At 65.5% G+C, this 57671-nt stretch carries 46 protein-coding genes (1 of these 46 only partly in view); 11 read left to right on the forward strand and 35 right to left on the reverse strand.

Annotation, left to right across the window (positions count from 1 at the left end; genetic code table 11):
• Window positions 1–201 precede the first annotated feature (201 nt).
• From E1956_RS00725 to E1956_RS00735, 3 genes are all read right to left on the reverse strand, one after another.
• On the reverse strand, window positions 202–1500 hold the full coding sequence (locus E1956_RS00725; RefSeq protein WP_028216186.1) for a Glu/Leu/Phe/Val family dehydrogenase: 1299 nt from the start codon (window positions 1498–1500) through the stop codon (window positions 202–204).
• A 224-nt stretch (window positions 1501–1724) separates the two neighbouring features.
• Window positions 1725–2675 (reverse strand): LysR substrate-binding domain-containing protein, encoded by a 951-nt coding sequence (locus E1956_RS00730; protein ID WP_134746543.1) that lies wholly within the window; start codon window positions 2673–2675, stop codon window positions 1725–1727.
• A 33-nt stretch (window positions 2676–2708) separates the two neighbouring features.
• Entirely contained in the window at window positions 2709–4532 is a 1824-nt protein-coding gene (locus E1956_RS00735; RefSeq protein ID WP_167759952.1) for a tetratricopeptide repeat protein, read from the reverse strand.
• A gap of 262 nt (window positions 4533–4794) precedes the next feature.
• On the opposite strand from E1956_RS00735, the gene purB reads away from it, so the two are divergent.
• Window positions 4795–6183 (forward strand): adenylosuccinate lyase, encoded by a 1389-nt coding sequence (purB, locus tag E1956_RS00740; RefSeq protein WP_167759953.1) that lies wholly within the window; start codon window positions 4795–4797, stop codon window positions 6181–6183.
• 123 nt (window positions 6184–6306) lie between these two features.
• On the opposite strand, the gene E1956_RS00745 is transcribed toward purB, so the two are convergent.
• The 4 genes from E1956_RS00745 to edd all read right to left on the reverse strand — a co-directional run bounded on the left by E1956_RS00745 (window position 6307) and on the right by edd (window position 11278).
• Window positions 6307–6810 carry a gluconokinase gene (locus E1956_RS00745; RefSeq protein WP_134746549.1) on the reverse strand — a complete coding sequence of 168 codons (504 nt, stop codon included), beginning with the start codon at window positions 6808–6810 and terminating at the stop codon, window positions 6307–6309.
• A gap of 80 nt (window positions 6811–6890) precedes the next feature.
• Window positions 6891–8252 carry a GntT/GntP/DsdX family permease gene (locus E1956_RS00750; RefSeq protein ID WP_134746551.1) on the reverse strand — a complete coding sequence of 454 codons (1362 nt, stop codon included), beginning with the start codon at window positions 8250–8252 and terminating at the stop codon, window positions 6891–6893.
• Between the two features lie 411 nt (window positions 8253–8663).
• Window positions 8664–9305 carry a bifunctional 4-hydroxy-2-oxoglutarate aldolase/2-dehydro-3-deoxy-phosphogluconate aldolase gene (gene eda / locus E1956_RS00755; RefSeq protein WP_134746554.1) on the reverse strand — a complete coding sequence of 214 codons (642 nt, stop codon included), beginning with the start codon at window positions 9303–9305 and terminating at the stop codon, window positions 8664–8666.
• 71 nt (window positions 9306–9376) lie between these two features.
• Window positions 9377–11278, reverse strand: coding sequence for a phosphogluconate dehydratase (gene edd / locus E1956_RS00760; RefSeq protein ID WP_134746556.1), 1902 nt, complete (start codon window positions 11276–11278; stop codon window positions 9377–9379).
• A 275-nt stretch (window positions 11279–11553) separates the two neighbouring features.
• Here edd and E1956_RS00765 point away from each other — a divergent pair, with 275 nt between their 5' ends.
• Entirely contained in the window at window positions 11554–12411 is an 858-nt protein-coding gene (locus tag E1956_RS00765) for a MurR/RpiR family transcriptional regulator (RefSeq protein ID WP_134746558.1), read from the forward strand.
• 162 nt (window positions 12412–12573) lie between these two features.
• Here E1956_RS00765 and E1956_RS00770 read toward each other — a convergent pair whose 3' ends face one another.
• Entirely contained in the window at window positions 12574–18150 is a 5577-nt protein-coding gene (locus E1956_RS00770) for a YadA-like family protein (RefSeq protein WP_134746560.1), read from the reverse strand.
• 774 nt (window positions 18151–18924) lie between these two features.
• Between E1956_RS00770 and E1956_RS00775 the strand changes: the two genes are divergently transcribed.
• On the forward strand, window positions 18925–19482 hold the full coding sequence (locus E1956_RS00775) for a nuclear transport factor 2 family protein (RefSeq protein WP_134746562.1): 558 nt from the start codon (window positions 18925–18927) through the stop codon (window positions 19480–19482).
• Window positions 19483–19575: 93 nt separating this feature from the next.
• On the opposite strand, the gene E1956_RS00780 is transcribed toward E1956_RS00775, so the two are convergent.
• The 9 genes from E1956_RS00780 to E1956_RS00820 form a co-directional block, all read right to left on the reverse strand.
• A complete protein-coding gene (locus E1956_RS00780) occupies window positions 19576–19992 on the reverse strand; it encodes a CopD family protein (protein ID WP_134746564.1) in 417 nt (138 codons plus the stop codon).
• Window positions 19993–20085: 93 nt separating this feature from the next.
• Window positions 20086–21357: a glutamate-5-semialdehyde dehydrogenase gene (locus E1956_RS00785; protein WP_134746566.1), complete on the reverse strand. Its 1272-nt coding sequence runs from the start codon at window positions 21355–21357 to the stop codon at window positions 20086–20088.
• 211 nt (window positions 21358–21568) lie between these two features.
• On the reverse strand, window positions 21569–22795 hold the full coding sequence (gene holA, locus E1956_RS00790) for a DNA polymerase III subunit delta (RefSeq protein WP_134746568.1): 1227 nt from the start codon (window positions 22793–22795) through the stop codon (window positions 21569–21571).
• Between the two features lie 33 nt (window positions 22796–22828).
• The gene (locus tag E1956_RS00795; RefSeq protein WP_134746570.1) at window positions 22829–23380 is read right to left on the reverse strand and encodes an LPS-assembly lipoprotein LptE; all 552 of its coding nucleotides are present in this window, start codon (window positions 23378–23380) and stop codon (window positions 22829–22831) included.
• A gap of 85 nt (window positions 23381–23465) precedes the next feature.
• Window positions 23466–26060, reverse strand: coding sequence for a leucine--tRNA ligase (gene leuS, locus E1956_RS00800; RefSeq protein ID WP_134746572.1), 2595 nt, complete (start codon window positions 26058–26060; stop codon window positions 23466–23468).
• 312 nt (window positions 26061–26372) lie between these two features.
• Window positions 26373–26807, reverse strand: coding sequence for an ExbD/TolR family protein (locus E1956_RS00805; RefSeq protein WP_133196208.1), 435 nt, complete (start codon window positions 26805–26807; stop codon window positions 26373–26375).
• Between the two features lie 52 nt (window positions 26808–26859).
• Entirely contained in the window at window positions 26860–27591 is a 732-nt protein-coding gene (locus E1956_RS00810; RefSeq protein WP_134746574.1) for a MotA/TolQ/ExbB proton channel family protein, read from the reverse strand.
• 175 nt (window positions 27592–27766) lie between these two features.
• Window positions 27767–28564, reverse strand: coding sequence for a 4-hydroxy-tetrahydrodipicolinate reductase (dapB, locus tag E1956_RS00815; protein ID WP_134746576.1), 798 nt, complete (start codon window positions 28562–28564; stop codon window positions 27767–27769).
• 243 nt (window positions 28565–28807) lie between these two features.
• Entirely contained in the window at window positions 28808–29737 is a 930-nt protein-coding gene (locus tag E1956_RS00820; protein WP_134746578.1) for an outer membrane protein assembly factor BamE domain-containing protein, read from the reverse strand.
• A 135-nt stretch (window positions 29738–29872) separates the two neighbouring features.
• Between E1956_RS00820 and fur the strand changes: the two genes are divergently transcribed.
• The gene (gene fur / locus E1956_RS00825; protein ID WP_028216204.1) at window positions 29873–30301 is read left to right on the forward strand and encodes a ferric iron uptake transcriptional regulator; all 429 of its coding nucleotides are present in this window, start codon (window positions 29873–29875) and stop codon (window positions 30299–30301) included.
• Between the two features lie 187 nt (window positions 30302–30488).
• On the opposite strand, the gene E1956_RS00830 is transcribed toward fur, so the two are convergent.
• Both E1956_RS00830 and E1956_RS00835 read right to left on the reverse strand, forming a co-directional pair.
• Window positions 30489–31001, reverse strand: a complete 513-nt coding sequence (locus tag E1956_RS00830; protein ID WP_134746580.1) for an ureidoglycolate lyase — start codon at window positions 30999–31001, stop codon at window positions 30489–30491.
• 164 nt (window positions 31002–31165) lie between these two features.
• Entirely contained in the window at window positions 31166–32509 is a 1344-nt protein-coding gene (locus E1956_RS00835; RefSeq protein ID WP_134746582.1) for a C4-dicarboxylate transporter DctA, read from the reverse strand.
• A gap of 260 nt (window positions 32510–32769) precedes the next feature.
• Here E1956_RS00835 and E1956_RS00840 point away from each other — a divergent pair, with 260 nt between their 5' ends.
• Window positions 32770–33501: a FadR/GntR family transcriptional regulator gene (locus E1956_RS00840; RefSeq protein ID WP_134746584.1), complete on the forward strand. Its 732-nt coding sequence runs from the start codon at window positions 32770–32772 to the stop codon at window positions 33499–33501.
• A gap of 100 nt (window positions 33502–33601) precedes the next feature.
• Here E1956_RS00840 and gap read toward each other — a convergent pair whose 3' ends face one another.
• Both gap and tkt read right to left on the reverse strand, forming a co-directional pair.
• The gene (gene gap, locus E1956_RS00845; RefSeq protein ID WP_028216208.1) at window positions 33602–34612 is read right to left on the reverse strand and encodes a type I glyceraldehyde-3-phosphate dehydrogenase; all 1011 of its coding nucleotides are present in this window, start codon (window positions 34610–34612) and stop codon (window positions 33602–33604) included.
• A gap of 148 nt (window positions 34613–34760) precedes the next feature.
• Window positions 34761–36797 carry a transketolase gene (gene tkt / locus E1956_RS00850; protein ID WP_134746586.1) on the reverse strand — a complete coding sequence of 679 codons (2037 nt, stop codon included), beginning with the start codon at window positions 36795–36797 and terminating at the stop codon, window positions 34761–34763.
• Window positions 36798–37612: 815 nt separating this feature from the next.
• Between tkt and E1956_RS00855 the strand changes: the two genes are divergently transcribed.
• Together E1956_RS00855 and E1956_RS00860 are read left to right on the forward strand one after the other, a co-directional pair.
• Window positions 37613–38026, forward strand: coding sequence for a VOC family protein (locus tag E1956_RS00855; RefSeq protein ID WP_134746588.1), 414 nt, complete (start codon window positions 37613–37615; stop codon window positions 38024–38026).
• Window positions 38027–38045: 19 nt separating this feature from the next.
• On the forward strand, window positions 38046–38786 hold the full coding sequence (locus E1956_RS00860; RefSeq protein ID WP_134746590.1) for a 16S rRNA (uracil(1498)-N(3))-methyltransferase: 741 nt from the start codon (window positions 38046–38048) through the stop codon (window positions 38784–38786).
• A gap of 136 nt (window positions 38787–38922) precedes the next feature.
• Here E1956_RS00860 and E1956_RS00865 read toward each other — a convergent pair whose 3' ends face one another.
• From E1956_RS00865 to E1956_RS00875, 3 genes are all read right to left on the reverse strand, one after another.
• Complete coding sequence (locus tag E1956_RS00865) at window positions 38923–39480, reverse strand: barstar family protein (protein ID WP_134746592.1); 558 nt, start codon at window positions 39478–39480, stop codon at window positions 38923–38925.
• 16 nt (window positions 39481–39496) lie between these two features.
• Window positions 39497–39892, reverse strand: coding sequence for a guanyl-specific ribonuclease (locus E1956_RS00870; protein WP_134750233.1), 396 nt, complete (start codon window positions 39890–39892; stop codon window positions 39497–39499).
• 415 nt (window positions 39893–40307) lie between these two features.
• Window positions 40308–42602 carry an NADP-dependent malic enzyme gene (locus tag E1956_RS00875; protein WP_134746594.1) on the reverse strand — a complete coding sequence of 765 codons (2295 nt, stop codon included), beginning with the start codon at window positions 42600–42602 and terminating at the stop codon, window positions 40308–40310.
• Window positions 42603–42787: 185 nt separating this feature from the next.
• Here E1956_RS00875 and thiL point away from each other — a divergent pair, with 185 nt between their 5' ends.
• From thiL to E1956_RS00895, 4 genes are all read left to right on the forward strand, one after another.
• Entirely contained in the window at window positions 42788–43843 is a 1056-nt protein-coding gene (gene thiL / locus E1956_RS00880; protein WP_134746597.1) for a thiamine-phosphate kinase, read from the forward strand.
• The gene (locus E1956_RS00885) at window positions 43833–44423 is read left to right on the forward strand and encodes a phosphatidylglycerophosphatase A family protein (protein ID WP_134746599.1); all 591 of its coding nucleotides are present in this window, start codon (window positions 43833–43835) and stop codon (window positions 44421–44423) included. The genes thiL and E1956_RS00885 overlap by 11 nt, the downstream gene beginning before the upstream one ends.
• Before the next feature lie 95 nt (window positions 44424–44518).
• Entirely contained in the window at window positions 44519–45019 is a 501-nt protein-coding gene (locus E1956_RS00890; RefSeq protein WP_028216217.1) for a CinA family protein, read from the forward strand.
• Between the two features lie 100 nt (window positions 45020–45119).
• A complete protein-coding gene (locus tag E1956_RS00895; protein WP_134746601.1) occupies window positions 45120–45686 on the forward strand; it encodes a cupin domain-containing protein in 567 nt (188 codons plus the stop codon).
• Window positions 45687–46252: 566 nt separating this feature from the next.
• On the opposite strand, the gene pyrF is transcribed toward E1956_RS00895, so the two are convergent.
• From pyrF to E1956_RS00950, 11 genes are all read right to left on the reverse strand, one after another.
• On the reverse strand, window positions 46253–47068 hold the full coding sequence (gene pyrF / locus E1956_RS00900) for an orotidine-5'-phosphate decarboxylase (RefSeq protein WP_134746603.1): 816 nt from the start codon (window positions 47066–47068) through the stop codon (window positions 46253–46255).
• Window positions 47069–47113: 45 nt separating this feature from the next.
• On the reverse strand, window positions 47114–48307 hold the full coding sequence (locus E1956_RS00905; RefSeq protein ID WP_134746605.1) for an aldose 1-epimerase: 1194 nt from the start codon (window positions 48305–48307) through the stop codon (window positions 47114–47116).
• A gap of 341 nt (window positions 48308–48648) precedes the next feature.
• Window positions 48649–49584 (reverse strand): SMP-30/gluconolactonase/LRE family protein, encoded by a 936-nt coding sequence (locus E1956_RS00910; protein ID WP_134746607.1) that lies wholly within the window; start codon window positions 49582–49584, stop codon window positions 48649–48651.
• The gene (locus tag E1956_RS00915; RefSeq protein WP_134746609.1) at window positions 49581–50411 is read right to left on the reverse strand and encodes an SDR family NAD(P)-dependent oxidoreductase; all 831 of its coding nucleotides are present in this window, start codon (window positions 50409–50411) and stop codon (window positions 49581–49583) included. The genes E1956_RS00910 and E1956_RS00915 overlap by 4 nt, the downstream gene beginning before the upstream one ends.
• Before the next feature lie 19 nt (window positions 50412–50430).
• Window positions 50431–51468 (reverse strand): L-arabinose ABC transporter permease AraH, encoded by a 1038-nt coding sequence (gene araH / locus E1956_RS00920; RefSeq protein WP_134746611.1) that lies wholly within the window; start codon window positions 51466–51468, stop codon window positions 50431–50433.
• Between the two features lie 23 nt (window positions 51469–51491).
• Window positions 51492–53003, reverse strand: a complete 1512-nt coding sequence (araG, locus tag E1956_RS00925) for an L-arabinose ABC transporter ATP-binding protein AraG (protein WP_134746613.1) — start codon at window positions 53001–53003, stop codon at window positions 51492–51494.
• A 113-nt stretch (window positions 53004–53116) separates the two neighbouring features.
• The gene (locus tag E1956_RS00930) at window positions 53117–54118 is read right to left on the reverse strand and encodes an arabinose ABC transporter substrate-binding protein (protein WP_134746615.1); all 1002 of its coding nucleotides are present in this window, start codon (window positions 54116–54118) and stop codon (window positions 53117–53119) included.
• Window positions 54119–54282: 164 nt separating this feature from the next.
• The gene (locus tag E1956_RS00935) at window positions 54283–55062 is read right to left on the reverse strand and encodes an SDR family oxidoreductase (protein ID WP_134746618.1); all 780 of its coding nucleotides are present in this window, start codon (window positions 55060–55062) and stop codon (window positions 54283–54285) included.
• Entirely contained in the window at window positions 55059–55757 is a 699-nt protein-coding gene (locus E1956_RS00940; protein ID WP_134746620.1) for a 2-dehydro-3-deoxy-6-phosphogalactonate aldolase, read from the reverse strand. Before E1956_RS00940 ends, E1956_RS00935 begins: the two co-directional genes overlap by 4 nt.
• Before the next feature lie 60 nt (window positions 55758–55817).
• On the reverse strand, window positions 55818–56888 hold the full coding sequence (locus E1956_RS00945; RefSeq protein ID WP_134746622.1) for a 2-dehydro-3-deoxygalactonokinase: 1071 nt from the start codon (window positions 56886–56888) through the stop codon (window positions 55818–55820).
• Window positions 56885–57671: the 3' portion of an IclR family transcriptional regulator gene (locus E1956_RS00950; protein WP_134746624.1), read on the reverse strand. The gene runs 188 nt beyond the window's last position; 787 of the gene's 975 nt are visible here — the last part of the coding sequence; its start codon lies off the right edge, out of view — the gene reads right to left on this strand; it ends in the stop codon at window positions 56885–56887. Before E1956_RS00950 ends, E1956_RS00945 begins: the two co-directional genes overlap by 4 nt.

A 57671-nucleotide genomic window follows, 5' to 3' on the forward strand; every position in this document is an offset into this window, starting at 1 on the left:
TGATCTCCTTGGCAAGAATCGCCGCCAGTGTAGCAAAGTAATTCTATTGAAAGAATTAAGGTGGACCCTGGCGTTGCAGCCGTGAAATGCAAAAGCGGGCGGCCCCTTTTGGGGGCCGCCCGCTCTTTTTCAGCAACGGTCTAAAGCGTAACTTTTACCGCAGCAAGATGGCTCGCTCGGCGTGGGCGCCTTGCTCGTCGATCAGGGGTACAGGCCGCGCATTTCGCGCGCCATCAGGATGCGCTTACATGCCACGATGAACGCCGCGGTACGCATCGACACGCCCTGCTCGCTCGCGACTTGCCAGACTGCCGTGAACGCTTCGCGCATCACGCGCTCGAGACGCTCGTTAATTTCCGACTCGGTCCAGAAGAAGCTCGAGAAGTCCTGCACCCACTCGAAGTACGAAACGGTCACGCCACCCGCGTTCGCGACCACGTCAGGAATCACGAGGACGCCCTTGTCGTGCAGGATGTCATCGGCGGCCGTCGTGGTCGGGCCGTTTGCGCCTTCCACGATGATCTTCGTGCGGATCTTGCCCGCGTTGTGTTCGGTGATCTGGTTTTCCAGTGCGGCCGGAATCAGGATATCGGTTTCGATGGTCCAGAATTCTTCGTTGCTGAGCATGTCCGCGCCGGAGAAGCCCGCCACGCCGCCCGTCTTCGCGACGTGCTCGAGCAGCGCCGCTGCGTCGAGGCCGGTCGACTTGTAGAGCGAGCCCGTGTGGTCCTGGACGGCGACGATCTTCGAGCCCGCTTCCTGGAACAGACGCGCGGCGATGCCACCCACATTGCCGAAGCCCTGCACGGCGATGCGTGCGCCTTCGATCGACACACCCTTGCGGCGCGCTGCTTCGCAGCCCACGACGAACACGCCACGGCCGGTTGCTTCGCGACGGCCGAGCGAGCCGCCGAGCGAGATGGGCTTGCCCGTCACGACGCCCGTGGCCGTTTGGCCCTGGTTCATCGAGTACGTGTCCATCATCCACGCCATGATCTGCTCGTTCGTGTTCACGTCCGGCGCGGGAATGTCGGTGTTCGGTCCGATGATGATGCCGATTTCGCTGGTGTAGCGGCGCGTTACGCGCTCGAGCTCACCACGCGAAAGCGTGCGCGGGTCAACGCGGATACCGCCCTTCGCGCCGCCGTACGGCACGTTCACTGCCGCGTTCTTCACCGACATCCAGGCCGACAGCGCCATCACTTCGGAGAGCGTAACGTCCTGGTGGTAACGCACGCCGCCCTTGCCGGGACCGCGCGAAACGTTGTGCTGGACACGATAGCCTTCGAAGTGCGCAACAGTGCCGTTATCGAGTTCGATCGGGCAGTCGACGATCAGGATGCGCTTCGGACGCTTGAGCGTCTCGAGCCAGCGCGAGAGCGAGCCGAGATACGGCGCTACGCGGTCGACCTGACGAAGGTAGTTGCCCCACGGACCGAGATCGTCCGCGTGAAGGTAAGACGGAACCGAAGACACTGCAGACTGCGTTTGGGAGGACATTTATGCTCCAGCTGTCGATGAAGTGGTGCCATTGTCAGAAAACACCCACACGAAATCCAATGCCGTTTGGTCATCCCGTTATGCTTTTCGTGCATAACGTTCCCGAAATCGAAAGAATGTGTCGCGGACAACCGTATTGACGGCGCAGCAAGCTCCGGGCCCGCAAGCGGGCCGTTCTGAGCGCGTGCCAGGCGTCGTGCCAAGCGCGACGTGCAAAGCGCTTGCTAAGCGCGCGCGACCTCGTCGCTCACGACGTCCCACAGCGCGCGCACGAGCGCCTCGCGCGCGTCGTTGCCTTGAGAGGCGAGCTTGTCGCGGTAGAGGCGAATCTCCATGTCGAGCGTGAACTGCCCCTCGGGCACGCCGCGCGTGCCGCGATCGAGCCGGATCAGCTTGCCTTGCGCGACGGCGTCCTCCACGGCGCTGTGCGGCAGGAACGCGATGCCGTGTCCCGCGAGCGCCATCGCCTTGAGGCCCTCGGCCATGTCGGTCTCGTAGACGCGGTCGAGGTACAGCCGCGTCGGCGCATTGGCGACGATCACCTCGGTCATGCGGCCCAGATAGGCGTTCGGCGTATAGGAGAGATACGGCGTGGGCGCTTCGGCCGTGCCGGGCAGCGTGTAGCGCGCGCGGCCCGCGCGCTGCGGCGCGGAGTACGGGCTGATCGGTTCGATGCCGAGCGTGAGCGTGTCGTAGCGCGCGGGATCGAGCGTCACCGGGTGGCTCGGATGGTGATAGCCCATCACGAGATCGCAGCCGCCCTCCACGAGCGAGAGCACTGCGTCGTGCACGTTCAGCGCGCGCAGGCGCGTATGGATCCGGCCCAGCTTCGCTTCGATGCGCTGAAGCCAGCGCGGGAAATAGGTGAGCGAGAGTGTGTGCGGCACCGCGAATTCGATCGTCGCGGCAGGTGTGTCGGTGTGGCCGCGTAGCAGCGTGCGCGCCTCGTGAAACTGCGAAAGCATCGCGAGCGCCTGCTCGTAAAAAACCTGGCCCGCCGAGGTGAGCCGCGTGGGATAGACCGAACGATCGATCAGTTCGGTGCCGAGCCACGCTTCGAGCGCCTGAATGCGGCGCGAGAACGCCGGCTGCGTCACGTGCCGCAGTTCGGCCGAGCGGCTGAAACTATGCGTTTCCGCGAGCGAAACGAAGTCTTCGAGCCATTTGAGTTCCATGCGGAGCCACTGTGCGGATGAGAAGTCCGCATTCTAGGCCCGCGCGCGCCCCGCTGGGTCGCTTTCGGTCGCAAGCGCAGCCTCCAGCGCGCTTACCACCGCGCTCCAGTCGCCAAGCGCAGGTTGCCGGAACACGCGCGCCGACGGGTGCCAGACAGAATCGCTGCGTCCCATGCCCCAGCGCCAGTCGGGCTGCGCGGCGAGCAGCACCCACACGGGCCTGCCGAGCGCGCCCGCGAGATGCGCGACCGAGGTATCGACGGTAATCACGAGATCGAGGCTTTCGATGAGTGCGGCGGTGCTCGCGAAATCGTCAAGTTCGTCGCCGAGCGCATGCAGGGGCCAGCGGCCCGACACATCAGCGAGTTGCGCCGCGCCCGGCCCCTTCTGGATGGCGAACCACGCATTGCCCTCGAGCGCGGCAAGCGGCAACAGGGCCGTGAGCGGCAAGGAGCGGAACGCATCGAAATGGTGGCGCGGGTTGCCGGCCCAGACGAGCCCGATGCGCCGCCGCGCACCGCCCGCCAGTGCGTCTACCCGCTCACGCCAGGCAGAGGCCTGCGTGGCGTCGGCGCGCATGTAGGGCACCGGCGCATAGATCGGCCGGCCCGGAAACTTCAGCGGCAGGCTCATCACATCGCACCAGTAGTCGTAGTGCGCGGCGATGCTTTCGTCGCTGGGCGCGGCGTCGAGCACGCGCGCAACCCCCGGTACCGTCGCGGCGAGCGAGGCGAGTTCCGGCGCGACCCACGCGTGGACCTGCGCGCCCATCCCGGCAAGCAGACCCGCGTAGCGCACGAACTGGATCTGGTCACCCACGCCCTGCTCGCGCACAATCAGAAAGCGCTTGCCCGCAAGCGGCTCGCCCTGCCATTCGGCGCACGAGCGCTTGCGGTAGTTAGGCTTGCCGGTCGTCGTGGTCTTGCGGTTCTCGAAGAGCGGCCAGCCCTCGGCATATTCGCCACGCCGCAGCAGCAGCATGCCGAGCTGGAACAACGATTCCGGCAGGCCGGGCCGGAGCTCGAGTGCGCGGCGATAGTACGCCTCCGCTTCGTCGTAGCGTGCAAGCGCCGTAAGGGCGAACGCGAGATTGTTCACGGCGCCAGCGGCCTCAGGCCTGAGCGCCACGGCGCGCTGATAGTGAGGAATCGCTTCCTCGTAGCGGTGCATCGCATCGTAGACGTAACCCAGCTCGAAGTGCGCATTGGCGTTCTCCGGCTCGTGCAGCACGATCCGCTCGAAGCAGGCTGCCGCCTGCGCGGGCTCCGCGGCCGCGCGCAGGAGCTTGCCGAGATGCATGAGCGTTTGCGTGTCGTCCGGCGCGAGGGCGCGCGCGTCCTGATATTGCGCGATCGCCTCCGGCGCACGTCCGGCCTTCTCGAGTGCGCGGCCCAGATTGAACGCGAAATGCGCCGAGCGCGGGTTGATCGCGCGCGCGCGCCTGTAGTGCTGTTCCGCGCAGACGAGATCGCCGAGCTCCATCAGCGCGTTGCCGAGATTGTTGTGCGCGTTCGGGAAGTCGGGCGCGATCTCGAGGGCCTTGCGCTGCAGCGCGGCGGCAGCGGCATGATCGCCCATCCGCGCCGCCGCCACGCCGCGGTTGCCCAGCAATTCGGCGTCGCCGGGCGACTGCGCGAGCGCGCAATCCATCAACTGAGCGGCCCGCGCGTGGTCGCCTTGACCGAGCGCCAGCACGCCGGAGTAATGCAGCGCGGCGGGATGATCGGGCTGCAGTTCGAGAATGCGCCGATAGAACGCCTGCGCGTCGTCGAGCCGCCCCGCGCGGTGATGCGCGAGACCGGTTTCGAGGAGCGTGGCGATCTCATTGTGCTGCCCCGAAGGGGAATCGTGGTTCATGCGACGTGGAGAAACGGGAAGCTGCCGTAGCGGCAGGACGCAGCACTCTATCCCCGTCTCGTATATCGCCATCGCATTAAGTCACCGGGATGGCCCACGCCGAAGTGGCCCACGCGGCCACGAGCGGAATAGTGCTAGCCTGAGCCCGCACCTCGTCGCGCTCAGCATGGGCAATCGCTCCGGCCCCTGACAGCGTGGTGATAAAATGTGCGGTTCCCCCCGCTTCCTTTCTGATCGTAACGCCACACGTTACGTCCCCATCATGTCCGACACTCGTCCCGATACGCTCTTCGCGCTCAACGCGCTCTCTCCGCTCGACGGCCGCTATGCGTCGAAAACCGAAGCCCTGCGCGACTGGCTCTCGGAAGCCGCGTTCATGCGCAACCGCGTGACCGTCGAAATCCACTGGCTGATCGCGCTCTCGCAAGCCGGCTTCGCGGAAGTGCCGCGCTTCTCGCCCGCCTCGGAGCAGTTCCTGCTCAAGCTGGCCGAGAACTTCACGGCGCACGACGCCGCGCGCATCAAGGACATCGAGCGCGTGACGAACCACGACGTGAAGGCCGTCGAGTACTGGCTCAAGGAATCGGTGAAGGGCCAGCCGGAACTCGAGCGCGCGAGCGAATTCATCCACTTCGCCTGCACCTCGGAAGACATCAACAACACCTCGCACGGCCTGATGCTTGCGGGCGCCCGCGAGCACGTGATCCTGCCGGCGCTGCGCTCGGTCTACGAGCGCCTCGTGAAGCTCGCGCACGCGCACGCCGACCAGCCGATGCTCTCGCGCACGCACGGCCAGCCCGCGAGCCCGACCACGCTCGGCAAGGAAATCGCCAACGTCGCCGCGCGTCTCGCACGTGCGATCCAGCGCATCGAGAAGGTCGAGCTGCTCGGCAAGATGAACGGCGCCGTCGGCAACTTCAACGCGCACCTCTCGGCATATCCGGAATTCGACTGGGAAGCGTTCTCGAAGGAAGTCGTCGAGCAGCGCCTGAAGCTCACCTTCAACCCGTACACGATCCAGATCGAGCCGCACGACTACATGGCGGAGCTGTTCGACGCCATCGCGCGCGCGAACACGATCCTGCTCGACCTCGACCGCGACGTCTGGGGCTACATCTCGCTCGGCTACTTCAAGCAGAAGACCAAGGCCGGCGAAATCGGCTCGTCGACGATGCCGCACAAGGTCAACCCGATCGACTTCGAGAACTCGGAGGGCAACCTCGGCCTCGCCAACGCCACGCTGCGCCATCTCGCCGATAAACTGCCGGTCTCGCGCTGGCAGCGCGACCTCACCGACTCGACCGTTCTGCGCAACATCGGCGTCGCGTTCGGCTACTCGCTGCTCGCGTACGACGCGCTGATCCGCGGTCTGGACAAGCTCGAAGTGAACCCGCAGCGCCTCAACGATGACCTCGACGCCACGTGGGAAGTGCTGGCCGAGCCGGTGCAGACGGTCATGCGCCGCTACGGCATCGAGAACCCGTACGAGCAGTTGAAGGAGCTCACGCGCGGCAAGGGCATCACGCGCGAAGCGCTGCAGACCTTCGTCGGCGGCCTCGCGATTCCCGAAGACGCGAAGCAGCGTCTGCTCGAGATGACGCCCGCGTCATATATCGGCAAGGCGGCGGAACTGGCCAAGCGCATTTCGTAAGCACATTGCGTGGCGCCGGCGGCATTTGCTGCGTCGGCGCGAACCACACGCAGCAAAAAGGCGCTTCGTTCATCGCGAACGAAGCGCCTTTTTTGCATCCGCGCTGGACGGCGTGCCCGACGATCAAGTCGCGTAGCGCGTTGCCAGTTGCTTGATCACTTCATCGACGATCTGCTCGGGCGTGAGCGCGATGCTGACCTCGATCGCCTCATCCGCGCCCGGCTCTTCGAGCGTGTCGAGCTGGCTTTGCAGCAGCGACGGATCGAAGAAATGGCCCGTGCGCGACGCGAGGCGCTCGTGCAGCACCGCGAAGGTGCCCTTCAGGTACACGAAGCAGACGTCGCGGTCGCTGCCGCGCAGAATCGCGCGATACGAACGCTTGAGCGACGAGCACGTGAACACGGCCGTCTCGTGCGCGCGCTGCTTTTCCTCGATCGCCTCGCGGATCGTGCGCAGCCACGGCCAGCGGTCGTCGTCGGTGAGCGGGATGCCGTCGTGCATCTTCTTCTTGTTGGCTTCGCTATGGAAGGCGTCGCCGTCGGTGAAGCTACAGTGCAGGCGCTCGGCAAGCAACTCGCCGATGCGCGTCTTGCCCGCACCCGACACACCCATTGCGATCAGAATCATTGACTGCTCCTTGTCGACCGGAGTGGCCGCTTCAGCACGGCCCCCGGCCACATCCAACATGGTCGCAACATCGTTGCGCCTTACACCACGGTCGCCAGCGCAAACGTCAGCCCGAGGCCCATCAGCGAAATAATCGTCTCGCAGAGCGACCAGGTCTTGAACGTCTGGCCGACGGTCATGCCGAAGTATTCCTTGATCAGCCAGAAGCCGCCATCGTTGACGTGCGAAAAGATCAGCGAGCCCGAACCCGTCGCGAGCACGAGCAGCTCGGGACTCACCGCCGCGCCGCTCGCGGCGGCCACCGGGGCGACGATGCCGCAGGCCGTCGTCATGGCAACGGTGGCCGAGCCGGTCGCGAGACGAATGAGCGCCGCGACGAACCATCCGAACAGCAGCGGCGAAAGATGCGCCGACTGCGCCACGCCGACGATCTCCTTCGAGATGCCGCTATCCATCAGCACACGGCCAAAGCCGCCGCCCGCGCCCACGATGAGCGTAATGCCCGCGATCGGCGCGAGGCAGTCGCCGCAGAACTTCTGGATCTGCGCGCGGTTGAAACCGCGTCGCGCGCCGAAGGTCCAGAAGCTCACCAGCACGGCGATCAGCAGCGCGACATCGGAGGTGCCAACGAAGCGCAGCAGATTGTTCGGCAGGGTCTTGGGCGTGAACACGAGGTCGGCCCAGCTGCCGATCAGCATCAGGATCACGGGCAGCAGGATCGTGAACAGCGTGATGCCGAAGCTCGGCAATTCGCTATCGGACTTGATCTTCATGTCGCCGATGAACTGCGCGGCGAGCGGATTGTTCTCGTTCAACTTGATCGCGCGATGAATGAGCAGCGCGAAGAGCGGGCCGGCAACGATCGCGGTCGGGATCCCGACGATCAGGCCGTAGGCGATGGTCCTGCCGATGTCGGCGTGATAGGCCTGCACCGCGAGCAACGCGGCCGGGTGCGGCGGAATCAGGCCGTGCACGACGGACAGCCCCGCCACCATCGGCAAGCCGACCAGCAGCAGCGACTTGCCGGTGCGCTTCGCGACATTGAACGCGATCGGAATCAGCAGCACGAAGCCGACTTCGAAGAACACCGGCAAGCCGACGATGATGGCGACGAACATCATCGCCCAGTGGATGTTCTTCTCGCCAAACCAGCGGATCAGCGTCGTGGCGACGCGCTCGGCGCCGCCCGATTCCGCCATCATCTTGCCGAGCATGGTGCCAAGACCCACCACGATCGCGATGTGACCGAGCGTGTTGCCGTTGCCGGTTTCGAACGATTTGACGATCTGATCCATCGGCATGCCGGCAGCGAGGCCGAGCAGCAGCGAAACGATGATCAGGACGAGGAACGGATAGACCTTCCAGCGCGTGATCATGAAGATCAGCGCAGCAATCGCGATGAGCGCATAAATCAGCAGCATGCTGCCGTGGGCCACTCCCATGAGGCTCTTCTCCAGTTAGTTGTTCATTGTCCTTCCGCGGCAACACTAGAACGTCGGTGCCTGGCACGCGGAAGGGGCCGGCCTTCGAAGGGCCGAGATTGTAGAGGTTATAGCGGCTTTCGGCGCCATGTGCCTGAAAAGCGAGCGAAAGACGAGCGAGCCGCGCAGGCCATGCGCCAAAGGGCGCGGCCTGCGCGGCTCGTGGATCCGACAGGACAAAGCGCGGTCCAGACGGGCCAGCCCAATGGACCAACCCGGATGGGCCAAGCCATCCTGCGCGGCACGCCGATCTTCTTCAAACGTTCGTCAGTTAGTTGCCTTTAGCTCGAGTTGAGACCAGCGTTCAAGTCACTTGCGCAGCGCTGGCATTCAGGGCCTGAACGCCCGGAATGCCATCCACCGCATGCGACATCAGCGTACCGGGCGCGCCAGCTCGCTCGCGGCGTGCGCGAGGCGCGTCACCTCGGCCCAGTCCTGGGCGGCAACTGCGGCCTTCGGCGTGAGCCACGAACCGCCCACGCAGACCACGTTGGGCAGCGCGAGGAAGTTGATCGCGGATTCGGCGGTGATGCCGCCGGTGGGGCAGAACTTGAGCGTCGGGAACGGGCCGTGGAAAGCCTGCACCATGTTGATGCCGCCCGCGGGCACCGCCGGGAAGAACTTGACGATCTCGTAGCCAAACTCCATTGCCGCGATGATGTCGGACGGCGTCATGACACCGGGCAGCAGCGGCAGGCCCGCGTCGAGCGACGCCTGGTGGATGTCGCGCGTGAGGCCCGGCGAGACGCCGAACTGCGCGCCGGCCTTTTTCGCGAGCGCGCAGTGCTCGGGCTTCGTGATCGTGCCAACGCCGACGACGATATCCGGCGCGATCTTCGCCGCGCGCTCGATCGCCTCGAGGCCCGCCGCCGTGCGCAGCGTGATCTCCAGCACCTTCACGCCACCCGCGTGCAGCGCGCGCGAAACGTGCTCGCCCTGCTCGGGCGTATCGAATGCCAGCACCGGAATCACCGGGCCGAGGCGGACAATGTCGGCCACCGTGCTTGTTGCCATGATCAGGCTCCTTGATGATGAATTCAGTTTGTCGCTCAGTTTGTCGCTCAGTGCGTCGAGCAGTGTGCCGCTCAGTGCGTCGTTTGTGACGCGGCCACCGGCGTGGCCGCCGACGCGCTCGCGTGCGACGCGGCCGGCACTTCGCCGACGAGCGGGCCGAACACCGACGCGCCCAGCTCCGCGGGTGCGGCAGCGGCGCGGAATACGCCGAACAGCTCGCGGCCGAAGCCCACTTCGTTACTCTCCTGATGGGCGGGTAGCGCGACCGGACGCGCGTTCCATTCCGCCTCGTCCACTTCGATGTCGAGCACGCCCGCGACCGCATCGATCACGACGATGTCGCCGTCGCGCACCTTGCCGATCGGCCCGTGCAGCAGCGTTTCCGGCGAGACGTGGATCACGGCCGGCACCTTGCCCGACGCGCCCGACATGCGCCCGTCAGTCACGAGTGCTACGTGGAAGCCCTTGTCCTGCAGCACGCCGAGCAGCGGCGTGAGGCGGTGCAGCTCCGGCATGCCGTTGGCACGCGCGCCCTGGAAGCGCACGACGGCCACGAAATCGCGCTCGAGCTCGCCGCGGTCGAACGCTTCCTGCACGGCTTCCTGCGAATCGAACACCACGGCCGGCGCGCGCACCAGGCGATGATCGGGCGCCACCGCCGAAATCTTGATGACGCCGCGGCCGATGCGGCCTTGCATCAGACGCAGACCGCCGTCCGGCTGGAACGGCTCGGGAAGCGGGCGCAGCGCGGCCGTATCGGCGCTCTTCTCGACCGCCGGCACCCACGTGAGCTTGCCGTCGAGAAGCTTCGGCTCTTCGGTGTAGTGACGCAGGCCCTCGCCCGCCACCGTTTTCACGTCTTCGTGTAGCAGACCGCCGTCGAGCAGCTCACGCACGAGGAAGGCGATGCCGCCCGCCGCGTGGAAATGATTCACGTCGGCCTTGCCGTTCGGATAGACGCGCGCGAGCAGCGGCACCGCGGCCGACAGCTCGTCGAAATCGTTCCAGTCGATGAGGATGCCCGCCGCGCGCGCCATCGCCACGAGGTGCAGCGTGTGGTTGGTCGAGCCGCCCGTCGCCATCAGCGCGACGATGCCGTTGATCACGGCCTTCTCGTCCACCACGTGGCCGATCGGCGTGTAGTTGCCTCGTTCGACGGTCAGCTCGAGCACGCGGCGCGCGGCTGCGGCAGTGAGCTCGTCGCGCAGCGGCGTGTGCGGATGGATGAAGGCCGAGCCCGGCAGATGCAGGCCCATGATTTCCATCAGCATCTGGTTGCTGTTGGCCGTGCCGTAGAACGTGCAGGTGCCGTGGCCGTGGTACGCGGCGGCCTCGGATTCGAGCAGCGCCTCGCGATCGCACTGGCCGGTCGCGAATTTCTGGCGCACCTTGGCTTTGTCGTCGTTCGAAATACCGCTCGTCATCGGACCGGCGGGCACGAAAATCGTGGGCAGATGGCCGAATTGCAGCGCACCGATCAAGAGCCCCGGCACGATCTTGTCGCACACGCCGAGGCACAGCGCCGCGTCGAACATGTTGTGCGTGAGCGCAACGGCCGTGCTCATCGCGATCACTTCGCGCGAGAACAGCGACAGCTCCATGCCGGCGTTGCCCTGCGTGACGCCATCGCACATTGCGGGCACGCCGCCCGCGAACTGCGCGACGCCGCCGACTTCGCGGGCCGCCTTCTTGATGATCTCGGGGAAATCCTTGTAGGGCGCGTGGGCCGAAAGCATCTCGTTATACGCCGAGACGATGCCGACGTTCGGTTCGCGGATCGCCTTGATGGCGATCTTGTCGCGCCCCTCGAGACCGGCGAAGCCGTGGGCGAGGTTCGCGCACGAGAGTGCGCCGCGCGCCGGGAAACGGTCCTGCGCCGCCGCGACGCGCGCGAGATAGGCCTCGCGCGTCGGCTTGCTGCGCTCGATCACGCGCCGCGTGACCTTCATCAACTGCGAATGCGGGGAAACCATCGAATCTCCTTCCTTTTTATCTCGCGGGGCGCTCGGGGACGCATCACGCGATCCGGTCAGCGATGGAGCGATGTTAGTAGAAAAACTACAAGATCGCAATCCCGGTTTTGCCCTGAGATTGAATCATGTGAACGCTGAAAATTCCCGCATTTACCGGGATTTCCCTCGCATCAGTTAAACCCGCCTTGCATCTTTACGTCGATTCTTGTAGTTTTTGTACATATCCATCGATCCGCTATAGTCCACGGATCTTTCAGCATAGTGCGAGTTTCCCGATGCTGCTGTCCCAGGTGAAGGCCATGCGCGAGCAATTGCGCCCCTCCGAGCGCAAGCTCGCCGATTACATCGTCGAGGCGCCGCGCGAGCTGCTCGACCTTTCGATGACCGAGGTCGCCCAGCGCGCCGGCGTGAGCCAGCCGACCATCGCGCGCTTCTGCCACGCGCTAGGGTTTTCGGGCTTTCGCGAGTTCAAGATCCGGCTCGCCCAGGCCGTGGCCGGCGATTTGCCCACGGAGATGCCCGCCGTCTACCGCGACGTGCGCCCGGACGAACCGGTGCCCGGCGTCGCCGCAAAGGTGCTCGACCGGACGATCGGCGCACTCGTGCAGGTGCGCAACAACCTTTCCACGGACGCGCTCGGGGCCGCCATCGACCTGCTCGCCAAGGCTTCGCGCATCGAATTCTATGGCGCGGGCGGCTCAGGCATCGCGGCACAGGATATGCAGCACAAGTTCTTTCGGCTCGGCATGCCGAGCGTCGCCTACTCGGATCCGCACACCTTCCTGATGTCGGCGGCGCTGCTCGGGCCGGGCGATGTGGTCGTCGCCATCTCGAATACGGGGCGTACACGCGATGTGGTGGATGCGGCGCAAACGGCGCTCGACCGGGGCGCAAAGGTCATTGCCATCACGCACGGCACTTCGCCGCTCGCACGCCTCGCGAGCGTGGGATTGCACGCGAACGTCGACGAAGACACCGACGTGTTCTCGCCGATGACTTCGCGCACGTCACATCTCGCCATAGGCGACATTCTTGCGGTAGGCGTGGCGCTGCAGCGTGGACCTGAGCTTGCGGAAAAGCTCGCCGGCGCGAAGGACATCATTGCGCGGCGGAGGCTGGACGCGAACGGCTGAACGCGCCGCACGCCGGGCGCACCGAAAATCTCGCGCCAAAATAAAAAGCGGACTCCCGAAGGAGTCCGCTTTGCGTTTCGGCCTGAACTACGCGGCCGGGCAATGACAAGAATCCGGGCTCACCAGAAGCGGCTGCGCCGCTCCTGGATCGCCATCAGACGCTTACCACTGGTACGCCATACCGCCGCCGTACGTTGCACCGCCACCCGAGGCATAACCGCCGCCCAGCTTCACCTTGAGGTTCTGCGTGATGCGAGCCGATGCGCCGAGCGCCACGGCCTGGTAGCCCTGGAAGTTGGCCGTGCCCACACCAACCGCGATGGTCTTGCCCTGATCGACGTCCGGAATCATCGTCAGCGCAGTTGCCGCCGCGACGCCGCCGTAGGCGTTACGCGCCACGGAGTTGACGTTGCCCTGGAGCGCATTCAAGCCGCTCTGGAGCTGACCCACGTTCACCGCATCGGTCGCGTTGACGCCGTTCGCAACGTTCGTGATCCGGCGCTCGTTTCCTGCCGAGCCCACGGACACGGTGTTGTCCTGGTCCGCCACCGAGTTCGCACCCAGCGCGACCGAGTTGTTGCCCGTGGCCGAGGCCTTGTCGCCCATCGCCGTCGAGTTCGCACCCGAAGCCGTTGCACCGCCGCCCGCCGCGATCGAGTTGGTGCCCGTGGCCGAAGCCGGGCCGCTCGTCGAGTTGGTCGACATGTATTCAGAACCGGTGATGTTGATGTTCTGAATCGCCTGGTTCAGGTTCGAGACCTCAACGTTCGTCGCGTACAACTGCGCGCCCGTGACCGCGTCCGTGCTGCTGGCAGAGAGCTCACCGTCCTGCAGGTTGGTCAGCTTCACCGCCGTCGATGCGTCCGTGCCGCCCAGCGTGATCTTGTCGTGTGCCGACGTATCGTACTGAACCGCATTGGCCACCGTGCCCGCGATGTTGGTCACCGTGTTCTCGATGTTCGTCACGCGGCCATCGATGTTCGTGAGCGCACTACCGACGTTGGTGTAGCTGTTGCCGCCGATGTTGTACGTCGGCGCCGAGATCGAACCGTCGGAGTTGACCGTCGAACCACCGCCCAACGAGTCGGCCGTGCTCGACGCGACGTTGTACAGCTGCGCGCCGTTGACCGCATCCGTGCTGTTTGCCGTAACGGCACCCGCCGCGACGTTGTGCAGCTTGACCGGCGTGGTCGAGCCGAGGCCACCGAACGTGACGGAGCCCTTCGTGGAGTCGTCGTAAGCAACGAACGAGTTCGTCACGTTACCCGAGCTGTCCACGATCGCACCCATTGCCTGGAGTTGCGAGACGTTCACCGCGTCGTTGGCTGCCGCTCCGTTCGCGACGTTATGGATGGCAACCGGCGTGGTCGTACCGAGACCACCCAGCGTGATCGACGACTTCGACGTGTCGTCGTAGGCCACGAAGGCGTTCAGCACATTGCCCGAGGTATCGACGTTCAGGCCTGCTGCCTTCAACTGTGCAACGTTGACAGCATCCAGATCCTGCGCGCCGGCCGCAACATTGTGCAGCGCCACGCCCGCGGTCGCGCCCACGCCACCGAACGTCACCGAGTTCTTCGACGTGTCGTCGTAGGCGACGAAGGCGTTCGTCACGTTGCCCGAGGTGTCGACGGTCATGCCCATCGCCTGGAGCTGGGCGAGGTTCACGGCGTCGCTGGCCTGTGTGGCATTCGCGAGGTTCGTCAGCTTGACCGCGCTGCTGGCATTGTCGCCCCCGAGCGTGATCTTGTCGTGCGCCGATGTGTCGTACATCACCGCGTCGACCGAACCACTGCCCGCATAGGCTACGACTGCGTCCAGTGCCGAGCCGACGTCGTGGAACGAACTGCCTTGAACGACATAGGTCGGGGTACTGATCGTGCCGTCAGTGTTGACCGTCGTTTGGCCGCCCAACGCCTTGGCCGTTGAGTTGGCCAGGCCGTAGAGCTGCGAACCGTTCACCGCGTCGTTGCTCGTTACGCTCACCGCACCGTTTGCCACGTTGTGCAGCGCCACCGGCGACGCGCCCGTACCACCGAAGGTCACGGAGTTGTGCGACGACGAGTCGTACAGCACCGCGTCCGCCACCTTGCCGTACAGGTTCGTCACGTCGCCCGCGATGCTGGTCACATCACCCGCGAGGTTCGACACGTTCTGGTTCGTTTCGAACAGCTGCGCACCGTTCACCGCATCCGTGCTCTCCGCGCTCAGCGTGCCGTTGGCGACATTGGTCAGCGCCGTCGGCGTGCTCGCACCTTCGGCACCCAGCGTGATCTTGGTCTTCGACGTGTCGTCGTACGCTACGAACGCGTTCGTCACATTGCCCGAGCTGTCGATGTTCGCGCCCATTGCCTGGAGCTGCGCGACGTTCACCGCGTCGTTGGCCACCGATCCGTTTGCCACGTTATGCAGTGCCACCGGCGACGCGCCCGAACCACCGAAAGTCACCGAGTCGTGCGCCGACGTGTCGTACAGCACCGCGTCCGCCACCTTGCCATACAGGTTCGTCACGTCGCCCGCGATGCTGGTCACATCACCCGCAAGGTTCGACACGTTCTGGTTCGTCTCGAACAGCTGCGCACCGTTCACCGCATCCGTGCTCTCCGCGCTCAGCGTGCCGTTGGCGACATTGGTCAGCGCCGTCGGCGTGCTCGCACCTTCGGCGCCCAGCGTGATCTTGGTCTTCGACGTGTCGTCGTACGCAACGAACGCATTCGTGATATTGCCCGAGCTGTCCGTCATCGCACCCAGCGCGTACAACTGTGCCCCGTTCACCGCATCGGTGCTCGACGCATTCAGCACGCCGTTCTTCACGTTCGTCAATGCAACCGGCGCGGTCGCCTTTGTCCCACCAAGCGTCAGCGTGTCATGCGTCGACGTGTCATAGATCACTGCGTCCGGGCTGCCACCCTTCGCTACATCCATGACTGCGTCGAGCGCCGAACCAACATCGGTGTAAGTCGAACCCGAAAGGTTGTAGGTCGGCGCACTAATCGAGCCGTTCGCGTTGACGGAGGTCGAGCCACCCAGCGCCGCCGCCGTGCTCGATGCCAGACCGTAAAGCTGCGAGCCGTTCACCGCGTCCAGGCTCGCCAGGCTAACCACGCCATTTGCGACGTTGTGCAGTGCCACCGCCGGCGCGCCCGTACCACCGAAGGTCACCGAGGTGTGCAACGACGAGTCGTACAGCACCGCGTCCGCCACCTTGCCATACAGGTTCGTCACGTCGCCCGCGATGTTGGTCACCACGCCCGACAGATCCGACACGTTCTGGTTCGTCTCGAACAGCTGCCTGCCGTTCACCGCGTCCGTGCTCGACGCGTTCAGCGCACCGTTCGACACGTTCGTCAGCGCAACCGTGCCGCTCGTGGTGCCAGCACCACCAAGCGTCAGCTTGTCATGCGCCGGCGTGTCGTAAATCACGGCATCAGGAGAACCGCCACTCGCCTTTGCGTTGATGGCAGTCAGTGCCGATCCGACATCGGTGTAGGTCGAGCCGGAAAGGTTATAAGTCGGCGTACTGATCGAGCCGTTCGCATTGACGGAGGTCGAGCCACCCAGCGCCGTCGCCGTGCTCGATGCCAGACCGTAAAGCTGCGAGCCGTTCACCGCGTCCAGGCTCGCCAGGCTCACCACACCGTTTGCGACGTTGTGCAGTGCCACCGCCGGCGCGCCCGTACCACCGAAGGTCACCGAGGTGTGCAACGACGAGTCGTACAGCACCGCGTCCGCCACCTTGCCATACAGGTTCGTTACATCGCCCGAGAGGTTCGACACGTTCTGGTTCGTCTCGAACAGTTGCCTGCCGTTCACCGCATCCGTGCTCGACGCGTTCAGCGCGGCGTTCGACACGTTCGTCAGCGCAACCGTGCCACTCGTGGTGCCGGCACCACCAAGGGTCACCTTGTCATGCGCCGAGGTGTCGTACTTCACTGCGCTATTCGAAAGCCCCTGAGCCTGGCCATCCATGGCCGTCAACGCGGAACCCACGTCCGTATAACTACCGCCTGCCACGGCATAGCTCGGCGCGGCAATCGACCCGTCTGCGTTCACGGTCGCCCCTGCGCCCAACGCATCCGTCACACCCTTGAGCTGCGAAACGTTCACCGCATCGGTATCGCCCTGGCCGGCCGCCATGTTGACAATGCGGCGCGTATTCGCCGGGTTCTGGATCGTGATCAGATTGCCGTTTGCATCCATCGCCGAATAGGACGTCGTGCCGTCATTACCCACGGACACCGTGTTGGCCTGATTCGCCACGGAGCCAGAACCCAGCGCAACCGCATCGGGCTTGGTCACGTGCGCCTGCACACCGATGGCTGCACCAGCGCTTGCCGTTGTGTCCACCTGAGCCTGTGAGCCGATTGCGATCGAGCCGTCCCCAAGCGCCTCAGACGCGTCTGTAGCAGACGCACTACCGTTGTTGTTGGCGAGCCCCCTCACCTGCAAGTAAGTAGTGAGGGAACTGTAAACCCTGTTCAGCCCGGAAGTATTCACACCGGATCCCGACGACGCCTTCAACGCCGCACCGGCCCTCAGCAGCCTGGAGCTGCCACCGCCAGTGGCGGCCGACACGATGTCGTACACCTGGCCAACGTTGGCGGCATCGGTCTGCTGGATGCCACTTGCAACGTTGCTGATAACGGTGCCATTCGGCAAATAGCCCTGGCTGCGATCGCCATTCACGAAGTACGCGCTGTTGCCTTGGCCCGGATCCAGCACGATCTGCGAATTCGCCGTGCCAATGGTGTTCGGCACGTAGAGCACGGCGGGATTGCTCACATTCCCGCTCGCATCGGTAATGAAGCCCCCAAAGGTGTAGCCCTTCGGATCGTCCGAAGTCGCCTGAGCGCCGTAGCCAGCAGTGGTCAGGGTGTTGTGAACCTTCGTGATTTCGTTGTTGATGTTGGTGACGTCCTGGCTCACGCCGAACAGCTGGCCGCCGTTCACGGCATCCGTGCTGCCAGCCGCCACATTGCCGTTGGCCACGTTGTACAGCGCCACCGGCGAGGCCGCTGCCGAGCCGCCCAGCGTCACCGAATCGTGTGCCGGCGTGTCGTACTGGACCGCGTTGCCGCCCGACGTGCCGTTGATGGCATCGAGGGCCGACCCGACGTCCGTGTACGTCGTTCCCGCAACCGTATAGGTCGGCTTGCTGACCGAGCCGTCGGCATTCACGGTCGAGCCGCCGCCGAACACGCTTGCCGTCGAATTCGCAAGGCCGTACAACTGCGAACCGTTGACGCCATCCATGCTCGTGCCGCTCACCGTACCGGCCGCAAGATTCGTGATCTTGTTGCCGTTCATGGTGACGGTGTTCAGCATGCTGATGTCGCCCGTGCCCTTGAGTTCGAGCAGGCCGTTCGAATAGCCCGTCACGCGGGCGGTCGAAGCGCTGAAGCCGTTGCCGCCGGTGGTATCGCTTGCATTGTTCAGCGAAAATGCGAATGCGGGTGCGCTGGCGCTTCCGGTACAGTTCAGGTTCGTCGTGCTGGATTTAAAGCCGTAGGCGGCGCCAGCCGTCGACTGATTGGCTGCACATAGCTCGACTCCCCCGTTCCCGACAGTGGCTTGCGCGAAGGCCCCCGAAGCAGCCAGTGCGGAGCCCACCCCAACCACGGCGACCGTAACGCGCGATCCGCGCGTCGAAGACTTCTTGCTACGTGCCTGTGCGTTTTCCTGCACGGCGACCCACGTCCCCGTGGACTCGTTCCAGATTGATCGGTATGTCTTGTTCATTCTCTGCCTTACCTTGATTAAAGACGGGATCCCAACCGACGCCTACGCAGTCCACGCAGGCGCATTGCGGGCGGATTCAGAAACGCCCGAATGCAATTCCCTTGAGCCGGAAAGTTCGCCATCCGATATGACGATGAAGACTCGCTTTTCCGATGGGCAACACAATTAGCGCTGTCAGAATTAACTGAGAACCTTCAGCTTCACCCAAATGCCCAAGAGGCATTAACAAGGCGTAACTCTATTAACCAGGCAAAACAGCGAATATAAGAAAATTCCCAAAGAAATTAACCACGTCAAAAGGCGCTAGAGCCGCACAAAACAAGGTCACGGGCGCACTAACGGATCCTGACAAATCACTCAAATCAGGCATGGCCATCGAGCAAGAAATAGCCCAATGGACTACAGATTCAACTGAAAATTATCGCTCGATGAGGCAATCGATATTCATGACCAATACGACAAGCACAATTATTTGTCAGCGCAATCCTACAAATTCTCATGCTTATCCGTTGACACCAGGAATATTCTGCAAAACAAAAGGCCATTCGCCCCATAATTCAGATATCTAACCTGAAAATACCAGCGCACTCAATTTGACAAATGAGCCCCATTGTCAGCGCATCGCGACGAAATGTCGCATATTGATCGTGTTGCATATTTCCGACGTGGATTGTTTCCTCGCGCACTGGTTTTGAGATTCGTCCTATGTCTGACGACCCGTAAGATAAATACACTTTTTATGTCGGGAAACGCAGACACAACGCCCCAGGTGTCATGCGCGGCCTTCGCGCTCTGCGCGTCTTTAGCCAGCCATTGCTGGTGATCATTCGATCGTTTCCCGTCTTTGCGAACCATCTGGTCCGCCGCATCAACATAGGAAACGTCATGAAACATCTGTTCGCCCTCGTAGCCGCGTGCGTGGCAGCCAACGCCGCTTTTGCCTCCGTCTCCAAAGCGCCTGTCACGAGCGAAGCCATCCAACTGCAGATCCTCGAACACCAGTGGACCCAGGCAGCAGCAGCCGGCGACCGATCCATGCTCAACGATCTGCTGGACGATAAATTCTTCGAAGTCCTGCCTAATGGCACGCATCGCACGAAGCGCGACATGCTCGCCGCGGTCGCGCAGCCGCAAGGCAGCTCGCAAGTGCTGGAAGATGTGCGCGTTCAGGTGCTCGGCGACGTGGCCGTCGTCACCGGGATCAACCGCTATACGCCTGCGCAGGGCTATCGGCCGATCGAATACCGTTTTGCCGACGTGTTCATAAAGCGGGATGACGGTTGGCGCGTCGTGGGTGCGCGCATGCGCCGCAATGAATCGGGCAGCATCTGAGCATCCCTGATGCATGGGACCGGAGTGAGCACTACAGCGCTAACTCCGGTGCAACGGGCCGCCCATCGAGGAAGGAAGGGAAAAAAGTGGGTGTCAGAAAGGCTTGATGACGACCAGCGCCACCGCCGCCAGCATGCCGAGCACCGGGAGCTCGTTGAACATGCGGTACCACTTGTCGGAGCGGCGGTTCTCGCCGCGCTCGAAGGTCTTGAGCAAACGTCCGCAATACGCGTGATAGACGATGAGCAGGACCACGACGCCCACTTTCGCGTGAATCCACCCCTGGCCGCGCCCGATGCCCACCACGAGCCACAGCCACAGCCCGCAGAGCAGCGCGGGCACGGCGATCAGCGTCATGAAGCGATAGAGCTTGCGCGCCATGATCAGCAGGCGCCGGACGGCCGCGGGCTCGGTTTCCATCGCGAGATTCACGAAGATACGCGGCAGGTAGAACAGGCCCGCGAACCACGAGGCGATCAGAACGATGTGAAACGTCTTGACCCAGAGCATCGGCGATCCTTGTTGTTATCGGCGTAGTGAATACGGGAACTGCGCAGGGCGTGGTGAGATGCGCGTGCCTTATGTGGCACACGCAGCGCCCGCTTACTGGCGCCCTTCGCCGTGACCCAGCACGACGTATTTGAGCGAGGTCAGCCCTTCCAGACCAACCGGGCCGCGCGCGTGCAGCTTGTCGTTGGAGATGCCGATCTCCGCGCCAAGGCCGAACTCGAAGCCGTCGGCAAAACGCGTCGAGGCGTTCACCATCACGCTTGCCGAATCCACTTCGCGCAAGAAGCGCATCGCGCGGTCGTGGTCTTCTGTGACGATGGCATCGGTGTGATGCGAGCCGTAATGGTTGATGTGTTCGACGGCCTGATCGAGGTTGTCGACGATCTTGACCGCCAGCACCGGCGCGAGGTACTCGGTGCGCCAGTCCTCTTCGGTGGCGTCCACGAGCGGGCCGATGTTCGCATCGGCGAGAATCGCGCGCGCGGCCGCGTCCACGCGCAGCTCCACGTCCTTGTCGCGATAGAGGCGGCCAAGCGGCGGCAGCACTTCGTGCGCGATGCCGCGCGCGACGAGCAGCGTCTCCATCGTGTTGCAGGTGCCGTAGCGGTGCGTCTTGGCGTTGTCGCAGACGGTGAGCGTCTTCGCGAGATCGGCGCGGTCGTCCACGTAGACGTGGCAGATGCCGTCGAGGTGCTTGATCATCGGCACACGCGCTTCGGCCATCAGGCGCTCGATCAGGCTCTTGCCGCCGCGCGGCACGATCACGTCGACGAATTCCGTCATGGTGATGAGCTTGCCCACCGCCGCGCGGTCGGCGGTTTCCACCACCTGCACCGCGTCATGCGGCAGGCCCGCCGCCGCGAGGCCCTCGCCGATCAGCTTCGCGAGCGCGGTGTTGCACTCGAGCGCCTCGGAGCCGCCGCGCAGGATGGTGGCGTTGCCCGATTTCAGGCACAGCGCCGCAGCGTCGATGGTCACGTTCGGACGCGATTCGTAGATGATGCCGATCACGCCCAGCGGCACGCGCATCTGGCCGACCTGGATGCCGCTCGGGCGGAACTTGAGGTTGCTGATCTCGCCGATCGGGTCGGGCAGCGCCGCCACCTGGCGCAGGCCTTCCACCATGGTCTTGAGCGCCTTGTCCGAGAGCGTGAGGCGGTCGATGAACGCCGCGTCGTGGCCCTTCTCCTTCGCGCGTGCGAGGTCGCGGGCGTTGGCGTCCTTCAGTTGCTGTGTCTCGCGCTCGATCGCCTGCGCAACCGCTTCGAGCGCAGCGTTCTTTGCGGCCGTCGAGGCTCGGGCCATCGCGCGCGAAGCCTTGCGGGCGCGGCGGCCGAGGTCGGTCATGTACTGGTCGATATCCATGGTTTCTGTCGTGATGCGGCGCGCCCGGCCAATGCGGTGTGGGGCTGCGCGGTTCAGGTTAGGTCGATTTTAAGGCTAGCGGGCCGGCTTTGCTGGGAGCACCCTGACGCCGGACGCCGCGCGCGAGTCGCGCCACACGGACGCAAGCGACACGCCGCGCCCTCTGGCAATGCCGGTAGCAGGTGCCGGAGCATGGGCCCGGCCAGCACAACTAGCCTGGCCTGCGTCCCGGCCCTGCGGTGCGCGGTCGGGCGGCGGCAGCCGCTGCCGCGGCCGCGGCGGCTGGGCTGGTGGCCGCGCCGCCTGGTTGTGCGCGCCCCGAAGCGGCGGCGCCGCGCGCGGCTCCAGCCGAACGCGCCGGCGCGCCGGCGTCGCGCGGCGCGGCAACCGTCATCGCCAGTTCGAACAGGCCGTCCCAGGCATCGGGCGGTAGCGCATTGCGCCAGTCTGCGCGCGATTGCCCCGAAAGCCCCTTCACCTGGCGGTCGAGGCGCGCCGCGAGCGCGAGCCCGCGCTCGAGCGTCGCTTCGGTCAGGCGCGAGAGCGCCGGCCCGATGAGCCGCTCGCGCGGCCCCCAGACGCGGTTCTCGCGCAGCAGCATCGCGAGCGGCTTGCCCGCCGCCACACCACGCTTGATGCGCAGCAGCGTGCGGACCTCTTCGACGACCGCCCACAGCACCAGCACCGAAGCCTCGCCTTCGCCCTGCAGCCCGTCGAGCATGCGCGCGAGCCGCCCGGCGTCGCCGGTGAGCATCGCTTCGTTGAGCTTGAAGACGTCGTAGCGCGCGACGTTGAGCACGGCGTCGTGAATCTGCTCGAAGCTCAGCACGCCTTCGGGATAGAGCAGCCCGAGCTTCTGGATTTCCTGATGTGCCGCGAGCAGGTTGCCTTCCACCCGCTCCGCGACGAATTGCAGCGCGCGCCGCCCGTCCTCGCCGGGCGCGACGCGCTGGCCCTGCTGGGCCAGACGCTGCCCGATCCAGTTCGGCAACGCCGCGCGCTCGACCGGGTCGATCTTGATCGCCACGCCACTGTCCGCCAACGCCGTGAACCACGCGGACTTTTGCGTGGCCGCATCGAGGCGCGGTAGCGTAATGAGCGTGAGCACGTCGGGATTCGCAGCCGATTTTGCCGATGCGGCAAGCGTCTTGAGCGCGTCCGCGCCTTCCTTGCCGGGCTTGCCCGACGGGATGCGCAGCTCCACCAGCTGGCGATCGCCGAACAGCGACATCGACTGGCTCGCGCCAATCAGCGCGCTCCAGTCGAAGCCGCGCTCGACCGTGAACACCGAGCGGTCAGTGAAGCCCGCCGCGCGCGCGCTCGCGCGGATGCGGTCGCACGCTTCCTGGGCGAGCAGATGCTCGTCGCCGTAGACGACGTACAAACCCGCCATCGCTTTCGCGAGGTGCTGCTCGAGTGCGTCCAGTCGCAGTTGCATGAAGAGCGCTTTAGAAGAAGGACGATAGGCGCATCACAGCGGCGGCGGCGGCAGCGGCGCACGGGGCGCGACGCCCGGCACGACCTGGGCCGGCGTGGGATGCAGCGTCTTCAGGACTGCGAGACGGCGCGTGAGCTGGTCGACGGCGTCGTTCTGCATGTCGGCGAAAAGCAGATCGGATTCGGACACCTTCGCGGTCGAGTACTGGTCGCTATAGGTCATCGCGCGATTGAGCGCGATCGAACTCGACTGGATCAGCGGTGAGCCGTCCGGCGCCGTGAGCGTGTAGTTCAGCGAATAGTTGACCTGATATTCCTCGACCACGCCGAGCGAATTCAGCGTGAGCGTGCTGAAGCTGCGCGACTCATTCACGCGCAGCACCGCGTCGGCATTGGCCGCCGAGTCGACCACGACCGAATCGCTACCGCCTTCGATCATGCGAGTAAGACGCGCCGACACGGGCGCCGAGGCGCCAACGACAGCGAGGCGCTTGAACGCGTAGTTCTGCTCGCCACGCAGCTGGAACCCGCACGCCGAAAGCATCAGCGCGCTGCCCGCCAGTAACAGGAACGATCTGCGAATCACCTGGACTCCCTGGTTCAAAACAGCGGTGGCGCGCGATGCGTCGATCGCGCGCCACCGCCAGCACGTGATGTGCCAGCACGTCATGTCAGACCACGACGTTCACGAGACGGCCCGGCACGACGATGATCTTCTTCGGCGCGCGCCCTTCGGCGAACTTCGCGAACATCTCGTGGGCGAGCGCGGCCGCTTCGATCGCGTCCTTGCCCGCATCCCTGGCGACCGTCACGGCGCCGCGCACCTTGCCGTTCACCTGCAGCACGAGCTCGATTTCGGCCTGCTCGAGCGCCTTTTCGTCGACCTTGGGCCAGGGCGCGTCGAGCAGCGTGCCGTATTCGTCGGCATAGCCGAGCGCCTTCCAGAGCTCGAACGTAAGGTGCGGCACGACCGGATACAGCACGCGCAGCAGCACACCGAAGGTCTCGCGCTGCACGCCCGCGCCGGCGCCCTTGGCGGCTTCGATCGCGTTGAGCATCTTCATCGCCGCCGACACGACGGTGTTGTACTGCAGACGCTGGTAGTCGAAGTCGGCCTGCTTGAGCACGCCGTAGACCTCACGGCGCAGCGTCTTTTCGACCTCGGCAAGCGCGGCGGCGTCGAACGACGCGCGCGACTTGATCGCCTCGGCGTTCGCGTAGCCGAACGACCAGACGCGGCGCAGGAAGCGGCTCGCGCCCTCCACGCCCGCGCCCGACCATTCGAGCTGCTGCTCGGGGGGCGCGGCGAACATCGTGAACAGACGCGCGGTATCGGCGCCGTACTGGTCGATCAGCACCTGCGGGTCGACGCCGTTGTTCTTCGACTTCGACATCTTCTCGATGCCGCCCAGCACCACGCTCTGGCCGTCGCTATTGAGCGTCGCGCCGACCGGGCGGCCCTTGTCGTCGTGCGTGACGGTCACGTCGGCCGGGTTGTACCAGGTCTTCTTGCCCGCGGCGTCTTCGCGGTAGAACGTCTCGTTGAGCACCATGCCCTGCGTGAGCAGGTTTTTCGCCGGCTCGCCGAACTTCACGAGGCCGAGGTCGCGCGAGACCTTCGCCCAGAAGCGCGAATACAGCAGGTGCAGGATCGCATGCTCGATGCCGCCGATGTACTGGTCCATCGGCATCCAGTAGTCGGTGCGCTCGTCGACCATGGTCGCAGCGTTGGGTGCCGCGTAGCGGTAGAAGTACCACGACGAGTCGACGAAGGTGTCCATGGTGTCGGTTTCGCGCTTTGCGTCGGCGCCGCACGTCGGACACTTGCAGTTCAGGAACGCCTCGGACTTCGCGAGCGGGTTGCCCGTGCCGTCCGGCACGAGGTCTTCGGGCAGCACGACCGGCAGATCCTGCTCGGGCACCGGCACGTCGCCGCAGCTCGGGCAGTGGATGATGGGGATCGGCGTGCCCCAGTAGCGCTGGCGCGAGATGCCCCAGTCGCGCAGACGCCACGTGACCTGCTTGTCGCCGTAACCATGCGCCTTGAGGTCCGCCGCGACCGCATCGACGGCCGCCGTGTAGTTCAAGCCGTCGAACTTTCCGCTGTTGATGCAGACCGCGCGTTCCTTGTCGCCGTACCACTCCTGCCAGGCGTCGAGCGAGTAGGTCTCGCCTTCGGCCGCGATCACCTGCTTGATCGGCAGATCGTACTTTTTCGCGAACGCGAAATCGCGCTCGTCGTGGCCCGGCACGCCCATCACCGCGCCTTCGCCATAGCTCATCAGCACGTAATTGCCGATCCACACCGGCACTTGCTCGCCCGTGATCGGATGCGTGACCGTGAAGCCCGTGTCGACGCCCTTCTTCTCCATCGTTGCGACGTCGGCCTCGGCCACGCCGCCGCGCTTGCATTCGTCGATGAACGGCAGCAGCTCCGGCTTGTCCTGCGCGAGACGCGTGGCAAGCGGATGCTCGGCCGCGACCGCGCAGAAGGTCACGCCCATGATGGTGTCGGCGCGCGTGGTGAAGACGCGCAGCAGCTTCTTTTCGCCGTCGAGCTCGTACGGGAAGCCGAAGTTCACGCCGAAGCTCTTGCCGATCCAGTTCTGCTGCATGATCTTGACGCGCTCGGGCCAGCCGAGGCCGTCGAGGTCGCCCAGCAACTCATCGGCGTACTGCGTGATGCGCAGGTAGTACATCGGGATTTCGCGCTTTTCCACCAGCGCGCCCGAGCGCCAGCCGCGTCCGTCGATCACCTGCTCGTTGGCGAGCACGGTCTGATCGACCGGGTCCCAGTTCACCGTGCCGGTCTTCTTGTACGCAATGCCCTTCTCGAGCATCTTCAGGAAGAACCACTGGTTCCACTTGTAGTAGTCGGGCTTGCAGGTGGCGAGCTCGCGCGACCAGTCGATCGCGAGACCCATCGACTGCATCTGGCCCTTCATGTACTCGATGTTGTCGTAGGTCCACTTGGCCGGCGGCACGCCGTTGGCCATCGCGGCGTTCTCGGCGGGCATGCCGAACGCGTCCCAGCCCATCGGCATCAACGTGTTGTAGCCGTTCATGCGCAGATAGCGGTACATCACGTCGTTGATCGTGTAGTTCCGCACGTGGCCCATGTGCAGCTTGCCCGACGGGTACGGCAGCATCGAGACGCAGTAGAACTTGGGCTTGTCGGCCTTTTCGGCCGTCCGGTAAGCGTCGGACGCGCGCCATTCGCCTTGCGCGGCGGATTCGACGTCGGAGGGAACGTATTTTTCGAGCATGGTGTGGATGGGGAACGCGGATTCGGGCGGATTGGGCCTGATACAGCCTGGGTTCAGCCAGTCAGGGCGCTGCCGGGCCGGTCGTGCGCGGCTCGGGCACGAGCCCGGGCACGACGCTCACTGGCTGCGCCAGCTTCGGCAGCCCCGCTTTTTTACAGGGAAACGGTGATTATACCGTTGAGTTGGCCGCACTCTCCGCTGCCGTTTCGTGTGGCGGGATTGGGCGGCCGGCTGGAGCGACTGGCGAGAAGGGCCGGCCGGGATGAGCGGCGCAGGCCACCGCCGGCGCGACCCACGCCGGCAGTCGCCAGGTCAATGCTGGCCTGGCGGCGGCGGCTCGGTCACGAAGCCGATGCGCGCGAGTCCCGCCTGCTGCGCGGCACCCATGACCTGGGCGATGACTTCGTAGCGCGTCTCGCGCGCGGCGCGCAATTGCAGCTCGGGCTGCTGCGCCTCGGGCGCCTTGCCCGCGGCGGTGAAGCGCGCGCGCAACTCGTCGAGCGAGATGGGCTGCGCATTCCAGTAGAGCTTGCCCGCGGCATCGATCGAAAGCGTGACAGTCTGCGGCGTCTGCTGCACGGGCTCGGCTGCGACTTGCGGCAAGTCGAGCCGGATGGCGTGCGTGAAGAGCGGCGCGGTAATGATGAAGATGACGAGCAGCACGAGCATGACGTCGATGAGCGGCGTCATGTTGATATCGGCCATCGGCGCCGAATCGCGCTTCTTCTCGAGTCCGCCGAATGCCATGTGCGTCGTTCCTCGCGAGTTGCCGGTCAGTCAGTGCGTGCCGCTGCGCAGGTCAATACGACCCGGCGCGCACGTCTTCGCGCGGCGCGCCCTGTGCACCTTCGCGGCGCGGCGGCGCACCCTCGGGCGCGCAGGCGTAAGCATGCAGATCGTGCGCGAAGCCGTCGAGATCGTCGCCGAGCTGGCGCACGAGACGGCCAAGCACGTTGTAGGCGAGCACCGCGGGAATCGCCACCACGAGGCCGAACGCCGTCATGATGAGCGCCTCGCCCACCGGCCCGGCCACGTTCTCGATCATCGCCTGGCCGCTCGACGCGATGCTGCCGAGGGCGTGATAGATGCCCCAGACCGTGCCGAGCAGCCCGACGAACGGCGCCGTGCTGCCAACGGAAGCGAGCAGCACCTGCCCGAATTCGAGCCGCCGCTGCGACGCCTGCAGCGCACCGCGCAGCGCCCGCAACACGCGCTCGCCCCGGTCCACGCGCGCGAGCAGCGCGCCCGGCGCGTCGGCCTCGGCGCATGCGAGCGCCGCCTCGGCGAGTGGCAGGAACACGCGCTCGCGGTCGAGCACGCGCATCGCGCTCACACCATCGGCCAGCGAATGCGCTTGCCAGAACTGCGCGATCGCGCGAGGCCCCTGACGCTTGGCCCGCACGAGCACCCATGTCTTCACCAGCAGGAAGCACCAGCTCGCGATCGACATGGCCAGCAACACCCACGCCACGGCGTGCGTGACGGCGTCGCTCGTCTGCAAATAATGGATGACTCCGGTACTCGCTGCCATTGAACCTCGCCTGCCTCGTGTCGCTTACGTTCTGTCGCCTACGGTCTGTCCCCTGCCCTCTGTTCCGTGACCTCGCGCCCGGCATCTGCTGCGCGGTCCGGCTCGAAAGCCTCACGCGCGCCTGCGGCGCAGGCCCGGTGCGGCACACACGGGCTGCCGGGCAAGGAAGTGGCGCTCAGCGCAAGCCGAGCACGTCCTGCATATCGTACAGGCCCGTGGCCTTGTCTTGCAGAAAGCGCGCGGCGCGCATGCTGCCCTGCGCGTAGGACAGGCGGCTCGACGACTTGTGCGTGATCTCGATGCGCTCGCCGATCCCCGCGAACAGCACGGTATGGTCGCCCACGATATCGCCGCCGCGGATCGCCGAGAAACCGATCGTCGACGGATCGCGCTCGCCGGTCACGCCTTCACGACCATACACGGCGCATTCTTCGAGATTGCGGCCGAGCGCGTGCGCCACGGCCTCGCCCATCGCCAGCGCGGTGCCCGACGGCGCGTCGACCTTATGGCGATGGTGCGCCTCGATGATCTCGATGTCGTAGCCGGTCTCGAAAAAGCGCGCCGCGTATTCGAGCAGCTTGAGTGTGACGTTTACGCCCACGCTCATGTTGGCCGCGAACACGACGCCGATCTTCTGCGCAGCGGCGCCAAGCTGCGCCTTTTGCTGCGCGTCGAAGCCCGTCGTGCCGATCACCATCTTCACACCGTGGCGCTGCGCGGCTTCCAGATGCACGAGCGTGCCCTCGGGGCGCGTGAAGTCGATCAGGCAGTCGCTTTGCGCGAAAACCTGCTCGATATCGTCGGTGATGAGCACGCCGGTTTCCTTGCCGAGGAACGCACCCGCGTCCTGACCGATGACAGCTTCGCCCTTGCGTGCGAGTGCGCCCGAGAGCGTGATGTCGGGGGAGTTCAGGACGGTTTCGATAAGCATGCGGCCCATGCGGCCCGATGCCCCAGCGATTGCGATTTTCATGGCTCTTCCTGAAAGCGTGAGTCCGGCAGTCCCGCCAGCAAGATCCGGTCGACGACCGGACGGCCGCCGGGCCGACGCTGAAGGGCACTGCCAAAAAACGCGGCGGCCCGAAGCCGCCGATGAAATGCCTGGCGCACGGCGCCAGGCCCTGTATGTATTACGCGCGGCCTACCTGCCTGAAGTCAGGCAAATGCACTGGCCAAGGCGCGGACAAACCCGCGGACGTCTCTTGCGTCAGCGCGATCAGCCGCCCGACGCCGCATTCGGGCTCGCCGGCGCCTGGGACGGCGTTTGCGGCGGCGCGGTGAGCGGCGCATTCTGCGCCGGCGGCAGCGGATTCGTTTCGGTGTCGCCGGTGCCCTGCGCGCCCGGAGCCGGGCCGACCGGGTTGGACTGCGGGATGCCCTGGATCTGCGGCGGCGGCTGACGGTGCAGCTGGATCTGCGACGGCATCGTGCCCACGCCCGGCGGCAGCGCCGACGAGGTTGGCGTGCCCGCGCGCACCGACGGCGTCAGGCCCGAGGGTGTCTGCACGGCTTCCGTGGCGCGGTTCGCGGCGGCGGCGGCCTGCGCGTTCGCGTCGAGCGGCAACTGCGAAGTGGCGGTGCCGAGCTCCGAAGACGGCGAGCGGGCCGTGTCGCCGACAGTCGGCCCCGCGGCCGAGGCTTGCGTGCCTTCAGGCGCCGAGGCACCCGAAGCCGGCGCGGCCGCGACGGCCGGGCTCTTCTTGCCCGATTTATCGCCATCGATTTCGGCGAGCAATTCGAGATTCGACGGCAGGTCTTCACCGCCCGACCAGCTTGCCACGCGGTCGCCTTCGAACATCACGATGAAGTCACGCTGCTGGACCACGGCGGTCGAGCCGCGCTTGAAGTAGAAGACATAGTCCCAGCGGTTCGCGTGGAACATGTCGGTCAGGAGCGGCGTACCGAGCAATTTCCTGACTTCGTCGCGGGACATGCCCACGTGCATCTGCGCCGCGGCTTCCTTCGAGACGAAGTTGCCCTGCACGATGGTGATGCGGTACGGCGTGATGCTCTGCGCAATGCGCTGCGTCAGGCTGTCGTAAGTGCCGCAGCCGGCGAGCGTCGCGAACGCGGCCGCAGCCAGCAGGGTGCACGCTACGCGGCGGCCGCTCAGGCGGCGGCCGATCGTTGTGAATTCTGGAATCATTTCCCTCACCGTGCGGGCTTGTCGCGAAGCCGCGCGTATTCTGTAGACGTTCGATCGAGTTCCGCCGAAACTGCCCGGAACGGCAAAAACCCATTAACATAAGAACCCAGCATTGTACTCCAGGGACTTATAGTCATGACCAATCCAACCGATCTCAAGAACATCGGCCTCAAGGCGACCCTGCCTCGCCTGAAGATCCTGGAGATTTTTCAGCATAGCCCCGTGCGTCACCTCACCGCCGAAGACGTGTATCGCAACCTGCTGAACGAGGAGCTCGACATCGGCCTCGCCACGGTTTACCGGGTGCTCACGCAGTTCGAGCAGGCGGGCCTGCTCACCCGCAGCAACTTCGAATCCGGCAAGGCCGTCTTCGAGCTCAACGAAGGCAGCCACCACGACCATCTCGTCTGTCTCGATTGCGGCCTCGTCGAAGAATTCTTCGACCCCGAAATCGAAAAGCGCCAGCAGTCAATTGCTAACGAACGTGGCTTCAAGCTGCAGGAGCACGCACTCGCGCTGTACGGCGCGTGCACCAAGGAAAATTGCCCGCACCGCAAGCACTGAGCGGGCAGCGGGCGGGCGCGCGGCGGGCGATCCCCGGCGCGCGCAAACGAAAAAACGCCACGGCAACTCTGCCGTGGCGTTTTTTTTCGTTTGGCTCGCCAGCTTTGAGAAACGGGCGGGCTAGCGGCGCCCGGTTCGTGCGCCGTCAAGCCTCGCCGCGAGGGTTACGCCGTGGCCGCATCCGACCTCAAGCGAGCGCGACGGGCTCGCTCGCGTGCACGAGCCGCCAGGTCTCGTCCAGCGCGAGTTCGTCACAATTGGGCTGCTGGCCGCCCCGGTCGATCACGAGAAAGTCGCTCACGCGGTCGAACGCCAGCAGCGGATGGTGCCAGACACCCTTCGCATAATTGACGCCTTGCCCGCAATCGACCCAGAACGCGCGCAGTTGTGTCGGATCGAGTTCGCCCGCGGGCGCGACGACCACCGCATAGCGCACGTCGCCGAGCGGCACGAACGCCTGGCTGCCGAGCGGATGACGCTCCATCATCGCGATTTCAACGGGCCATGCGCGCGGCTGGGCGCGAAACACGCTGACGATGGCCCGGCCACCCGCCTGCGTCACGTCGATCGACGCCAGATCGTGAAAGCGCTCGGTCGTGCCGCCGTTGATCGGAAAATGGCGCGCGCCATCGAGCTCGATCACGTCGCCGAATGGCGCGAAGGCCTCGCGCGTCAAAGGTTCCATCGGCAGGGTTCGCATGCGTGCTCCTTGATCGGGATCCAGAATGGGTAGGGACATGATGATGTCGTTCATTTCATCGAAGGAAAGCGGCAGCGCCGCGTAGCTCGTCGAGCACCGCCCGCGCCGGTACGCCCACGCCGGTACGCCAGCACCGGCAATGCCATACGGGCTGCGCGCCGGATTCAGAGCGCGTGCAAGGGCTTGCCGCCGAGCGCCGGGTCGTTGGCTTGCGCGTCTGCGTCGCCTTCGCCGGCGGGCACGTACAGGTAGCCCGGCTCGAGGTTCAGCACGCGCTTTGCACGCGCCTTGTCGATGTCACGCTCCCACACAGCGACCACCACCGTGGCGACGCAGTTGCCGATCAGGTTCGTGAGCGCGCGGGCGATGCCGACGAACCAGTCCACCGGCAGGATCAGCACGAGGCCGAGCACGGGGATCGCGGGAATCGCGGAGAGCGTGGCGGCGAGAATCACGATGGCCGAGCCGGGAATGCCGTGCGCGCCCTTGGACGTGATGAGCGACACCAGCACCACCACGATCAGGTCGTGCAGCGAGAGCGGCGTATTGGTGGCCTGCGCGATGAAGATCACGGCGAGCGTGAGGTAGATCGAGAAGCCGTCGAGGTTGAACGAATAGCCGGTCGGGATCACGAGACCCACGGTGGAGTCCTTCACGCCCATCCATTCGAGCTTGCGCATGATCTGCGGCAGCACGGCGTCGGACGACGCGGTGCCGAGCACGATCGAGAGTTCTTCACGCAGATAGCGGATCAGCTTGAAGACGCTGAAGCCGCAAAGGCGCATCACGATGCCGAGCACGACCGCGACGAACACGAAACAGCTCGCGTAGAACACGATCACGAGGAAACCGAGTTGCTTGAGCGAGGCCACGCCGTAGGTTCCGGTCGTGAACGCGATCGCGCCGAGCACGCCAAGCGGCGCGAGCTTGATGATGAAGCCCATCACGCGGAAGAACACTTGCGAGAGCTCGTCGATGATGACGTTCACGCGCTGCGCCTTCGGGCCGAGCAGCGAGAGCGCACTGCCGAACAGCACCGAGAACACGAGGATCTGCAGGATGTCACCCTTCGCGAACGCGTCGAACGCGGTGTCGGGAATGATCTTGAGCAGGAAGCCGGCGGTGTCCTTCAGGCTCTTCGCGTGCTCCGTGTAGGTCGCGAGCGAGGCCGCGTCGAGCGAACGCAAGTCCACGTTCATGCCGGCGCCCGGACGCGTGAGATACGCGAGCACGGCGCCGATCACGAGCGCGACGGTCGTCATCGCCTCGAAGTAGACCACCGACTTCAAGCCGACGCGCCCGACCTTCTTCAGGTCGCCCGCGTGCGCCATGCCGCTCACGACCACGCAGAACACGATCGGACCGATCACCATCTTGATGAGCTTGAGAAAGCCGTCGCCGAGCGGCCGCAAAGACTGGGCGAAATGGGGAAACACCGCACCGACTACGATGCCCAGCACGAGGGCAATCACTACGCGGCCAAACAGCGAATTGAAGAACTTCGTCACGACTGTCTCCTACGAGCGAGGGAATCGAGTAACTGTTCTGACTGGTCAGACCAGTACTGTTATGGCCAATAGTAGGAAGCCGATATAGTAGAGTCAAGGTTGGCGCGTGCGGTGTTTACCCTTGTGCGGTCAGACCAGTTCACAAGCCCGCGCGGGACGGGGTGCGCAACGCCAGAAGGCCTTTGATGCGGCGCACCATGCAGGTGCGCCGGGCGGGACTACAATACAGGTCAGACCAAGCGAGCGCCCTGCGCCATCCGATGAAGAACGTTCCGCATACCGTCACCGATGCCGCTGTCGCCACGATCCGTGCGCGGATCGAAGGTGGCCTGTACCCGGTCGGCAGCCTGCTGCCCGCGCAGCGGCAACTCTCCGAGGAACTGGCGATCAGCCGCGCTTCGCTGCGCGAGGCGCTCTCGACGCTCGAAGCACTCGGCATGCTGTCGATCCGCGCGGGCAAAGGCGTCTACGTGACGAGCGCGCAGGCCACGAGCGTCCATCCGTGGCGTTTCGCCGATCAATCGTCGCTGCCTGACACCTACCAGATGCGCTATGCGCTCGAAGGCTTCGCCGCGCGCATGGCGGCGCTCGCGATCGGCGACGCCGACGTCGCCTGGCTCGAGCACAACACGGACACGCTGCACGAGGCGCTCGCCTGTGACGAGCTCGACGAGGCCGCGCAACTGGACTTCGAATTCCATATGCGCATCGTGAGTCTCGCCGGCAATGCGGCGATCGAATCGATCCTGCGCAGCAGCGCCGACATCATGAAAGAGAGCCAGCGCATGCCGTTCTACCGGCGCGAGCTCGTGCTCTCCACGCACCGCGAGCACGGCCTGATCGTGGTGGCGCTCAAGGCGCGCGACAGCGCGGCGGCGGGCGCGGCCATCGAAGCGCATATCGCCAGCGCCGCGCAGCGCGCGGGCGTCTATTTCCCGACGCCGCCGGTTCCCTCCCTCGCGCAGGCACCGGACATCGTCACCGCAAAATAAGGTCGAAAAAAAACCGCCCCGTAGGGCGGTTTCTTCGTGGCTCGAGTGGCATGCGCCGGGCCGCGAGGCCCGGCGGTGCACAACCTCAAAACCAGCGTGCTTACTTCGCGTTCGCGAAAGCCACAGCCGTGTCCAGCATGCGGTTCGAGAAGCCCCACTCGTTGTCGTACCAGCTCGACACCTTCACGAGACGGCCCGAGACCTTCGTGAGCGTGGCGTCGAACGTCGACGATGCCGGGTTGTGGTTGAAGTCGACCGAGACCAGCGGTGCTTCGTTGTAGCCGAGGATGCCCTTGAGCGCGCCTTCCGAAGCTTCCTTCATGATCGCGTTGACTTCTTCGACGGTCGTGTCGCGCTTGGCGATGAACGACAGGTCGACGATCGACACGTTGATGGTCGGGACGCGAATCGCGTAGCCGTCCAGCTTGCCGTTCAGTTCCGGCAGCACGAGGCCGACGGCCGAAGCAGCGCCCGTCTTCGTCGGGATCTGGCTTTGCGTGGCCGAGCGCGCGCGGCGCAGGTCTTCGTGGTACACGTCGGTCAGGACCTGGTCGTTCGTGTACGCGTGGATCGTCGTCATCAGGCCGGTTTCGAGGCCGATCTTGTCGTTCAGCGGCTTGACGAGCGGTGCCAGGCAGTTGGTCGTGCACGATGCGTTCGAGATGACCGTGTCCGTAGCCTTCAGGACGTTGTGGTTCACGCCGTAGACGATCGTTGCGTCGACGTCCTTGCCGCCCGGCGCCGAGATGATCACCTTCTTCGCGCCGCCCTTCAGGTGGGCGCTGGCCTTTTCCTTGGTCGTGAAGAAGCCCGTGCATTCGAACACGATGTCGACGCCCAGCTCGCCCCACGGCAGTTCAGCCGGGTTGCGGTTGGCCAGCACGCGGATACGGTCGCCGTTCACGACGAGGTAGTCGCCGTCCACCGAGACTTCGCCCGGGAACTTGCCGTGTGCCGTGTCGTATTGCGTCAGATGCGCGTTGGTCTTCGCGTCACCCAGGTCGTTGATCGCAACGATCTGGATGTCGTGCTTCTTGCCGTTCTCGTAGAACGCGCGAAGCGTGTTACGGCCGATGCGGCCGTAGCCGTTGATAGCGACGCGAATGGTCATGGTTTATCTCCTGAGGGCTGAAAAATCCGGATACCGATGCGGTTGGCGCGCCCGCCTCGCTGGGGCGGGATGGCGGCGCGCGCACAACGAAATTCAAAAGCGAATTCCAAAAACAACAGGCCCGCGCAAGGCGGGCCCATGAGCATGCTTAGTTGTCGAGCGCGGCCTTGGCCGTCGCGACGACGTGATCGACCGTGAAGCCGAAGTGCTTGAACAGCACGCCAGCCGGAGCCGATTCACCGAACGTGTCGATGCCGACCACGCCGCCTTCGAGGCCCACGTACTTGCGCCAGAAGTCGGTCACGCCCGCTTCGATCGCCACGCGGCGCACGCCCTTGGGCAGCACGCGCTCCTTGTATTCGGCGTCCTGCTTGTCGAACACGTTCGTGGACGGCATGGACACCACGCGAGCGCCGATGCCTTCGCGCTGCAGTGCCTCGACGGCCTTCATCGCCAGTTCGACTTCCGAGCCCGTCGCGATCAGGATGATCTTGCGGCTCGGGATGTCGTCGTTCCAGTCTTTGAGCACGTAGCCGCCCTTCGCGATGTTGGCGATCTGGGCATCCGTGCGCTCGTTGAACTGCAGGTTCTGACGGCTGAACACCAGCGACGACGGGCCATGATGGGCAATCGACTCGGTCCAGGCCACCGCGGTTTCGACGGTGTCGGCCGGGCGCCAGAGCGTCATGTTCGGGATCAGGCGCAGGCTGGCGACCTGCTCGATCGACTGGTGCGTCGGGCCGTCTTCGCCGAGGCCGATCGAGTCGTGCGTGAACACGAAGATCGACGGGCACTTCATCAGCGCGGCCACGCGCAGCGCGTTGCGGCTGTAGTCCGAGAACGTCAGGAAGGTGCCGCCGAACGCCTTGTAGCCGCCGTGCAGCGTGATGCCGTTGAGCGCCGCGCTCATGCCGAACTCGCGCACGCCGTAGTTGATGTGGTTGCCCCACTGGATGCCGGTCTCGCCTTCCTTGGCCGCGCGCACGGGCTTCGAGGCCTTCCAGTTGGTGAGGTTCGAGCCGGTCAGGTCGGCCGAGCCGCCGAGCAGCTCGGGCAGCACCGCTGCGAGCCCTTCGATGGCCTGTTGCGAGGCCTTGCGCGTAGCGACCGTTTCCTTGCGCGAATCGGCGCCGGCGATGATCTGGGCAGCCTTCTGCGCCCAGTCGGCAGGCAGCTTGCCGGCCATGCGGCGCTCGAATTCGGCGGCTTCAGTCGGGTACTTCGACTGGTACGCTGCAAACGATTCGTTCCATGCGGCTTCGAACTTCGCACCGGCAGCCTTCGCGTCCCAGTCTGCGTAGACTTCCTGCGGCAGCGTGAACGGCTCCCACGTCCAGCCAGCCGCTGCGCGCCACTTCGCGATTTCATCGGCGCCGAGCGCCGCGCCGTGCACGTCGTGACCGCCCTGCTTGGTGGGCGCACCCTTGCCGATGATCGTCTTGCAGCAGATCAGCGTGGGCTTGTCCGAGGCCTTCGCCTTCTGGATGGCCGCGTCGACAGCATCCACGTCGTGGCCGTCCACGTGCGGGATCACGTTCCAGCCATAGGCTTCGAAGCGTTCCGGCGTGTTGTCGTGGAACCAGTTGACCACGTCGCCATCGATCGAGATGCCGTTGTCGTCGTAGAAGGCGATCAGCTTGTTCAGCTTGAGCGTGCCGGCGAACGAGCAGGCTTCGTGCGAGATGCCTTCCATCAGGCAGCCGTCGCCGAGGAAGACATAGGTGTGGTGATCGACGATCTTCGCGTCGGCCTTGTTGAACTCGGCCGCGAGCAGCGCCTCGGCCAGCGCCATGCCGACCGCGTTCGCCAGACCCTGGCCGAGCGGGCCCGTGGTCGTCTCGACGCCCGGCGTGATGCCGTACTCGGGGTGCCCCGGCGTCTTCGAGTGCAGTTGACGGAAGTTCTTCAGCTCCGCCATCGGCAGGTCATAGCCGGTCAGATGCAGCAGCGAATACAGCAGCATCGAGCCATGGCCGTTCGACAGCACGAAACGGTCGCGGTCGCTCCAGTGCGGGTTCGTCGGGTTATGGCGCAGATGACGCGACCACAGCGCGACGGCGATCTCGGCCATGCCCATCGGCATGCCGGGGTGGCCGGAGTTCGCTTGCTGAACGGCGTCCATGGACAGCGCGCGGATCGCGTTGGCCATCAACTGGGTGGTAGCGGGGGAGGACGAGGTCGTCATGTCGAGTCCGGGGAAACGAGTGCAAAAAGCGGCTTGGGCGGCGGCTGCGTTCAGCAGCGGGCGCGCAGCAGCGTACGGTTCCGGAAGCTCGGCAAAAACGTTCGCTGCGGCGCGCGATGCGGCGCCAGGAAGACGCAAACGGCCAGAGCAAACGGACAGGGCTGCAAAGGGCAATATTCTAACAGATCGTGAGGACTTTCCCTGGCTGTAGGACCTGGCCGGGACCAGAGCGGAGCTGAAATCCGGCATGTATCGGACCCCAGTTGTGCCTCACCGCGCCCCGCGCGCGGCCAGGCACCGAATGGACGCTCGCCTGAACTTTCGCCTGAGCGCGGCGCACAGCGGCGGCCCGCGCGCCTGCCCGTATAATGCCGCTATTACCCTTATTTTTAGCGCGATCGGGCCCGTTTAAGCTCGATTCCTTACTTGGCGCCGGCTGCCGTTGGCCGGCTTGTGACCATCCGGCGCGTGAGCGCGCGCAACGCACCGCAACCCCGGGTCAGTCCGCCACCGAGGCTCGACACCGCCGTGACCGCAGAGCGCCGCTTTCATCCCGTCACTGATACGCCGTACGGTTTTTCCGATGCGCGTGCAACAGCGCCACGGCTGACGGGGCCGGGCTTGTACGATGCACGCCGCATGCGTCACGCTTGGCGGCGCCTCAGTGGGCCCGAGATAAACTAGGCCAATTCCTACAGCTTTAGGAAACGCAACGTTGGAGAATCGTTGGGTTCGTTACATTATTTTGCGTGCCAGCCAACCCGGACAACCTCCAGCAATCCACTTCGCCCGAAACCCGAACCTGGAGATATTCGATGACCCCACCCCGCCCCGCAGGCGTGCCGTGGCTAACGCCGTACCTGGCGGTGCGCGACGCGCGCGCCACCATCGAATTTTTTCGGGCGGCATTCGGTTTTGCGGTGCGCGATTGCGTGGAGGACGACGGTGCGGTGATGCACGTGGAAATGACGTATCACGATCAGCTGATCGTGATGTTCGCGCCGGAGGGCGCATTCGGTTCGACGGCGCGCACGCCGAAGAGCTCGGACGCGATCGCCCCCCAATCTTTTTACCTCTACGTCGACAATGTCGACGCGGTGTACGCGCGAGCGCTGGACGCTGGCGCGAAATCGTTGAGCGAGCCGCAGGACCAGTTCTGGGGTGACCGTTTTGCTCAGGTCGAAGATCTCGACGGCTACCGCTGGGCGCTTGCTCGCCATCTGTCATGAAGCAATGAGAACTTGTCTTATGCCCCGTTTTTTCGTCGGAAACTCCTTGCAATCCGGCGACGTCTTCACTCTCCCCGACGATGTGACGCGACACGTTCAGGTGTTGCGCCTGCAGCCCGGCGACACCATCGTGCTCTTCAACGGCATGGGGGGTGAATTCAGCGCCGAAATCATCGCCATGGAACGCCGCGACACCCAGGTGCGCGTCGGCCCGTTCCGCGACGTCGAAACCGAGCCGCCCTACCGGCTCACGCTCGCGCAAGGCATCGCCGGCAGCGACAAGATGGACTGGCTGATCGAAAAGGCGGTCGAGCTCGGCGCGACGAACTTCGTGCCGCTCACGACCTCGCGCAGCGTCGTGCGGCTCGTAGGCGAGCGCGCCGTGCGCCGGCAGTTTCACTGGCAGCGCATCGTGCAGGCGTCGTGCGAGCAGTGTGGACGCAACCGCATGCCCGAAGTCGCCGCCACCCGCGAGATCGGCACCTGGCTCGGCTCGCTGCCCAAAACGCCCGGCGAAGGCGAGTTGCGCGTGCTGCTTTCGCCGCGCGCGAACGTGTCGTTCGCGACCTTGCCTCACAACCCGCCGCAAGGCGAGATCACCGTGCTCGTGGGTCCGGAAGGCGGTTTTTCATCGCCAGAAGAGGCGGCAGCGCTCGATCACGGCTTCATCGCCGTCGGGCTCGGGCCGCGCATCCTGCGCACCGAAACGGCAGGCATCGCCGTGCTCGCGGCACTCGCCGCACGCTGGGGCGGCTGGTAAGAACGGGTAAAAATGACAAGGCCCGCGGCATGTCATCATGCGGCGGGCCTGCGTTTTTTTGTCGCAAGAATGCGACGGCATTCGAATGGCAAATGACGGCGGCCGACGCTTCTAGCGGCGCCGCGCCACGCACCGCTCAGGCGAACGAATAAAAGACCCGGAACGGCACCTTGCGCTCGGCCCAGTACTCCGAAGCTTCGCGGAACACGTCGAGCAGCGTCTCGCGCCCATCCTTGTCGAACTTCTGCGCGATCGGCAGGCCTTCCAGCACGATCACGAAGCCCGGCTGCTCGCCGGCCTTTTGCACCAGATCGGTCAGGCAGTCGTACAAACCATCGTAGTTCTTGCCGAAATGCTTCGGAAACAGAAACGATGTGGCAATGGTTTCGAGCACTTCCTGCTTGGTCTGCGCATTGGCGCAAAACGCGTAGAGGAAATGCTGCTGCAGCCGCTGCGCCTCGTCGGCGAGATCCTGCACGCGGAACGCGCGGATCGACTGGACGATATTCGGCCTGACGGTCGCGAACAGGTCCATGGCCTCCTCGTTCGATGGATTCGCCTCGCCCCTGCGCGCGGCTTCGCGCTGCTGGTCGTCGTGTTGCATCTGCATGACGCGCTGGAACAGGTTGCCCTCGCCGGACGCGAACAGATCGCTCGCGACCCGCGGGTCGTGCGCGTAAGTGTTATCGCTCATGCCGCTTTTCCCGGTGTCATTCAACAATTCGCCTAAAACTTGCGTAGTGGTCGTCGGTGTAATAGCAGTTGTCCGTCTGCCTGAGCGGACCGCCGCAGACAATGCGACGCGCGCCGCGGTTGTGCGCACGTGGCGTCGGGACGGTGTATTCGTGGTAGTAGCCACGCCGATGCCGCGGCAACTGACGCTCGTAATTGCCGAACACGACGCCGTCCTTCTCAAACGGATAAGGCCCGCCCGCGCCAATCAAACTGAGCGTGTTGACCGCTTCGCGCGGCAACTCGCCCACGCTCACGGTGCCAGGTGACGCTCCGGCATCGTCCGGCGCCTGAGACCGTGCTGCGGCGCCTTGCGAGCACACGAGCACTGCCGCCAGAAAAACGCCTGACGCAGCCAGTGCCAAACGACGGATACCGCTCGAACGCTTCCCAGAATCCCCACGAAAACAATGACTTGCATCTGCCGAACCGGCCAGTGCGCCAGCGTCTTTCGTGGCCGTATCATCAGGCAGTCCTATACGTAGCATCTACGGATTCCTGCCTCTCGGATCACGCGTTCGACGACCATGAAAGATGTAAGGGTATCGCTAATGGCCCCTGGAAGCAATCTCGCACCCGCGACGGCACATGGGGCTTGACCGCGCACAAGGGGAAAACCGGTAAATTTTACAAACGAAAAAATGGTGCGCGGACGATGTCAGGCAACGATCCTGATGCACGGTGGAAGACTGGCGATGGGAGACCGGCGGCGGGTGGCGCCGCCGGTGCGAGGCATGAAGCCGCGGGAGCGCGGCCGATCCGGAACTTGATGCGAGCGACTTGAGCGGCTTAACGCGCCGCGTTCACATCTGCGACCAGCAGCGCGGTCATGTTGACGATCCGGCGCACGGTGGCCGAAGCCGTCAGCACGTGCACCGGCTTGGCCGCGCCGAGCAGCATCGGGCCGATGGCGATATTGTTGCCCGCCGCCGTCTTCAGCAGGTTGTACGAGATGTTCGCCGCGTCGATGTTCGGCATGACGAGCAGGTTCGCTTCGCCTTCGAGCGTCGACTCCGGCAGGATTTCCTTGCGCAGCTTCGGATCGAGTGCGACGTCGCCGTGCATTTCGCCGTCCACCTGCAGGTCCGGGGCGCGCTCCTTGAGGATCTCGAGCAGATCGCGCATCTTCCGCGCCGAAGGCGCGTTGCTCGAACCGAAGTTCGAATGCGAGCACAGCGCGACCTTCGGCTCGATACCGAAGCGGCGCACCTCTTCGGCCGCCATGATGGTGATCTCGGCGAGCTGCTCCGGCGTCGGGTCGACGTTCACGTGCGTGTCGACCACGAAGATCTGGCGATTGGGCAGCACCAGCCCGTTCATCGCCCCATAGACGCTGCAGCCTTCCTTCTTGCCGATGATCTGGTCGATGAAGTGCAGATGGCGGTGCGTCGTGCTGACCGTGCCGCACAGCATGCCGTCGGCTTCGCCCTTTTGCACCAGCATCGAGCCGATCAGCGTGGTGCGGCGGCGCATTTCGAGCTTGGCCATCTGCTGCGTGATGCCCTTGCGCGCCATCAGCTTGGCGTAGCTCTGCCAGAAGTCGCGGTAACGCTCGTCGTGGTCGGTATTGACGACCGTGTAGTCCTGGCCCGCGACCAGACGCAGGCCGTAGCGCGCGATGCGCTGCTCGATCACCGCGGGGCGGCCGATCAGGATAGGCTTCGCGAGTTTTTCATCGACGACGATCTGCACCGCGCGCAGAATGCGCTCCTCTTCGCCTTCGGCGAACACGATGCGCTTCCTCTCCGGCTCCACGGCACGCGCGATCTGGAAGATCGGCTTCATGGTCGTGCCGCTGTGGTAGACGAACTGCTGGAGATGCTGCGTGTAGGCGTCCATGTCCTCGATCGGACGGGTCGCCACGCCCGAGTCCATCGCCGCCTTGGCGACGGCCGGCGCGATCTTCACGATCAGGCGCGGATCGAACGGCTTCGGAATCAGGTATTCAGGCCCGAATTGCAGATCCTGGATGCCGTAGGCCGTGGCCACGACGTCGCTCTGCTCCTGGCGCGCCAGTTCCGCGATCGCGTTCACGGCGGCAATCTCCATCTCGCGCGTGATGGTGGTCGCGCCTACGTCGAGCGCGCCGCGGAAGATGAACGGGAAGCACAGGACGTTGTTGACCTGGTTCGGGTAGTCGGTGCGGCCCGTGGCCAGCACCGCGTCCGGACGCACTTCGAGCGCGAGCTCCGGCAGAATTTCCGGCGTGGGGTTCGCGAGCGCGAGAATGAGCGGCTTGGCGGCCATCTGCTTGACCATGTCCTGCTTGAGCACGCCGCCGGCGGACAGGCCAAGGAAAATGTCGGCGCCTTCGATCACTTCGGCGAGCGTGCGCGCGTCGGTTTCGCGTGCGAAGCGCTCCTTGTCCGGGTCCATCAGCTCGGTGCGGCCCTTGTAGACCATGCCTGCGAGGTCGGTCACGTAGATGTTCTCGAGCGGCAGGCCGAGGTCGACAAGCAGGTCGAGGCACGCCAGCGCCGCCGCGCCCGCGCCCGACGCCACGAGCTTCACTTTCTTGATGTCCTTGCCCACGACCTTCAGGCCGTTGGTGAAGGCCGCCGCCACCACAATGGCCGTGCCGTGCTGGTCGTCGTGGAAGACCGGGATCTTCATGCGCTTGCGGGCTTCGCGTTCGACGATGAAGCACTCGGGCGCCTTGATGTCTTCCAGATTGATGCCGCCGAAGGTGGGCTCGAGCGCGGCGATCACGTCCACGAGCTTGTGCGGGTCCGACTCGTTCAGCTCGATGTCGAACACGTCGATGCCGGCGAACTTCTTGAACAGCACCGCCTTGCCTTCCATGACCGGCTTCGAGGCGAGCGGGCCGATGTTGCCGAGGCCGAGCACGGCCGTGCCGTTCGACACGACGCCCACGAGGTTGCTGCGCGCCGTGAAGCGCGCGGCGTTCAGCGGATTCTCGACGATCGCCTCGCACGCGAACGCGACGCCCGGCGAGTACGCGAGCGAGAGGTCGCGCTGGTTGATCATCTGCTTGGTCGGCGCGATCGCGATCTTTCCGGGCGTAGGAAATTCGTGATAGTCGAGGGCAGCTTCGCGAAGCTTGTTCGTGGCGGAATTCGACATGAGAGGCAGGCCCCAAGTGCGGATTAGAATGGCAATTCAGACGCTGATTCGGACGCATTGTAGCGCCAATCTCCGGCAGCATTCCTTACAGATGGGGCGTAGCTGCCGCGACCGGAATGAGGGGAACGCCCCGCCGGCGCGGCGCGCGCCGGACCAACCTGGCCATTCGCCATAGACCTTTCGTCATGCTTTCCGAGTTCTCCCTGATCGACCGTTATTTTGCGCGACGCGCACGCACGAACACACGCCGCGCCGCGCTCGGCATCGGCGACGACTGCGCGCTCATCGCGCCCGCTGCCGGCGAGATGCTGGCCGTCTCCACGGACATGCTCGTGGAGGGCCGTCACTTTCTTCCCGATGTCGATCCTCGCGCGCTCGGCCACAAGGCGCTCGCCGTCAATCTCTCGGATCTCGCCGCCATGGGCGCCGCGCCGCTCGGCTTCACGCTCGCGTTCGCGCTGCCCAAGCCGCGCGAGGACTGGCTCGAGGCGTTCAGCGGCGGGCTTTTCGAGCTGGCCGACCGATACGGCTGCGAGCTGATCGGCGGCGACACCACCGCCGGCCCACTCAATCTGTGCATTACCGTGTTCGGCTCGGTCCGCCAGCATGACGCGCTTCGGCGCGACGCGGCCCGGCCCGGCGACGACGTCTGGGTGTCAGGCACGCCGGGCGACGCGCGCGCGGGTCTCGGCGTGCTGCGTGGCGAGTGGCCACACGTGCAAATCGATCGCGCCGACGCCGCCCACTTCCGCCGCGCGCTCGAATACCCCGAGCCGCGCGTCGCGCTCGGTCTCGCGCTCGCGGGCATTGCGCGCGCGGCGCTGGACGTCTCCGACGGACTCGCCGGCGACCTGCGGCACATCCTCGAGCGCTCGCACGTGAATGCCGAGATCGACGTGGACGCGCTGCCGCTGTCCGCGGCGCTCGCACGCCTGCCGCGCGCGCTGCAACTGCAATGCGCGCTCGCGGGCGGCGACGACTACGAGCTCTGCTTCACGGCAGCGCAAGCACAACGCGGGGCCGTCGAGGCAGCGGCGCAACAGGCGGGCGTGCGCGTGACGCGCATCGGTACAATAACTTCTCCCGATTTGGCCGCATCGCCCGAGGCTGCCGTTGCGGCCCGCGACGGCGCGCACGCACAGCACAAGGCGCAAGCGTGGCCGGACATCGCATGGCGCGACGCGTCCGGTGCGCCGCTCAACCTGACGTTGCAAGGCTTCGATCACTTTCATGCAGACTGACCCAACGCCCGCGCCCGCCGACAAACTCGCGACGGCCGGCCAGCCCGCCTCTGCCGGCGTGAGCGGCGCGGATACCGGAACCGCCGCGCCCAAGGCGCCGCGCCGCGCCGATGCGCCGTTCATGCTCAAGCATCCGCTGCACATCATCTCGCTCGGCTTCGGCTCCGGACTCTCGCGGCTCGCGCCGGGCACAGCCGGCACGCTCTTCGCGTGGGCGGCCTTCGAGGTGCTCAACCGCTACCTCACGGTGACCGACTGGGGCGTCCTGATCATCGTGGGCTATCTCGCCGGCATTGGCATCACGGGATACACCGCGAAGATGATGCATACCGAAGACCCATCGGCCATCGTCTGGGACGAGATCATCGCGTTCTGGCTCGTGCTGCTGATGATCACGCCCATCGACTTTATGAACAAACTCTGGGCGTTCCTGGTCTTCCGCTTTTTCGACACGGTGAAGCCGCCACCCATCCGCTATCTCGAGCGGCGCTTCAAGGGTGGCTTCGGCATCATGCTCGACGACCTCGTTGCCGCGTTCTTCACGCTGCTCGTGATCGCCCTCTGGCGCATGTCGGTCTGAGCGCCGCGCAGGCCGCCGCCGCCACGCCCCCAGAAGGAACGCCACCAGGAACGCAATCAGGATCACAACCGCCACACCGCCACGGACACTCACCCATGCCTACCGATTCGGTCGTTCACCAACTCGCCATCCGCGCGGGCAACAAACTGCGCGACGCCAGGCTCATGCTCGCCACCGCCGAGTCCTGCACGGGCGGCATGGTCGCTACCGCCATCACCGACATTTCGGGCAGCAGCGGCTGGTTCGAACGCGGCTTCGTCACGTATTCGAACCAGGCGAAGACGGAGATGATCGGCGTGCCCGCCGATCTCATCGAAAAGCACGGCGCCGTGAGCGAGCCGGTCGCGCGCGCCATGGCCGAAGGTGCGCTGCGCAATAGCCGGGCACAAATTTCGCTCGCCATCACGGGCGTGGCCGGTCCAGGCGGCGGCACACCGGAAAAGCCGGTGGGCATGGTGTCGTTTGGCTGGAGCAACCGGCTGCACACCAGCGTCGAGACGCTGGTCTTCAAGGGCGACCGGGAGCAGATCCGTGTGCAGGCCGCCGTGCACGCGCTGCGCGGGCTGCTGGCACTGATCGACGAAAAGGAACGCTGAGGACGTCTGGCCTCCTCGAACGCCGGACGTCCGGAGATGGCCTACCCTACCGGAACCCGACAGCTTCGTGCGATCGACAAGGACCAGGAGGCCCGAATCCATGACCACTGCGAAGTCAACCGAGCCGGCGAGCGCCGGCGGCCCCGTCGACGAGCTGATCCGCCGCTTCGGGCTCGAACCCCATCCTGAAGGCGGCTACTACAGCGAGACCTACCGTTCGGACAAGCTGATCCGCCGCGATGGCGCGCCGGCCACCGAGGGTGCGCGCACCGCCTCGACCGCCATCTACTTCCTCCTTGCGAACGGCGCCTATTCGGCCTGGCACCGCATCCGGTCGGACGAACTGTGGCACTTTTACGCGGGCTCGCCCATCGAGATCCATTCGATCGATGAGCGTGGCGTGCTCTCCACGCGCAAGCTCGGCCATGCGCTCGACCATCCAGGCACGGTCTTTCAGGCGGTGGTGCCCGCGGGACACTGGTTCGCGGCGCGCTGCTGCGATCCGTCTACGTATGCGCTCGTGGGCTGCACGGTTGCGCCGGGGTTCGAGTTCAGCGAATTCGAGATTGCGGATGTGGATGCGCTCGCCGAAAAGTATCCACTGCATCGGGCGATCATCGAGCTATTCGGGAAGCCGGCCCTGCTCGCGACCGCGAAGAAGGACTGAGGACTGAGCGCTGTGCTGCGCTTCGGGGGCATGAGTGGCGTTGCCGCCAGGCCCGTTCGAACGCCGTGCACAAAAAAGAAGCGGCGCTCCAACCCGAGGACGCGCCGCAAAAGCCCTGCCAAATGCGGATGGTCGCGCCGACCGTCCGCGCACGCTCCCTACAGCGTGTTCCGTCGAACCGCCGCCTGACAGGCGACGGTCTCCATTCGTCGATTGAAAACGAAATGTTTGCCTGACTGAATTGCCCGCTCGCCGAAGCGAGCAACGGCAACTCGTGCGATGGCTACCATGCCGGGCGCCCACCCATGTCCGCAGCAGAACCGCGAGGGGCAAGCGTAGGAAATTCGGAGTCCTTCCTACAGTTCGTCAGCGATTACTACGGATATTACTGATCGAATGTCGGAGGTCGAATAGGAATTCTCTTAATTATTTAAGAGAAACAAGGAAGTTTATTAATTTTTGACGCGAGAATTCAGATTTCAATCTGAACGTCTCCGGCCGCGCGATTCGCGTCGACCCGAGACATTCGAGCGGTCCGGCGCGATGTGCGCCGAACCGCTCCCGCATCAGCGATACGCGTTGATCTTGTCGCGCGTCTGTTCAGCAGCCTTCGCTGCCGCCTGCGCATAATCCTCGCCCTTGCTCGCATAGATGATTGCGCGCGACGAGTTAATGAGCATGCCCGTGCCGTTGGCCGTGCGGCCGGCCTTCACGGTTGCCTCGACATCGCCGCCTTGCGCGCCAATGCCCGGAATCAGCAGCGGCATGTCGCCGACGAGCGCCCGCACCGTCTCGATTTCCTTCGGAAACGTCGCCCCCACCACGAGCCCGAGCTCACCGCTCGCGTTCCACTTCTGCGCCGCGAGCGACGCCACGACCTGATAGAGCGGCTTGCCGTCGGTGGTCAGGAACTGCAGGTCGGAGCCGCCGGGGTTCGACGTGCGGCACAGCACGATCACGCCCTTGCCCTTGTGCGCGAGCCACGGCTCGATGGAGTCGTAGCCCATGTAGGGGTTGACCGTCACGGCGTCGGCCTTGAAGCGCTCGAACGCTTCGCGCGCGTACTGCTCCGCGGTGCTGCCGATGTCGCCGCGCTTGGCGTCGAGGATCACGGGCAAGCCCGGATGCTTCTCGTGGATATGCGCGATCAGCGCTTCGAGCTGATCTTCGGCGCGGTGCGCGGCGAAGTAGGCAATCTGCGGCTTGAACGAGCACGCATAGGGCGCCGTGGCGTCGACAATGTCGCGACAGAATTCGAAGATCGCGTCGCTGCGGCCCGCCAGCGCGGCCGGGAATTTCGTGGGCTCGGGGTCGAGGCCGACGCACAGCAGCGAGCCGGTGCGCTGCCAGGCGGCGTCGAGGGTCTGGATGAAGGAGGTCATGATGAAAACTCGCGGCGAGCCGTTGAAAGGAAAACGGCGCGTATTTTACCCGGCTTGGGAAGCACTGCCGCGCCGCGGCGACCGTCGCCGCAAACCACGTGCGCCAGGGCGACGCGGATTCGCCGCCGCGCGCATGTCCATGCGCTCGACCGTGAAGCTGAACGTGCGCACCAGCCGCTCGCCGTGGCCAAGCACGGTCATGCCGTGCGCCCCGCCGCCGCCCTCGAGGTTGACCGCGTTGATCGGATGATCGACCGGCTCGAAACAGAAGAAGCGCTCGCCTGGCGGCGTGTAGAGCACGTAGTAGTCGGTGTTAGCGCAGATCGAGAGCGAGAGCCGGCGCCGCTCCCAAACCACGGCCGCGCGGCCGCTCCAGCCGCTGAAGGCGTGGTTCACCATCTGCGCCGGCAGCGGATACGCCACGCCGAACTGCCATGCGGGCGGCGCGGGCACGTGGCGCACCGGCAGCCAGTCGGCGCCCGAAAGCCACAGGCCGCTCGCCGGCGCGGAAAGCTCGGTGCTCGTGTCGCGCGCAAGGAACGGATGAACGCCCAGGCCGAACGGCAGTGCCTCGCGGCCCGTGTTCTCCACTTCGAGCGTCATGACGAGCGTCGCGCCATCGAGCGCATAGGTCAGCTCGGCGCGATAGGCGTAAGGATCGCCGCCGCTATGATCGAGCACGAGGCGCACGCGTTCGCGGTCGGCTTCTTCGACAGCCCAGTGCGCGAGCCACCCATCGCCATGGATCGGCAGCGGCTCGCTCGCCCGGTTGCGCGGCACTTCAACGTCGCGTCCACCAAAGTGAAAGCGCCCCTCGCCGATCCGGTTCGAATACGGCAGCAGCGGGTAGCAGGCGAGTTCGTTCGGATCCATGCGCGCGCTCACGCGCTCGCAGCGTCGAAATACCGGCTCGAGCGCCCCCTCGCTGCGCCAGTCGAAACGCGTGATGCCGCCGCCCAGTTGGGGCGCGACGTCGAGTCTCAAATACGCGTTCGCGAGCGTCACGCAGGACACGTCGCTCGTCCCTACTGCGCCGATCGCGACCGCCGAAGTGCTCGGCCCCGGCATGACGGGATGGGTGGCGGCCTCGAGGCGCGCGCGCCGCGCGGCGGCGGGTGAGGCCGCTGATACAGCTGATACAGCCGATGCGGATGAGGCGCCTGACGGCACGCTCGCGCTCGCGGCTGGGTTCAGGGTGGAACGGGGGGATCGACGCACAGCGGAATTCGCGACACTCATGAAATGCTCCTGGAGAGGCATGTTCGATTGCCGCCGCAACAGGCGGCTCACCGGTGGCCTGTCGGCGTTGTGCTCGCTCATGGTGATGGCTTCGCACAGGCCAGCGGCCGCTTCTTGTGTTCGCCCTTCTCTTCCTGGTCGTTCTGGCCGCCCTGGTCATCACGGGCAAGGCCGACTGCGCACTTCCGATGGACTGCATCTGTTGCCGAACTACAACGACTTTGCGTGCGCACGCGGGTTGGTGATCTCCACCGCGGCCCGCGCCGCCGCCGGTGGCCACGCGTGCAGGCCACCTTGCGAAACGATTGCAAGACCCTTCATGCAACGTTTAGTGCACCGCATCAATCGCGCCGACGCCCCTGAAACAGCGGCTCAGCAAGGCCCACGCGGCCGATTCGGACTGCAAAGACGCCGCCGGCATGCGGTTCGCGCGCGAGCATGGCCTCCTCCATTTCGGCCCGCGCGCTCGTCACATAGAGCGTGTCCAGCAGCGCTCCGCCGAGCGTAACGCAGCTTGGCTGCGCTGTGGGAATCTTTACGCGCTCGGTTTCCCTGCCATCGGCACCATAGCGCACCACGCGCTCGCCGCCCCATTGCGCGTTCCACAGGCCGCCTTCGGCATCGACGGTCGAGCCGTCCGGCACGCCGGTCTCGTCGGTCAGCACAACGAAGGTGCGCTCGTTTGCAATCGTTCCATCCGCGCCGTAGTCGCATGCGCGTATCTCGCGCGTGAGCGAATCGCAGTAGTACAGGGTCGAGCCGTCCGGGCTGAACGCGATGCTGTTCGAGATCGCGGGCGCGGGTAGCGGCAGACGCTCGAGCGTGAGATCGTGATTGAGGCGGTAGAAGCCGCCGATCGCCTGCATCGGCGCGCCTTCGTACTTCGTGCCGAACACGAAGCGGCCCTGGCGGTCGCAACGCCCGTCATTGAGGCGCGTGGGCACGCCCGGCTCGACCTCGACGATGGTGTCGATCGCGCGCGTTTCCAGGTCGAAGAAGGCGAGCCGCGATTCGAGGCCCAGCAGCAGCGTGCGTTCGTCCTCGCACAGCGCGAAGCACGCGAGGCGCTCCGGCATGTCCCAGCTCACGTGCTTGCCGTCGCGTGCGTCATAGCGCGACAAACGCTTGCCTTCGATATCGACCCAGTAGAGCCGGCCACTGCGTGCGCACCACGTCGCGCATTCGCCCAGCTCGCATTTCGCGTGCACGAGCAGCTCGGCCACCGCTTCGTCCGCGGACTTGTCCGCTGCACCTTCTTCAGAAGCGCCGTTCGTCATGCCCAGCCTCCGTCCACCACGATGTCCTGCGACGTGATCATGCGGCTGTCATCGGCCGCGAGAAAAAGCGCCATGCGCGCGAGGTCCGCGGGCAGCAGTTCGGCGTCGATGCACTGGCCGCGCTTGATGGCTTCGCGGCCCTCGTCGTCGAGCCACAGGCGCCGCTGCTTCTCCGTCATCACCCAGCCCGGGACGAGCGAGTTCACACGGATGCCGAAGCGTCCGAGGTCCTTCGCGAGCCCGCGCGTGAGGCCCTGCACCGCCGCTTTGCTCATCGTGTAGACCGGCATTTCCGACTGCTTGAGCATCCAGCTGATCGAGCCCAAATTGATGATCGAGCCCGCCCGCGCGGCTTTCATGTCCTCGGCCACGGCCTGCGCCGCGAACAGCTGATGCCGCAAGTTCACGGCAACGCCTGCGTCGAACGACTCGGGCGTGACTTCCGCGAGCGTGTGGCGGCGGTCGTTCGCGGCATTGTTCACGAGCACCTCGACGGGCCCGAGCGCCGCCTTCAGGTCGGCGATGGCGGCGCGCAACGAAGCAATGTCGGTGAGATCGCACGACACGAACACGGGCTTGTGGCGCGAGTCCCCAAGCGAGTCGGCGAGCGCTGTGCCCGCGCTCGTGTCGATGTCGAGCAAGCCCACGCGCGCGCCCTGCGCGGCGAAGTGCTCGACGAACGACGCGCCGATGCCGGTCGCGCCGCCCGTGATGAGGACGACACGGTCGACAAGGCTCGGATAGCGCGCGTAGCGCTCGTGCGCGTGGCGCGCATTGGCGTCTGCAGGTGTGGCAGATGTAGCTGGTGTATTGGCGGACGACGACATCGTCAAAGGCTCCTGATCTTCAATCGCGCGCACCGCGGTTCTTCAACTGGTCGAGCAGCACCGCCGCGAGCAGGATCGCGCCACGCACGAGGTACTGATAGAACGCATCGATGTTGAGCAGGTTCATCACGTTCTCGACCGTGCCCATGATGAGCACGCCGATCACGACGCCCGAGATCGTCGCGCGTCCGCCCAGGAGCGACACGCCGCCCAGCACGCACGCCGAAATCACGTTCAGCTCGAAGCCTTCGGCGGCGTTCGGCTGGCCCGAGGTGATACGCGACGCAAGGATCACGCCCGCGAGCGCCGTCACCGCGCCCTGGATCAGGAAGATCCACACGCGCGTGCGCTCGACCTTGATGCCGGCGAGGCGCGAGGCTTCCGGATTGCCGCCAATCGCGAGCGTGTTGCGCCCATACACGGTCTGATTGAGCATCACGCCGAACACGATGAAGCAGACGAGCGTGACCCAGATCGGCAGCTGCACGCCGAAGAACGACGCCGTGCCCATGGCGATGAAGGTGTCCGAGGACACGCCCACGGCCTGGCCATGCGAGACGATGAAGCCGAGCCCGCGCACGATCTCCATGGTGGCGAGCGTCGTGATCAGCGCATTGATGCGCAGATACGCGATCACCGCACCGTTCACGAAGCCGATCGCGGCGCCCGCGGCCACCGCGGCGACGATCGCAATGAAGGTGTTGTTCGTGGCGTTGAGCACCATCGCGCAAAGCACGCCCGCGAAGGCGACGGTCGAGCCCACGGAAAGGTCGAAGTCGCGCGAGGCGAGGCAGAACATCATCGTGCAGGCCACCATGCCGATCTGCGAGATCGACAGTGCGAGGCCGAGCATGTTCTCGATCGAGAAGAAGTGGTCGACCGTCAGCGACATCGTGATGAACATGATCGCGAAGATCACGATGAGGCTGTAGTCGGTGATCTGCTGCCACCACTTCTGCCTGTCATTGGTCTTGGGAATCAGCGCGTCGGCGGCGCTCTGCGCCACGCTCTTCGCTGCATCGGCGGCGTCGGCCGCCAGGTTCTCTCTGGCTTGCATTTCAGTCACTCCTCCCCGTCCACTCATGCGGCTCTCGCCTGCGTGCCTTGCGGCAGCGCGAGGTCCAGCACCGCGTGTTCGTTCGCCGCGCTGCGCGGCAACTCTCCGGAAATCCGGCCTTCGCGCATCACCACGATGCGGTCGGACACGCCGAGCACCTCCGGCAATTCCGATGACACCATCACGATCGCGCAGCCGCGTGCGGCGAGCTGGTAGATCACGTTATAGATTTCATGTTTCGCACCGACGTCGATGCCGCGCGTGGGCTCGTCGAGAATCACCACCTTCAGATCGGACTCCGCGAGCCAGCGCGAAAGAATGGCCTTCTGCTGGTTGCCGCCCGAGAGAAAGCGGATCTTCTGGCGGCGGCTCGGCGTCTTGATCTTCAGGAGCTTGATGAAGCGGTCGGCCGTCTCGGCCTCTTTCTTGCGGTCGAGAAACATGCCGGCGCGCAGGAAGTGGCGGCGACAGCTAATGTTGATGTTCTCCGAGACCGTTGCCATCGCGACGATGCCTTGCTCCTTGCGATCTTCCGGGCACAGCACGATGCCCTGGCGAATCGCGTCGCTGGCGCTCTTCACGCGAATCGGCTTGCCGTCGAGTTCGATCTCGCCCGCGCGCCGCTTGTGCGTGCCGTAGATCAGCTGCATGAGCTCGCTGCGGCCCGCGCCCACGAGCCCGAAGAAGCCGACGATCTCGCCCGCCTTCACCTCGAAGCTCGCCGGCTGCGCGAGCGGATGCCCCTCTACGCCACGCACCGCGAAGCGCACCTTGCCATGCTCGCGCGGCGAATAACTGTAGATGTCGCTGATCTCGCGCCCGACCATTTCGGCCACGAGTGTCGCGCGCTTCACCTCGGCGAGCTGCTCGTGCGAGGCGATCTTGCGGCCGTCGCGAAAAATCGTGCAGGCGCTGCAGAGCTCGTAGATCTCGTCCATGCGGTGCGAGATGTAGATGAGCGCGCGGTTGTCGGCGCGCAGCTCGCGCACGAGCTTGAACAGCACTTCGGTCTCGCGGTGCGAGAGCGAACTCGTGGGCTCGTCGAGCGCGATCACGCGCGCGTTGCGCAGCAACGCCTTGCAGATTTCCGCCATCTGGCGCTGCGCGATGGAGAGCTTGCGCAGCTTCGCGGCGGGATCGAGATCCACGCCCATGGCGGCAAGGCGCTCTCGCACGAACTTGCGCGCCTCGCCGCGCCTCACCCAGCCGAAGGCATTGGGCAGCGCGCCCAGCAGGAGATTCTCCGCTACCGTGAGGTCGGGCACGTATTGCAGCTCCTGGTGAATCACGGCGATGCCTGCGCCGATCGACGCCGCGGCGTCGGAGAAGCGCACCTCGTTGCCGTCCATCAGGATGCGGCCGGAATCGGGCTGGTACTCGCCGCCGAGTATCTTCAGCAGCGTCGATTTGCCCGCGCCGTTCTCGCCCATCAAGCCATGCACCTCGCCCGCGTGCACGTCGAACGACACGCCGTCGAGCGCGCGCACGCCGGGAAATACCTTGCCGATATTGTCAAAACGCAGTGTCGCTGACACTTCGGTTTCCTCTCATTCGATTCGCCGCACGCGGCCGGCGCGTTTCACTGGCCGGCCGCCTTGCAGCGGGAAACACTTCAAACCACCGCTTTCACACGGCGCGCCTCGTGCCGTTACTTCGAGGCGAGCCCCATCTGCTCGCGCACCTGGTTCACGTTCTCGCGCGTGGCGAGCATGCCGGTCGTGAGCGTGAGCATCGGCGGCTCCTTGCCTTGCGTGATCCACGCGTACATCAGCTCAGACGTTTCCTCGCCATGGCGCTTCGGGCTGATGATGACGGTGCCGTAGAAGCCCGTCGGCTCCGGCTTCTTGAACTCGTTCAGCGCCGAGTCCGAGCCGCCGATGCCGATGCCGATCATGTTGTCGGCCTTGAAGCCGCGGCCTTCGGCTGCGCGCACGGCGCCCAGCACGGCTTCGTCGTTCAGGCCGTACGCCACCCAGTGCTTGAACTGCGGGTTCTTGGTGAGTGCGATGTTGGCGGCGTTGAAGGCGTTTTCCGTGTCGGTCTTGGCCTGCGGCGCGGCGATGATGTTCGCCTTCGGGAAGCCCGCGGCCACAAGCGCGTCGGTCGCGCCCGTCGTGCGGTCATGCGCGGTCGGCAACTGCTCGTAGGTCACGTCGATGGCGCCCACGTCCTTCATGTCCCAGCCGCGCTTCTTGATCTCGGCGGCAATGCCGTCGCCCACCTGCTTGCCGATGTTGTAGGCGGAAATGCCCATGTGCGGCACCGCCTCGATCGGCTTGCCCGAGCCGTCGACGAGGCGGTCGTCGACGGTCATCATCTTGAGCTTGTCCGCCTTGGCCTTGGCGACGATGCCCGGCCCGAGCTTCACGTCAGGCGTGCAGATGATGAAGCCCTGCGCCTTCTGCGCGGCGAGGTTGTCGATCGCGCTCATGACCTTCTCGCCCGAAGGCGCACCGATCTTCACGAGCGTGAAGCCATCCTTCTTGGCGGCGATCTCGGCGAACTTCCATTCGTCCTGGAACCACGGCTCTTCGGGCTGCTTCACGAGAAAGCCGATCTTGACCTGGTCGGCGGCCTGGGCCACGGGTGCCTGGGCCAGCACGGCGGTTGTCGCGGCGGCCAACAGCGTGAGGAAAATCCTGCGTTGCATGGTGTCTGTCTCCTGTCGTCTTCAGTCACGGGAAGGTGGCGGCCGCTTTTTCTTCATCCGCCCGCGCGCGGCCAGCGCTGCTGCGAAGGTGCTGCGTATAGACGCGTCGTGCTGCTCTTGTCTTTGTCGCTTATTGATTCTTTTGCAGAGCTACTGAAACCGCCTCATTCGTGATGCAGCGCGCAGCGCCCGCCATCGATCGTGATGCAGCTCGCGTTGATGAACGGCGCCTCGTCCGACGCGAGGAACACCGCCGTCATCGCGACCTCCTCCGGGCGGCCGATGCGCTTCATCGGCGGCAGCTCGAGCGTCGCGCGGCGCGCCGCCTCGGGGTCGGGCTGCGCGTTCCACCAGTCGTGCGTGAGCTGCGTCTCGATGTAGCCCGGCGCGATTGCATTCACTCGCACATTCTTCGGCGCGTACTCGATGCCGAGCGCGCGCGTGAGGCCGATCACGCCGTGCTTGGCGACCGGGTACGGGAAGCAACCCGGAATGATCTGGAACGCGTGCGTCGAGGCGATATTCACGATGCTGCCCGCGCGGCGCTCGACCATGCCCGGCAGCACCGCGCGGCAGCCGTTCCAGACGCCGTCCAGATCGACAGCGAAGCAGCGGCGCCAGTCTTCGTCGGTCATCGTGAGCGGGTCGGCGAACACGTTGATGCCGGCGTTGTTCACCAGCACGTCGACGGGGCCGAATACGCGCTCGGCCTCGACCACGGCGGCTTGCACCGAGGCGGCTTGCGTGACATCGGTCGGCACGGCGAGCGTGCATGCGCCCTCGAGCGTCTCCTCGATCTCGCACGCCGTCGCCTCGGCGCTCGCACTGTCGAGCTCGGCCAGCACGACCGCCGCGCCTTCGGCCGCGAACGCGCGCGCGATCGCGGCGCCAATGCCGCGTCCCGCGCCGGTCACGAGCGCTACCTTGCCCGCCAGACGGTTCATGGCTTCGCTCCCTGCGCGCCCGGTGCCGCGCCTTGCGTCGCACTCCATCCCGCGATGAACGCAAGCGCATTCGCACGCGTTGCCGCCGCGTCCTGCCCCGGCTTGTAGAGCGCGGAGCCCAGACCGAACCCGCTCGCGCCCGCTGCGAGCTGCGGCCCCATGTTGTCCGGCTTCACGCCGCCCACGGGCAAGAGCGGCACGACGCCAGGAATGACCGCGCGCCACGCCCTGGTTACCTGCGGGCCCAGTTGCTCGGCGGGGAACATCTTGAGTGCGTCCGCGCCGCATTTGAGCGCAGCGAACGCTTCAGTCGGCGTCGCCACGCCCGGCACGCAGGCGAGGCCTTGCAGCTTGGCCGCGAGAATCACCTCGGTGTCCGCGTGCGGCATCACGATCAGCTCGCCACCGGCGGCCTTCACGTCGCACACGCGCTGCGTCGTGAGCACCGTGCCCGCGCCGATCATGGCGTCGGCGGGCAGCGCCGCGCGCAGCGCCGCAATGCTCTCGAGCGGCGACGGCGAATTGAGCGGCACCTCGACGATCCTGAAACCTGCCTCGTAGAGCGCGCGGCCATGGTCGGCGGCCTCGGCGGGCTTGATGCCGCGCACGATCGCGATCATCGGGCACGCACCGAACGCTGCCATGAAGCCCTTGTGAGGCGTGTACGGGGCGGGCAAATTCAATTCGGGTTCCATCGTGCTAGTCCTGTGGTTTGCGTACTGTGCATTCCGCGCGTGCTGTGCACTTCGCGCCGTTCACGCTGTTTGGCCCGCGCCGACGACCAGGCCCGCGCGCACCGCGATGCGCCACAAGCCGCGCTCGGTCGCCCGGTGCACGATCTGCGCACCGCTGCAGCCGAATTGCGCGAGCGCGAGGCGATAGCGCTCGCAGAGCGCATCGGCGCCGATCAGCCGCGGCGCGCATGCCGCGAGCTCCACGTCGCGACGTGCGAGCACTGCTTCGAGCCCGGCCAGTTCGTGACCGATCAGGAGGCCCGAGAGGTAATCGGGCTGCTCGTCGGCGGCCAGCTGGTCGGTGAGGCCGAGCGTGCGCGTGCTGAACGCGGTCGCGAGCACACCGGCAGAGCCGTGTTCGCGCGCCACCGTCACGCCGCGCAGGAACGCCGCCGTATCGGGCACGACAGGCCGCTTCATCGTGCGGCCGAGGATCGTGTGCGCCGTGAGCGCCGCGTAGACCTCGCCCGTCATGAAGGTGTAAAAGCGCGCAATGCTCGCCCCTTCCACCACCACCCATTTGGCGTGCGTGCCAGGCAGGCCGATCAGCATTTGCGCCGCCGCTTGTGCTTGCACCTCCGGTCGGCTCACAGGCACCGCGTGAGCACCGGCCTGCGCGCCAAGCGCACCGAAGATCTGCGTTTCTTCGCCGCGCATGACATTGGGCAACGCGCCCGGCTCCAGCACGCCCGGCACGACAGCGAGCTCCACGCCACAAGCCGCGCGCACCTTCACAATGCTTGCCACAAGCGCGTCTTCGCTCGCGGGCGTTTCCACGTACGGCGCGCTCACCCAGCCCTGTGCGCTGCCGACCATGCCCGCCGCCAGCACCGGCAGCGCACTGCCCTGCGCGAGCCAGACGCCGCAGGCCTCGTCGAACGCTGCATCGAAGCCGCCCTCTTCGGCCGGCACCGGCAAGTTCATGATCCCGGCCGTCGAGATGCGCGTGTCGAGCACCTCGCCCGCCGCGTCGAACAGATACGCGCGCAGCGAAGTCGTGCCCCAGTCGAGCGCGATGAGCACGGCGCGCTTCGCTCTGGCGGCGTCCGCCTTGCCCCGCACGCCGTGCGCGGCTGTCGTGCGCGCGGTCATCGGCGAATCCTGCGCGTTGCGGGCTGCGGCACACGCCAGCCGAGTTCCTGCGAGATCGCACGCGCCTCGCGCTGCACGACCGGGATCAGCTCGTCCATGCGTTCGAGCGGCATGTAGGGAATCGTGCTCGCCACCGATAGCGCCGCCACGATCGCCCCCGACGCGTCGCGCACCGGCGCGGCCACGCAGCGGATCGAAATTTCGTTTTCCTCGAGATCGAACGTGTAGCCGCCGGCCGAGTACGTGGCCATGCGCTTGAGGAAGGTGTCGGGATCGAGGTTGTGATCGGGGCGGAAGCTCACGCCCGCGAGCGCGCGCCGCGACGCCTCGAACAAGTCGCGCCAGGATTGCGGCGCGAGGTCGAGCATCATCGCCTTGCCGATGCCCGTGGATGCGAGCGGCATGCGGTGCCCGACGCGCGAGCGCATTTCGAGGCCGCGCTGGCCGGGGATCTTGTCGATGTAGAGCACGTCGTCGCCGTCGCGCACGCCCAGGTGGATCGTGTCGAGCGTCGCATCGGCGAGCGCTTCGAGGTGCGTGCGCGCCACGGCCGTGAGCGGCATCTGCTCGAGAGCGATCGTGCCGAGCTCGATGAGCTTGGGCCCGAGCAGGTAGCCACCCTGCACCTGGCGCAGGTAGCGCGCCTGCACGAGGCTCGAGACGAGCCGGTGCGTGGTGCTGCGCGTCGTGCCGAGCACCGCGCCGAACGAGCGCAGGTCGCGCACGCCGGCAGCGGCGGCTTCGAGGATGGCGAGGCCGCGCAACAGCGTCTGCGTGCCGGCT

The sequence above is a fragment of the Paraburkholderia pallida genome (assembly GCF_004524855.1).
In the GTDB taxonomy this organism is placed as follows: Bacteria; Pseudomonadota; Gammaproteobacteria; order Burkholderiales; family Burkholderiaceae; genus Paraburkholderia; species Paraburkholderia oxyphila.

Excerpts from the sequence above, each read along its gene's own strand:
- purB (WP_167759953.1), top strand. The coding sequence starts at position 4,795 with ATGTCCGACACTCGTCCCGATACGCTCTTCGCGCTCAACGCGCTCTCT.
- E1956_RS00895 (WP_134746601.1), top strand. The coding sequence starts at position 45,120 with ATGACCACTGCGAAGTCAACCGAGCCGGCGAGCGCCGGCGGCCCCGTC.
- E1956_RS00875 (WP_134746594.1), bottom strand. The coding sequence starts at position 42,602 with ATGTCGAATTCCGCCACGAACAAGCTTCGCGAAGCTGCCCTCGACTAT.
- E1956_RS00765 (WP_134746558.1), top strand. The coding sequence starts at position 11,554 with ATGCTGCTGTCCCAGGTGAAGGCCATGCGCGAGCAATTGCGCCCCTCC.
- E1956_RS00730 (WP_134746543.1), bottom strand. The coding sequence starts at position 2,675 with ATGGAACTCAAATGGCTCGAAGACTTCGTTTCGCTCGCGGAAACGCAT.
- E1956_RS00750 (WP_134746551.1), bottom strand. The coding sequence starts at position 8,252 with ATGGGAGTGGCCCACGGCAGCATGCTGCTGATTTATGCGCTCATCGCG.
- E1956_RS00855 (WP_134746588.1), top strand. The coding sequence starts at position 37,613 with ATGACCCCACCCCGCCCCGCAGGCGTGCCGTGGCTAACGCCGTACCTG.
- pyrF (WP_134746603.1), bottom strand. The coding sequence starts at position 47,068 with ATGACCTCCTTCATCCAGACCCTCGACGCCGCCTGGCAGCGCACCGGC.
- E1956_RS00885 (WP_134746599.1), top strand. The coding sequence starts at position 43,833 with ATGCAGACTGACCCAACGCCCGCGCCCGCCGACAAACTCGCGACGGCC.
- E1956_RS00820 (WP_134746578.1), bottom strand. The coding sequence starts at position 29,737 with ATGATTCCAGAATTCACAACGATCGGCCGCCGCCTGAGCGGCCGCCGC.
- thiL (WP_134746597.1), top strand. The coding sequence starts at position 42,788 with ATGCTTTCCGAGTTCTCCCTGATCGACCGTTATTTTGCGCGACGCGCA.
- fur (WP_028216204.1), top strand. The coding sequence starts at position 29,873 with ATGACCAATCCAACCGATCTCAAGAACATCGGCCTCAAGGCGACCCTG.
- tkt (WP_134746586.1), bottom strand. The coding sequence starts at position 36,797 with ATGACGACCTCGTCCTCCCCCGCTACCACCCAGTTGATGGCCAACGCG.
- E1956_RS00830 (WP_134746580.1), bottom strand. The coding sequence starts at position 31,001 with ATGCGAACCCTGCCGATGGAACCTTTGACGCGCGAGGCCTTCGCGCCA.
- eda (WP_134746554.1), bottom strand. The coding sequence starts at position 9,305 with ATGGCAACAAGCACGGTGGCCGACATTGTCCGCCTCGGCCCGGTGATT.
- gap (WP_028216208.1), bottom strand. The coding sequence starts at position 34,612 with ATGACCATTCGCGTCGCTATCAACGGCTACGGCCGCATCGGCCGTAAC.
- dapB (WP_134746576.1), bottom strand. The coding sequence starts at position 28,564 with ATGAAAATCGCAATCGCTGGGGCATCGGGCCGCATGGGCCGCATGCTT.
- leuS (WP_134746572.1), bottom strand. The coding sequence starts at position 26,060 with ATGCTCGAAAAATACGTTCCCTCCGACGTCGAATCCGCCGCGCAAGGC.
- edd (WP_134746556.1), bottom strand. The coding sequence starts at position 11,278 with ATGGTTTCCCCGCATTCGCAGTTGATGAAGGTCACGCGGCGCGTGATC.
- E1956_RS00865 (WP_134746592.1), bottom strand. The coding sequence starts at position 39,480 with ATGAGCGATAACACTTACGCGCACGACCCGCGGGTCGCGAGCGATCTG.
- E1956_RS00890 (WP_028216217.1), top strand. The coding sequence starts at position 44,519 with ATGCCTACCGATTCGGTCGTTCACCAACTCGCCATCCGCGCGGGCAAC.
- E1956_RS00775 (WP_134746562.1), top strand. The coding sequence starts at position 18,925 with ATGCGCGGCCTTCGCGCTCTGCGCGTCTTTAGCCAGCCATTGCTGGTG.
- E1956_RS00930 (WP_134746615.1), bottom strand. The coding sequence starts at position 54,118 with ATGCAACGCAGGATTTTCCTCACGCTGTTGGCCGCCGCGACAACCGCC.
- E1956_RS00725 (WP_028216186.1), bottom strand. The coding sequence starts at position 1,500 with ATGTCCTCCCAAACGCAGTCTGCAGTGTCTTCGGTTCCGTCTTACCTT.
- E1956_RS00805 (WP_133196208.1), bottom strand. The coding sequence starts at position 26,807 with ATGGCATTCGGCGGACTCGAGAAGAAGCGCGATTCGGCGCCGATGGCC.
- E1956_RS00840 (WP_134746584.1), top strand. The coding sequence starts at position 32,770 with ATGAAGAACGTTCCGCATACCGTCACCGATGCCGCTGTCGCCACGATC.
- E1956_RS00905 (WP_134746605.1), bottom strand. The coding sequence starts at position 48,307 with ATGAGTGTCGCGAATTCCGCTGTGCGTCGATCCCCCCGTTCCACCCTG.
- E1956_RS00940 (WP_134746620.1), bottom strand. The coding sequence starts at position 55,757 with ATGGAACCCGAATTGAATTTGCCCGCCCCGTACACGCCTCACAAGGGC.
- E1956_RS00915 (WP_134746609.1), bottom strand. The coding sequence starts at position 50,411 with ATGTCGTCGTCCGCCAATACACCAGCTACATCTGCCACACCTGCAGAC.
- E1956_RS00910 (WP_134746607.1), bottom strand. The coding sequence starts at position 49,584 with ATGACGAACGGCGCTTCTGAAGAAGGTGCAGCGGACAAGTCCGCGGAC.
- E1956_RS00780 (WP_134746564.1), bottom strand. The coding sequence starts at position 19,992 with ATGCTCTGGGTCAAGACGTTTCACATCGTTCTGATCGCCTCGTGGTTC.
- E1956_RS00945 (WP_134746622.1), bottom strand. The coding sequence starts at position 56,888 with ATGACCGCGCGCACGACAGCCGCGCACGGCGTGCGGGGCAAGGCGGAC.
- E1956_RS00935 (WP_134746618.1), bottom strand. The coding sequence starts at position 55,062 with ATGAACCGTCTGGCGGGCAAGGTAGCGCTCGTGACCGGCGCGGGACGC.
- holA (WP_134746568.1), bottom strand. The coding sequence starts at position 22,795 with ATGCAACTGCGACTGGACGCACTCGAGCAGCACCTCGCGAAAGCGATG.
- E1956_RS00745 (WP_134746549.1), bottom strand. The coding sequence starts at position 6,810 with ATGATTCTGATCGCAATGGGTGTGTCGGGTGCGGGCAAGACGCGCATC.
- E1956_RS00735 (WP_167759952.1), bottom strand. The coding sequence starts at position 4,532 with ATGAACCACGATTCCCCTTCGGGGCAGCACAATGAGATCGCCACGCTC.
- E1956_RS00860 (WP_134746590.1), top strand. The coding sequence starts at position 38,046 with ATGCCCCGTTTTTTCGTCGGAAACTCCTTGCAATCCGGCGACGTCTTC.
- E1956_RS00770 (WP_134746560.1), bottom strand. The coding sequence starts at position 18,150 with ATGAACAAGACATACCGATCAATCTGGAACGAGTCCACGGGGACGTGG.
- E1956_RS00810 (WP_134746574.1), bottom strand. The coding sequence starts at position 27,591 with ATGGCAGCGAGTACCGGAGTCATCCATTATTTGCAGACGAGCGACGCC.
- araH (WP_134746611.1), bottom strand. The coding sequence starts at position 51,468 with ATGCAAGCCAGAGAGAACCTGGCGGCCGACGCCGCCGATGCAGCGAAG.
- E1956_RS00785 (WP_134746566.1), bottom strand. The coding sequence starts at position 21,357 with ATGGATATCGACCAGTACATGACCGACCTCGGCCGCCGCGCCCGCAAG.